55 protein-coding genes and 1 riboswitch (2 of these 56 cut by a window edge) are annotated in these 57,671 nt (G+C 33.6%); of the genes, 38 read left to right on the top strand and 17 right to left on the bottom strand.

Going from position 1 to position 57,671, the window contains the following annotated elements; all coding sequences use genetic code 11:
- The 6 genes from Q0770_RS13000 to Q0770_RS12975 all read left to right on the top strand — a co-directional run.
- A protein-coding gene (locus Q0770_RS13000; RefSeq protein WP_299117680.1) for a geranylgeranylglycerol-phosphate geranylgeranyltransferase crosses the window boundary here: on the top strand, positions 1-453 show its 3' portion. The gene continues 450 nt to the left of window position 1, outside the view; 453 of the gene's 903 nt are visible here — the last part of the coding sequence; its start codon lies off the left edge, out of view; it ends in the stop codon at positions 451-453.
- A gap of 1 nt (position 454) precedes the next feature.
- Positions 455-1,402: a carbon-nitrogen hydrolase family protein gene (locus Q0770_RS12995; protein WP_299117679.1), complete on the top strand. Its 948-nt coding sequence runs from the start codon at positions 455-457 to the stop codon at positions 1,400-1,402.
- A gap of 41 nt (positions 1,403-1,443) precedes the next feature.
- A complete protein-coding gene (locus tag Q0770_RS12990) occupies positions 1,444-2,283 on the top strand; it encodes a pseudouridine synthase (RefSeq protein ID WP_299117678.1) in 840 nt (279 codons plus the stop codon).
- A 71-nt stretch (positions 2,284-2,354) separates the two neighbouring features.
- Positions 2,355-2,882, top strand: a complete 528-nt coding sequence (locus Q0770_RS12985) for an inorganic diphosphatase (RefSeq protein ID WP_188372755.1) — start codon at positions 2,355-2,357, stop codon at positions 2,880-2,882.
- 123 nt (positions 2,883-3,005) lie between these two features.
- The gene (locus tag Q0770_RS12980; RefSeq protein WP_299117677.1) at positions 3,006-5,414 is read left to right on the top strand and encodes a sodium-translocating pyrophosphatase; all 2,409 of its coding nucleotides are present in this window, start codon (positions 3,006-3,008) and stop codon (positions 5,412-5,414) included.
- A 74-nt stretch (positions 5,415-5,488) separates the two neighbouring features.
- Entirely contained in the window at positions 5,489-6,466 is a 978-nt protein-coding gene (locus Q0770_RS12975; protein ID WP_299117676.1) for an App1 family protein, read from the top strand.
- Here Q0770_RS12975 and Q0770_RS12970 read toward each other — a convergent pair.
- The 6 genes from Q0770_RS12970 to Q0770_RS12945 form a co-directional block, all read right to left on the bottom strand.
- A complete protein-coding gene (locus tag Q0770_RS12970; protein WP_299117674.1) occupies positions 6,456-7,196 on the bottom strand; it encodes a hypothetical protein in 741 nt (246 codons plus the stop codon). The genes Q0770_RS12975 and Q0770_RS12970 overlap by 11 nt on opposite strands.
- Positions 7,197-7,199: 3 nt before the next feature.
- Positions 7,200-8,816: a glutamate synthase-related protein gene (locus tag Q0770_RS12965; protein ID WP_299117672.1), complete on the bottom strand. Its 1,617-nt coding sequence runs from the start codon at positions 8,814-8,816 to the stop codon at positions 7,200-7,202.
- 143 nt (positions 8,817-8,959) lie between these two features.
- On the bottom strand, positions 8,960-9,574 hold the full coding sequence (locus Q0770_RS12960; RefSeq protein ID WP_299117670.1) for a deoxynucleoside kinase: 615 nt from the start codon (positions 9,572-9,574) through the stop codon (positions 8,960-8,962).
- A 3-nt stretch (positions 9,575-9,577) separates the two neighbouring features.
- Positions 9,578-10,360 (bottom strand): hypothetical protein, encoded by a 783-nt coding sequence (locus Q0770_RS12955; RefSeq protein ID WP_299117669.1) that lies wholly within the window; start codon positions 10,358-10,360, stop codon positions 9,578-9,580.
- 56 nt (positions 10,361-10,416) lie between these two features.
- Positions 10,417-11,100 (bottom strand): response regulator transcription factor, encoded by a 684-nt coding sequence (locus Q0770_RS12950; protein ID WP_299117668.1) that lies wholly within the window; start codon positions 11,098-11,100, stop codon positions 10,417-10,419.
- Entirely contained in the window at positions 11,093-12,619 is a 1,527-nt protein-coding gene (locus Q0770_RS12945; protein ID WP_299117666.1) for a sensor histidine kinase KdpD, read from the bottom strand. The genes Q0770_RS12950 and Q0770_RS12945 overlap by 8 nt, the downstream gene beginning before the upstream one ends.
- 126 nt (positions 12,620-12,745) lie before the next feature.
- On the opposite strand from Q0770_RS12945, the gene Q0770_RS12940 reads away from it, so the two are divergent.
- From Q0770_RS12940 to Q0770_RS12915, 6 genes are all read left to right on the top strand, one after another.
- Positions 12,746-13,117 (top strand): hypothetical protein, encoded by a 372-nt coding sequence (locus Q0770_RS12940; RefSeq protein ID WP_299117665.1) that lies wholly within the window; start codon positions 12,746-12,748, stop codon positions 13,115-13,117.
- 3 nt (positions 13,118-13,120) lie between these two features.
- Complete coding sequence (locus Q0770_RS12935; RefSeq protein ID WP_299117664.1) at positions 13,121-13,972, top strand: GLPGLI family protein; 852 nt, start codon at positions 13,121-13,123, stop codon at positions 13,970-13,972.
- A gap of 92 nt (positions 13,973-14,064) precedes the next feature.
- Positions 14,065-14,895: a GLPGLI family protein gene (locus Q0770_RS12930; RefSeq protein ID WP_299117663.1), complete on the top strand. Its 831-nt coding sequence runs from the start codon at positions 14,065-14,067 to the stop codon at positions 14,893-14,895.
- Positions 14,896-14,986: 91 nt separating this feature from the next.
- A complete protein-coding gene (locus Q0770_RS12925) occupies positions 14,987-15,859 on the top strand; it encodes a GLPGLI family protein (protein ID WP_299117662.1) in 873 nt (290 codons plus the stop codon).
- 45 nt (positions 15,860-15,904) lie between these two features.
- Positions 15,905-18,685 (top strand): carboxypeptidase regulatory-like domain-containing protein, encoded by a 2,781-nt coding sequence (locus Q0770_RS12920; protein WP_299117661.1) that lies wholly within the window; start codon positions 15,905-15,907, stop codon positions 18,683-18,685.
- Between the two features lie 128 nt (positions 18,686-18,813).
- Positions 18,814-20,370, top strand: a complete 1,557-nt coding sequence (locus tag Q0770_RS12915; RefSeq protein WP_299117660.1) for a M20/M25/M40 family metallo-hydrolase — start codon at positions 18,814-18,816, stop codon at positions 20,368-20,370.
- A 94-nt stretch (positions 20,371-20,464) separates the two neighbouring features.
- Here the strand turns inward: Q0770_RS12915 and metK are convergent, their stop codons facing one another.
- Positions 20,465-21,721, bottom strand: coding sequence for a methionine adenosyltransferase (gene metK, locus Q0770_RS12910; protein ID WP_299117659.1), 1,257 nt, complete (start codon positions 21,719-21,721; stop codon positions 20,465-20,467).
- A 272-nt stretch (positions 21,722-21,993) separates the two neighbouring features.
- Positions 21,994-22,119: riboswitch (SAM riboswitch) on the top strand.
- A gap of 120 nt (positions 22,120-22,239) precedes the next feature.
- On the opposite strand from metK, the gene Q0770_RS12905 reads away from it, so the two are divergent.
- From Q0770_RS12905 to Q0770_RS12875, 7 genes are all read left to right on the top strand, one after another.
- Positions 22,240-23,415 carry a PLP-dependent aspartate aminotransferase family protein gene (locus tag Q0770_RS12905; RefSeq protein WP_299117657.1) on the top strand — a complete coding sequence of 392 codons (1,176 nt, stop codon included), beginning with the start codon at positions 22,240-22,242 and terminating at the stop codon, positions 23,413-23,415.
- Entirely contained in the window at positions 23,402-24,481 is a 1,080-nt protein-coding gene (locus tag Q0770_RS12900; protein WP_299117655.1) for an aspartate kinase, read from the top strand. The genes Q0770_RS12905 and Q0770_RS12900 overlap by 14 nt, the downstream gene beginning before the upstream one ends.
- The gene (locus Q0770_RS12895; protein ID WP_299117654.1) at positions 24,478-25,479 is read left to right on the top strand and encodes a homocysteine S-methyltransferase family protein; all 1,002 of its coding nucleotides are present in this window, start codon (positions 24,478-24,480) and stop codon (positions 25,477-25,479) included. The genes Q0770_RS12900 and Q0770_RS12895 overlap by 4 nt, the downstream gene beginning before the upstream one ends.
- Entirely contained in the window at positions 25,479-28,160 is a 2,682-nt protein-coding gene (gene metH, locus Q0770_RS12890; protein ID WP_299117653.1) for a methionine synthase, read from the top strand. Before Q0770_RS12895 ends, metH begins: the two co-directional genes overlap by 1 nt.
- A 2-nt stretch (positions 28,161-28,162) precedes the next feature.
- On the top strand, positions 28,163-29,119 hold the full coding sequence (metF, locus tag Q0770_RS12885) for a methylenetetrahydrofolate reductase [NAD(P)H] (RefSeq protein WP_299117651.1): 957 nt from the start codon (positions 28,163-28,165) through the stop codon (positions 29,117-29,119).
- Positions 29,120-29,355: 236 nt separating this feature from the next.
- The gene (locus Q0770_RS12880) at positions 29,356-30,447 is read left to right on the top strand and encodes an acyloxyacyl hydrolase (protein WP_299117649.1); all 1,092 of its coding nucleotides are present in this window, start codon (positions 29,356-29,358) and stop codon (positions 30,445-30,447) included.
- Positions 30,444-31,193, top strand: a complete 750-nt coding sequence (locus Q0770_RS12875; RefSeq protein WP_299117647.1) for a head GIN domain-containing protein — start codon at positions 30,444-30,446, stop codon at positions 31,191-31,193. The genes Q0770_RS12880 and Q0770_RS12875 overlap by 4 nt, the downstream gene beginning before the upstream one ends.
- Here the strand turns inward: Q0770_RS12875 and gldA are convergent.
- Positions 31,186-32,079 (bottom strand): gliding motility-associated ABC transporter ATP-binding subunit GldA, encoded by an 894-nt coding sequence (gene gldA, locus Q0770_RS12870; RefSeq protein ID WP_299117645.1) that lies wholly within the window; start codon positions 32,077-32,079, stop codon positions 31,186-31,188. The genes Q0770_RS12875 and gldA overlap by 8 nt on opposite strands.
- Before the next feature lie 267 nt (positions 32,080-32,346).
- Between gldA and Q0770_RS12865 the strand changes: the two genes are divergently transcribed.
- Genes Q0770_RS12865 through Q0770_RS12850 form a run of 4 tightly spaced genes read left to right on the top strand, consistent with a single transcriptional unit; the run spans position 32,347 to position 36,277 of the window.
- Entirely contained in the window at positions 32,347-33,180 is an 834-nt protein-coding gene (locus Q0770_RS12865; RefSeq protein ID WP_299117643.1) for a prephenate dehydratase, read from the top strand.
- Positions 33,177-34,322 carry a pyridoxal phosphate-dependent aminotransferase gene (locus Q0770_RS12860; RefSeq protein ID WP_299117642.1) on the top strand — a complete coding sequence of 382 codons (1,146 nt, stop codon included), beginning with the start codon at positions 33,177-33,179 and terminating at the stop codon, positions 34,320-34,322. The genes Q0770_RS12865 and Q0770_RS12860 overlap by 4 nt, the downstream gene beginning before the upstream one ends.
- A gap of 1 nt (position 34,323) precedes the next feature.
- Positions 34,324-35,175, top strand: coding sequence for a prephenate dehydrogenase (locus Q0770_RS12855; RefSeq protein WP_299117640.1), 852 nt, complete (start codon positions 34,324-34,326; stop codon positions 35,173-35,175).
- A gap of 19 nt (positions 35,176-35,194) precedes the next feature.
- Positions 35,195-36,277: a bifunctional 3-deoxy-7-phosphoheptulonate synthase/chorismate mutase type II gene (locus Q0770_RS12850; protein WP_299117639.1), complete on the top strand. Its 1,083-nt coding sequence runs from the start codon at positions 35,195-35,197 to the stop codon at positions 36,275-36,277.
- Positions 36,278-36,325: 48 nt separating this feature from the next.
- Here Q0770_RS12850 and Q0770_RS12845 read toward each other — a convergent pair whose 3' ends face one another.
- Positions 36,326-36,820 carry a hypothetical protein gene (locus Q0770_RS12845; protein WP_299117637.1) on the bottom strand — a complete coding sequence of 165 codons (495 nt, stop codon included), beginning with the start codon at positions 36,818-36,820 and terminating at the stop codon, positions 36,326-36,328.
- A gap of 81 nt (positions 36,821-36,901) precedes the next feature.
- Here Q0770_RS12845 and rsgA point away from each other — a divergent pair, with 81 nt between their 5' ends.
- The 12 genes from rsgA (at position 36,902) to Q0770_RS12785 (ending at position 49,867) form a co-directional block, all read left to right on the top strand.
- The gene (gene rsgA / locus Q0770_RS12840; RefSeq protein ID WP_299117635.1) at positions 36,902-37,852 is read left to right on the top strand and encodes a ribosome small subunit-dependent GTPase A; all 951 of its coding nucleotides are present in this window, start codon (positions 36,902-36,904) and stop codon (positions 37,850-37,852) included.
- A 3-nt stretch (positions 37,853-37,855) separates the two neighbouring features.
- Positions 37,856-38,308, top strand: a complete 453-nt coding sequence (dtd, locus tag Q0770_RS12835) for a D-aminoacyl-tRNA deacylase (RefSeq protein ID WP_299117634.1) — start codon at positions 37,856-37,858, stop codon at positions 38,306-38,308.
- A gap of 70 nt (positions 38,309-38,378) precedes the next feature.
- Positions 38,379-40,283, top strand: coding sequence for a DUF3857 domain-containing transglutaminase family protein (locus Q0770_RS12830; RefSeq protein ID WP_299117632.1), 1,905 nt, complete (start codon positions 38,379-38,381; stop codon positions 40,281-40,283).
- 27 nt (positions 40,284-40,310) lie between these two features.
- The gene (locus tag Q0770_RS12825; RefSeq protein ID WP_299117630.1) at positions 40,311-42,323 is read left to right on the top strand and encodes a transglutaminase domain-containing protein; all 2,013 of its coding nucleotides are present in this window, start codon (positions 40,311-40,313) and stop codon (positions 42,321-42,323) included.
- 3 nt (positions 42,324-42,326) lie between these two features.
- A complete protein-coding gene (locus Q0770_RS12820; protein ID WP_299117629.1) occupies positions 42,327-42,653 on the top strand; it encodes a nucleotide pyrophosphohydrolase in 327 nt (108 codons plus the stop codon).
- A 33-nt stretch (positions 42,654-42,686) separates the two neighbouring features.
- Positions 42,687-43,913, top strand: coding sequence for a 3-phosphoshikimate 1-carboxyvinyltransferase (locus tag Q0770_RS12815; RefSeq protein WP_299117628.1), 1,227 nt, complete (start codon positions 42,687-42,689; stop codon positions 43,911-43,913).
- A 70-nt stretch (positions 43,914-43,983) separates the two neighbouring features.
- Complete coding sequence (queA, locus tag Q0770_RS12810) at positions 43,984-45,033, top strand: tRNA preQ1(34) S-adenosylmethionine ribosyltransferase-isomerase QueA (protein WP_299117627.1); 1,050 nt, start codon at positions 43,984-43,986, stop codon at positions 45,031-45,033.
- A gap of 102 nt (positions 45,034-45,135) precedes the next feature.
- Entirely contained in the window at positions 45,136-46,176 is a 1,041-nt protein-coding gene (gene rlmN, locus Q0770_RS12805; RefSeq protein ID WP_299117626.1) for a 23S rRNA (adenine(2503)-C(2))-methyltransferase RlmN, read from the top strand.
- 42 nt (positions 46,177-46,218) lie between these two features.
- The gene (locus Q0770_RS12800) at positions 46,219-47,196 is read left to right on the top strand and encodes a polyprenyl synthetase family protein (protein ID WP_299117624.1); all 978 of its coding nucleotides are present in this window, start codon (positions 46,219-46,221) and stop codon (positions 47,194-47,196) included.
- Between the two features lie 134 nt (positions 47,197-47,330).
- Positions 47,331-47,894 carry an RNA polymerase sigma factor gene (locus Q0770_RS12795; protein ID WP_299117622.1) on the top strand — a complete coding sequence of 188 codons (564 nt, stop codon included), beginning with the start codon at positions 47,331-47,333 and terminating at the stop codon, positions 47,892-47,894.
- Entirely contained in the window at positions 47,881-48,693 is an 813-nt protein-coding gene (locus Q0770_RS12790) for a hypothetical protein (RefSeq protein ID WP_299117621.1), read from the top strand. The genes Q0770_RS12795 and Q0770_RS12790 overlap by 14 nt, the downstream gene beginning before the upstream one ends.
- 58 nt (positions 48,694-48,751) lie before the next feature.
- Positions 48,752-49,867, top strand: coding sequence for a hypothetical protein (locus Q0770_RS12785; protein WP_299117619.1), 1,116 nt, complete (start codon positions 48,752-48,754; stop codon positions 49,865-49,867).
- Between the two features lie 55 nt (positions 49,868-49,922).
- Here the strand turns inward: Q0770_RS12785 and Q0770_RS12780 are convergent, their stop codons facing one another.
- From Q0770_RS12780 to Q0770_RS12760, 5 genes are all read right to left on the bottom strand, one after another.
- Positions 49,923-50,279, bottom strand: a complete 357-nt coding sequence (locus Q0770_RS12780; protein WP_299117617.1) for a VOC family protein — start codon at positions 50,277-50,279, stop codon at positions 49,923-49,925.
- 10 nt (positions 50,280-50,289) lie between these two features.
- Positions 50,290-50,838, bottom strand: a complete 549-nt coding sequence (locus Q0770_RS12775; protein ID WP_299117615.1) for a VOC family protein — start codon at positions 50,836-50,838, stop codon at positions 50,290-50,292.
- Between the two features lie 17 nt (positions 50,839-50,855).
- Positions 50,856-51,251, bottom strand: a complete 396-nt coding sequence (locus tag Q0770_RS12770) for a VOC family protein (RefSeq protein ID WP_299117613.1) — start codon at positions 51,249-51,251, stop codon at positions 50,856-50,858.
- A gap of 45 nt (positions 51,252-51,296) precedes the next feature.
- Positions 51,297-51,689, bottom strand: a complete 393-nt coding sequence (locus tag Q0770_RS12765) for an AraC family transcriptional regulator (protein WP_299117611.1) — start codon at positions 51,687-51,689, stop codon at positions 51,297-51,299.
- A 169-nt stretch (positions 51,690-51,858) separates the two neighbouring features.
- Entirely contained in the window at positions 51,859-52,383 is a 525-nt protein-coding gene (locus Q0770_RS12760; RefSeq protein ID WP_299117609.1) for a GNAT family N-acetyltransferase, read from the bottom strand.
- Positions 52,384-52,642: 259 nt separating this feature from the next.
- Here Q0770_RS12760 and dnaG point away from each other — a divergent pair, with 259 nt between their 5' ends.
- Positions 52,643-54,610 (top strand): DNA primase, encoded by a 1,968-nt coding sequence (gene dnaG / locus Q0770_RS12755; protein WP_299117607.1) that lies wholly within the window; start codon positions 52,643-52,645, stop codon positions 54,608-54,610.
- On the opposite strand, the gene Q0770_RS12750 is transcribed toward dnaG, so the two are convergent.
- Complete coding sequence (locus Q0770_RS12750; RefSeq protein WP_299117606.1) at positions 54,607-55,236, bottom strand: response regulator transcription factor; 630 nt, start codon at positions 55,234-55,236, stop codon at positions 54,607-54,609. The two genes, dnaG and Q0770_RS12750, sit on opposite strands and share 4 nt — an antisense overlap.
- Before the next feature lie 143 nt (positions 55,237-55,379).
- Complete coding sequence (nadE, locus tag Q0770_RS12745) at positions 55,380-56,168, bottom strand: NAD(+) synthase (RefSeq protein ID WP_299117605.1); 789 nt, start codon at positions 56,166-56,168, stop codon at positions 55,380-55,382.
- An 82-nt stretch (positions 56,169-56,250) separates the two neighbouring features.
- Between nadE and gldB the strand changes: the two genes are divergently transcribed.
- Both gldB and gldC read left to right on the top strand, forming a co-directional pair.
- Complete coding sequence (gene gldB / locus Q0770_RS12740) at positions 56,251-57,219, top strand: gliding motility lipoprotein GldB (protein ID WP_299117603.1); 969 nt, start codon at positions 56,251-56,253, stop codon at positions 57,217-57,219.
- A gap of 11 nt (positions 57,220-57,230) precedes the next feature.
- Positions 57,231-57,557, top strand: a complete 327-nt coding sequence (gene gldC / locus Q0770_RS12735; protein WP_299117601.1) for a gliding motility protein GldC — start codon at positions 57,231-57,233, stop codon at positions 57,555-57,557.
- Here gldC and Q0770_RS12730 read toward each other — a convergent pair.
- Positions 57,554-57,671 carry the end of a hypothetical protein gene (locus Q0770_RS12730; protein ID WP_299117600.1) on the bottom strand. It continues 731 nt past the right edge of the window, so 118 of the gene's 849 nt are visible here — the last part of the coding sequence; the start codon falls outside the window, past its right edge — the gene reads right to left on this strand; its stop codon occupies positions 57,554-57,556. The genes gldC and Q0770_RS12730 overlap by 4 nt on opposite strands.

The following is a 57,671-nucleotide window of genomic DNA, read 5'->3' as shown; positions in this document are numbered from 1 at the left end:
TCGGCTATATTAACAGTGACACCATTTTTTGCCATATTCATTTATTACAGAAATTTTGAATTGGTAGTTTTTGTTCATGCGCTATTTCTATTTATGTTGATTTCGATGCGAGAATTGACAAAGGATTTAGAAAACATTAAAGGCGACTTGGCATTAAACTACAGAACGATTCCTGTGGTGTATGGCGAAAAAATTTCAAAATACTTATTGACAGGTGCTTTAGTAATCACTTGTATTACGGCAATGATACTTGTCTTTTATTTTGAAATTGGACATATGTATTATTTCTTCTATACGAGTGTAATTTTATTGCTTATTTTTCTACTACTGCTATGGAAATCTAATCGGAAAGCCCACTATCTATGGCTTCATAATATTCTAAAGTTTATTATTGTAGCTGGTGTGTTTTCAATAGTACTTATAAATATTAATCTTGTTTTAAACCGACTCTAAAATGAATACCACCCTTAAAATCGCAATGGCGCAGATTGCGCCAGTTTGGTTAGATAAATCTGCAACACTTCAAAAAATTGAAAAATCTATTAGTGATGCTGCAAAAGAAAATGCAGAACTTATTGTGTTTGGAGAAGCTTTACTACCTGGTTATCCATTTTGGTTGGCCTTAACAGGAGGTGCCGAATGGAATACAGACGTTAATAAAAAGCTTCACGCGCATTATGTCAATAATTCTATCTGTATTGAAAAAGGTGAATTAGACTCTGTTTGTCAACTAGCTAAAGAACACAACATTGCAATTTATTTAGGCATTATGGAACGTCCTGAAGACCGCGGTGGACATAGTATTTATGCGTCTTTGGTTTATATAAATCAAGAAGGTAGCGTGGAGTCAGTACATAGAAAACTACAACCAACTTATGACGAGCGCTTAACATGGGCACCAGGAGATGGCAATGGACTAAAAGTACATCCTCTAAAAGCATTTACAGTTGGTGGATTAAACTGTTGGGAAAATTGGATGCCATTACCAAGAACTGCGTTGTACGGTCAAGGCGAAAATTTGCATATCGCAGTTTGGCCGGGAAGCGACCATAATACAAAAGATATTACACGCTTTATAGCGAGAGAGTCACGTTCTTTTGTGGTTTCTGTATCAAGCCTAATGGCAAAGTCAGACTTTCCTAAAGACACACCTTATTACAATGAAATCATAAAAAATGCACCAGATACCTTAGCCAATGGCGGCAGTTGTATCGCCGGACCAGATGGCGAATGGATTGTAGAACCCGTTTTGCATAAAGATGGATTAATTTATCAAATTATAGATTTTAATCGTGTGTTAGAAGAACGTCAAAACTTTGATGCTGTTGGGCATTATTCGCGACCAGATGTCACAAAATTAACCGTAAATACTGAGCGTCAAACAACTGTGGAAATAAAGTAGTACATGTTAACTATTGTATTACCTTTGCAAAAAATTTAGTCATGACGAGACAGCAAGGTAATAAAGGGCAAGGAAAGAGAGACGGGAAGCAAAGATCCGAAGGAGGAAAGAAGCCATTTTCTAGACAGCATTCTGCACCTAGAAAAAAGACTGCGCCTAAAAAAGCATCTAATCCAGACGAAATCCGTCTGAACAAATACATTGCAAACTCTGGGATGTGTTCTCGTCGAGAAGCTGATGAAAATATCTCTATAGGTTTAGTTACTGTAAATGGTAGTGTTATAACTGAGATGGGTTATAAAGTAAAACTAGGAGACGAAGTAAAGTTCGATGGGAGACGGATTAATCCAGAGCCAAAAGTATACGTGCTACTTAATAAACCAAAAGGTTTTGCAACGACAACTGCTGAAGGTAAAGGTAGAACAGTAATGGATTTGGTGTCGAATGCTACTAGCGCTAGAATAAAACCAATTGGTCGCTTAGGGCGTAATTCTTTAGGTCTACTACTATTTACTAATGATGATGAAGTTGTGCAAAAATTCACCAATTCTAAAAATGGTGTTGCTAGATTATTTCAAGTAGAGTTAGATAAGAATTTAAAGTTTGAAGACTTTAAAAAAATAAAAGAAGGTTTTAAGGTAAAAGGGAAACTCATTTCTGTTGAAGAGGTAAGTTATATTGATGGTGAGCCAAAAAATAAAATTGGCATAAAGATTAAGAATACAGGTAATACTATTTTACGTACTATTTTTGATGAGCTTAAATACGATTTGGTTAAAGTTGATTGTGTTTCAATAGGACATCTGACTAAAAAAGATATTCCAAGAGGTCATTGGAAACATTTGACCATACAAGAGATTAATACTTTAAAAATGCTCTAATAAATATTCAAAAACTGTTTTTGTAATCAAACATTAAACTATCTTTGCACCCCTTTTAAAAATTAGATATTATGACAGTTAGCGGAAAATTAACTTTCGATGTATTAATAGAAATTCCTAAAGGAAGTCGTAATAAGTACGAGTACGACTTTGAGCTTAATAAAATACGTTTTGATCGTATGTTGTTCTCGTCTATGATGTATCCTGGTGATTATGGATTTATTCCTGAGACTTTAGCATTAGATGGAGACCCATTAGATGTATTAGTAATGGGTACAGAGCCAACATTTCCTATGTGTGTTATGGAAGTTAAGCCAATTGGAGTTTTCCATATGGCTGATGAAAAAGGCCCTGATGAAAAACTAATTTGCGTGCCAGTCACTGACCCAATCTGGAATAGTTATGAGGATATATCAGATTTAAATCCTCATCGTAAAAAAGAAATTACACATTTCTTTCAGGTTTATAAAGATCTTGAGAAGAAAAAAGTAGATGTTGGTGGTTGGGGCGACGCTAAAGAAGCATACGATATTCTTAATAAATGTGTTGAGCGTTATGAAAATAGCGAGCACAAAACCAATGGTGATTTTACGATATAGATAGACCTACATAATAGCATTAAAAAAAGTCCTTTTGTAAGCAATACAAAAGGACTTTCTTATTAGGTATCATTTTACTACATTTGCCCAGCTAAAAAACTAATCAAATTAAATAAAAACAATATGGAATCATACATGATTTGGATGCCAATAGTTCTGGCGATTTTAGGTTTAATTTATATGCTTATAAAGCGCTCTTGGGTTATGAAACAAGATGCTGGCGATGGTAAGATGAAAGAGATATCTGATCATATATATGTTGGAGCTCTAGCGTTCTTAAAAGCAGAATATAAGCTTTTAACTTTTTTCGTAATTGGAGCAAGTATAGCATTGGCTGGTGTTGCAACAGTTGTAGAGTCTACGAGTTACTTAATTATTGTCGCTTTTATTATCGGAGCTGTGTTTTCTGCAGTAGCAGGTAATATTGGTATGCGTATAGCAACAAAAACTAATGTAAGAACTACCCAAGCAGCAAAGACGAGCTTACCAAAAGCATTGAACATCTCGTTTGGTGGTGGTACAGTAATGGGACTTGGTGTAGCAGGTTTAGCAGTATTAGGTTTAACAGCATTTTTTATCCTTTTCTATCAAATGTTTATGGGTGGTCAATGGACTAACACTACGGACATGACATTAGTTTTAGAAACACTTGCAGGTTTCTCTCTTGGAGCTGAGTCTATTGCATTATTTGCGCGTGTAGGTGGAGGTATCTATACAAAAGCAGCAGATGTCGGAGCTGATTTAGTTGGTAAAGTAGAAGCTGGTATTCCTGAAGATGATCCTCGTAACCCTGCAACAATTGCAGATAATGTAGGTGATAATGTAGGTGATGTAGCAGGAATGGGAGCCGATTTATTTGGATCATACGTAGCAACTGTTTTGGCTGCAATGGTGTTAGGTAATTACATCATTAAAGATATGGGAGGTGCTATTGCTGATGCATTTGGAGGTATTGGGCCAATTTTATTACCAATGGCTATTGCAGGAGCAGGAATTATTATTTCTATCATCGGAACGTTCTTAGTAAAGATTTCTTCTAACGATGCTAAAGAAGCTCAAGTGCAAAAAGCACTTAATATTGGTAACTGGACATCTATTGCTTTAGTAGCAGTGGCTTGTTTAGGTTTAGTAACATGGATGCTTCCTGAGACAATGAAAATGGAATTCTTTGGAGAAGGTTTACAAGAAATCTCTTCAATGCGAGTATTTTATGCAACTTTAGTAGGTTTAGTTGTAGGAGCAGCAATTTCTTCATTCACTGAATATTATACAGGTTTGGGTAAAAAACCAATCTTAAATATTGTACAGCAATCAAGTACTGGAGCAGCGACTAACATTATTGCTGGTTTAGCAACAGGAATGATTTCTACATTTAGTTCTGTGTTATTATTTGCAGCAGCAATATGGGCATCTTATGCTTTTGCAGGCTTTTATGGTGTAGCAATGGCAGCATCTGCAATGATGGCGACCACAGCTATGCAATTAGCAATTGATGCATTTGGGCCTATTGCAGATAATGCAGGTGGTATCGCTGAAATGAGTGAGCAAGAGCCTATAGTTAGAGAGCGTACAGATATCTTAGATTCTGTTGGTAATACAACTGCGGCAACAGGGAAAGGGTTTGCTATTGCTTCAGCCGCTTTAACAGCATTAGCGTTATTTGCAGCATATGTAACATTTACAGATATAGATGGTATTAATATCTTCAAAGCACCAGTATTGGCAATGCTATTTGTTGGTGGTATGGTACCAGTAGTATTCTCCGCTTTAGCAATGAGTTCTGTAGGTAAAGCTGCTATGGAAATGGTTGAAGAAGTAAGACGTCAGTTTAAAGAAATTCCAGGTATCATGGAAGGTACAGGAAAACCAGAATACGATAAGTGTGTAGATATTTCTACAAAAGCGTCATTGAGACAAATGTTATTACCGGGAATTTTAACTATTGGTTTTCCTATTGTTATAGTTTTAATAGGTATTTTAATATATCCAGAAAACAATAAACTTGTTGCAGAAATGCTTGGTGGTTATATGGCTGGAGTATCTGTTAGTGGTGTTCTTTGGGCTATTTTCCAAAACAATGCAGGTGGTGCTTGGGATAATGCTAAAAAATCTTTTGAAGCTGGAGTTGAAATTAATGGTGAAATGACATATAAAGGATCTGAAGCACACAAGGCGGCAGTAACTGGAGATACAGTTGGTGATCCTTTTAAGGATACTTCTGGACCATCTATGAACATCTTAATTAAGCTAACATGTTTAATTGGTTTAGTGATAGCGCCTATTTTAGGAGGTCATTCAGTTGAAGAAGGCTTAGCACAACTAGAAGATGAAATTACGATTGAAATGTCTATGGAATCTCAAGATTTAGCAACAGCAACTATTACATACACGACTAACCAAAACGGAAAAGAAGTTGTAAAGGAGGAAGTCATTAAAGGTACTAAAGAAGAAGTTGAAGCTAAAATTAAAGCTTTTGAAAATTCTAAGGCTTATTTAAAGAGTAGAGTAAAAAAGGTGGAAATTACGAAATAGTAATTTTCAAATCTAAATAAATAAACCACGCTTTCTTAAGTTAAAAGAAAGCGTGGTTTTTTTATATTTGGGTAATGCTAAAAAAAGACCCCCTACAAATTATCCCGTTTTTAACATATGGTACCAAGGACCATTTGTATTTACGAGGTCGGGCATTGGAAGATGAGGATATAGATTTGTCAAAGAAAGGTTGGTTTAATCTCCTGGTTAATTCTTGGAAGCGTTTTGAAACAGACGAAATCCGAAATACAGTCATCCAAATTAATATTCATAACACTAATTTTGAATTAAAAACAGATGCTGAAGGCTATTATCTAAAAGATACTTCCTCAGAAATTGATATTAACACTGATAGTGAAGGTTGGTTAGATTATACAGTAAGTTATAATGATGAAACTATAACACGTCAAATACAATTAAATAATCTGTTTACTGGTAAAATGTTAGTGCCGTCAGATAGTGCTCAATTTGGTGTTATTAGTGATATTGATGATACAATTTTGCATACAGGTGTGACCTCAAGATTAAAGTGGAAAGTTATTGTAAATACACTTTTTAAAACGCCTTTAAAACGAAAAGCCTTAGAAGGTACTGCAGAGTTTTACAAATTGCTTCATAATACTGTAAATCCTATTTTTTATGTGAGTAATAGTCCTTGGAATTTGTACCGTTATTTAGCATTCTTTCTAAAATCTAACGCATTCCCCAAAGGACCAATTTTATTGCGTGATTTTCGTACGCCATTTGATAAGACACCAAAGCCAGAATTGGCACATAAATATCATGAGGTGTATAATATTTTAAATACCTATCCGAATTTAAAATTTATACTCATCGGGGATTGTGGAGAAAAAGACGCCTATATTTATTTAGATGTTGTCAAAAAATTTCCAAATAGAATAGCTGCAATATATCTACGTAGCGTAGATCATAAAAAAAGAATGAAACGTATTCAGAATCTATTTAAAGATTATAAAGAGCTACCGGTTTTAATCGTTGATGATAGTAAACAAGCGATTGAGCATGCTAAAAAGCATAATTTTATTTCATAGATTTTTTATATACGTTAATTGCGGTTTTACAAAAATCAATAGCAGCTTCTTTATTAAGATTTTTAATAGATAAGGCAAATCCCTTCCAGCTATCACTATAGTAATTTTTATGCGAAGCTGGGTTGATAATATCTACTGAATCATGACCACGATATCCACTTATATAAAAATAAAAGTCATTAATTAACGTATCTGGTGTTGCCATTCCAATTCCAATAGACAGATTCTCATTTATATTGAAAAAAGCACCAGTATCAAAATGATGAGGCCAGATTCTAATAGGGGATTTGTAGCTGCTAGATTGTAAAACATTAGATATTACATCTAGCGCTAAATCTCTATTTTTAATTAATTGACTAAGTTCATTCTGTTGAGCTAATTGAAATTGATAAGAATCTTCAATTGTATAATTTGGGATTTCATAATGTAGATTATAACTATATGGTTTTGTAATTCCATTATTTATACTCGTAAGAGATATCCAGTTAATAATATCCTTATGTGTTTTCCCATCTAAAAGGAAATGCTCTTTATTTCCATTTTGTGCTATCCATTCTAATGAAAAATTTTCGTAACTAAGTCCTAATTTATCTCTATTAGGAAATGGATGTGTTACTAGATTATGATTTGTCCAACCAAGATTAGTATGACTATCATCAGCTTTTTTTTCAGTAAAACTGATGGCTGCAGTTGCTAAATACTGTGCAGCCAAATGCATTGTGTTTCTCATTACTTAAAGTTTTACACCAGCATAATTAATGCCTGTGAGTTTATGCATGTCATAGTCAAAAGTTGAAAGATCATTAAGATTGAATTTTGAAATATTATCATAACCACAAGCTCTAGCTACAACTTTTATCAAATCATTTGTTGCATCAAAATAATTATATAATTGTTTTGCCGAAGATTGAATAATTAATCTGCTTCTTAATGTCTCTTTTTGAGTAGCTATACCAACAGGGCAATTGTTGGTTCCGCAAGCTCGCATACCTAAACAGCCGATGGCCTGCAATGCTGAATTAGAAACTGCAATAGCATTAGCACCAAGCATCATTGCTTTAGCAAAATCTTCAGCAACTCGTAAGCCACCTGTTATAATTAGACTGATGTCATTAGCGCCTACTTTGTCTAAATATTTCTTTGCTCTTGCTAATGCAGGAATAGTCGGGACATTGATGTGATCTCTTAATATGGTAGGTGCTGAGCCTGTTCCACCACCACGACCATCTAGAATAATATAATCTACACCAGCGTCTAACGCAAACTGAATGTCTTTTTCAATATGGCTAGCTGCAATTTTAAAACCAATAGGTATGCCACCAGTACGTTCTCTTACCTTATCTCCAAAATCTTTAAAATCTTGAACTGTATAAAAATTGGGATTTGCTGCGGGAGATATTGCTGTTTCACCTACGTTTAATCCTCTGACTTCTGCGATTTCAGCACTTACTTTGTTTCCTGGCAAATGACCTCCAGTTCCTGTTTTTGCGCCTTGACCACCTTTAAAATGAAATGCTTGAACATTATCTAATTTATCCCAAGAAAAGCCAAATTGAGCTGAAGCTAATTCATAAAAGTATTTTGAGTTACTTTCTTGCTCTTCAGGAAGCATACCGCCTTCGCCAGAACAAATACCAGTTCCAGCCATTTCTGCACCTTTACTTAATGCTATTTTTGCTTCTCGAGACAATGCTCCAAAACTCATATCAGAAACAAATAAAGGGATATCTAATTCTAAAGGTTTCTTTGCATTTGGTCCTATAATTACTTTTGTAGCGACTGCTTCTTCATCTAATAAAGGACGAGTAGCCAATTGTGCTGGTAAAAATTGAATATCATTCCATTTAGGGAGTGTGTTTCTGTCAACTCCCATTGATGCAGAAAATCCATGATGTCCGATGTTTTTTAAACCATTTTTGGCTAACTCCTTGATGTAGCCTGTGTAAGGTTCAGTATCTTCAGGATGAGTATCTGCATATGTGCCTAAGTATTCTTCACGATTAAATGGCTGGGGGTGATTAGTTTCAAAATTTATGATTTCATCTTCGTCAATCAACAACGAGTCATCTTCAATATATTCTTGAAATTTATGTAGTTGTTCTTCATTATTATATTCACTTATACCTGTATCATATCTGTAATCCCAATGGTGAACACCGCATATGAGATTATGACCTTCAATATATCCATCTGCTAACAAAGCGCCACGATGATGGCAACGTCCATATAGGACTGAGATGCCCTTCTCATGTTTTATAATTACTAAATCAGTGTTTCTAACTAATGCATAAGCGGGCTGCTTATCTTTAAGTTCTGAAATCTTTGCGATTTCAATCTTTCGATTTGCCATTTGGTTGATTGTTTAGATTCTGTAAGTTACAATCTTTGGACGTAAAACAATATGGCAAATTACAACTAAGTCATAGTTGTATAGTTATTGTATAGGTTTTGAACCTATGATATAGATTAACTTAAAGGAAGTAAGAACTAATTTTAGAACAAGCCATTAATTTCTGCATCAATCTTATTAATAATGCCTCCTAAATCTTCAGGATTTGATACAAAATCTAGATTGTCTACATCAATAATTAGAAGGTTGCCTTTGGTATATTTACTAATCCAAGCTTCGTAACGTTCATTAAGACGACTTAAATAATCAATGCTAATTGTGTTTTCGTAATCACGTCCTCTCTTGTGGATTTGAGCAACCAAATTTGGGATAGAGCTACGCAGGTAAATCAATAAATCTGGACCTTTTACAAAAGACTCCATGAGCTCAAAAAGTGATGAGTAATTTTCAAAATCACGATTGGTCATTAGGCCCATTGCATGTAAATTGGGTGCAAAAATAAAAGCATCTTCATAGATGGTTCTATCTTGTATAATGTCTTTTTTTCCTTGCTGAATTTGATTGACTTGTCGAAACCTACTATTTAAGAAATAGACTTGTAAATTAAAACTCCAACGCTCCATTTGATTATAAAAATCATCTAGATATGGATTGTCTACAACATCTTCAAGTTGTGCTTCCCATTTATAGTGTTTGGCTAGTAATTTTGTAAGCGTAGTTTTTCCTGCGCCTATATTCCCCGCAATAGCAACATGCATAATTTATTGTGATTTTAATTGGTAGCGACGTAGCTTTTCGTCGTTGTAAATATACAAGGTTTCATTGGTTACCAAAAACTGATTTATTAACAAATCTGAAGTTTTTAATGGTTTTAAATTTATACTGTTTTTTGGTAGCAAAAACAACCCGTTCTTTTTCTTTAAAACCAAATTAGCTTTGCTAAAAGCCATATCGGTATATCCTTTATTCTCAATTTTATTGATTAAACTTCCAAAATAACTATAGATGTAAAGGTATTGCGTTGTAAGTAAATAACAGTAGTTATAGTCACTTTTCAAATCTAATGCTTGAGATTGAATAGGGACAGTTTTTACACGAGTCTTATTATTGAGATAATCATATAATTCAAGCTGTTGTAAATCTTGATTAAAAAGCCAAAGCGTATTGTCATAGCCAGTAGAAACTAACGATACGTTTTTATAGTCCTGTATTGTATTGAAATCTACTTTTGTGATTTCGGCTAATCGGTTATCTAAAATAATTACCGTATTAAAATCCTGATAAAACAGATTTATTTTTAATGGATTAAAGGTGTTGGCTGAAGTAATTTTACCTAATTGAAAATTAGCATAGCTAATAGTAGTATCTACTGATTTTTTAAAAAAACTTTGATTTTCATCAGAATAATAGAGCGTCCCAAAAGTATCCACGCCAAAAATATCTGCGGCTTTTAAGTCTGTAGATGCTTCAAGCTGAAGTTGAATTTCATCTTGAGCAAAAGCAAAAAATGAAAAACAAAAAATAAGATAAAACAAAGGTTTCATAGTGATTTGAAAAGTACAAAAATCAAACCACAATCACTAAGTCATGGCAATAATCGTTAAACAGTTAGCTTATACCCAAATCCTCGTACATTCAATATTTGAATGCGGTCGTCTTGTTTCAGTTTTTTTCTGAGCTTTGAGATAAAGACATCCATGCTTCTGGCTGAGAAAAAGTCGTCTGTTCCCCAAAGTTTATTCAGGATTAAGGAGCGATCTAAGACACTGTTTTTATTTTTAATTAAATGAAATAATAAATGTGCTTCGCGATGTGTTAATTGAATAGTCTCTTCGGATTTATAAGTCAATAATTGTTTCGGGAAATCAAACGTATAATCACCAATAGTTAAAACATCTGCTGTTTTTTGAAGCTTGGTTCTATTAATGAGATTATGAATCCTCACAATAAGCTCTTCCATACTAAAAGGCTTTTTTAGATAGTCATTACCACCAATGGTAAATCCCTCAACTACATCTTGGGTTTGAGATTTTGCAGTTAAGAAAATGATAGGAATTGTGTTATCAATTTTGCGAACATCTTTAGCTAAAGTAAAGCCATCTTTTTTAGGCATCATTACGTCTAAAACTAGAATTTCGGGGCTTTCGGTTTTATAGGTTTTAAAAGCTTTATCACCATCTTCACAGAGTAAAACTTCAAAATCTCGAGTCTCTAAACTCTCTTTTATAATTTGCCCTAAAGCGGCTTCATCTTCCGCTAATAATATTTTTATAGGATCAGCCATTTGGTAATTCTATTTTAAAAGTGGTGAGTTTATTATTAAGGTCTAAGCTAATACTTCCGTTGTGTTTTTCAATGATACTTTTGGTATAATATAAGCCAATACCAAAACCTTTAATATCATGTTTATTGCCTTTTGGGACGCGATAAAATTTCTCAAAAATACGCTCTTTACTTGCTTTTGTTAAGCTAGTGCCATTATCTGAAATATTAATATTGAAGCTGTTTTTGTTCGGAATCAAATCTACAGTAATCATATCACCACCATATTTTATGGCATTATCTAAAATGTTATTCAATGCATTTTCAAAATGAAAAATATCAACCTTTGCATTTAGATTTTTAACCTTAAAACTTGTCTGTATAGTCTTAGTTGTGTTATGCGATTGGTATCTTGAACTTAGTGAGGTTAATAAAGTTACAATATCTATATCTTCTTTGTTGAGGTCTAAGCTCTCACTATCTAAAGTTGCGGTTTCTAATAGTTTTTCAACCATGAGATTCAACTTTGATAATTGCCCAGAAGACATATCAATATACTTTTTGGTTTTCTCCTTATCGTCTATAACATTAAAGCTATTAATACCTTCTAAAGCTACGCCAATTGTGGCTATTGGTGTTTTAAATTCGTGCGTAATATTACTGATTAAATCATTTTTCACTTCGGCCAATTGCTTTTGTTGGTTAATGATTTTTAGCAAATAAAATAAACAGGCAATGACGCTTAAAACCAACAAGATTGAGATACTTATTCCGCCTAACATTCGGCCTAAAATGACCTTAGTTTCGTTAGTGAAATCCACTTTTAAATCGGCTTCTTCTGGCAAGAAAGTAGATTCGGAAAAAACGCTAAGACGAAAGTCATCTTTAAAGTGTGTGCTATCCGTTTCAACAATAATTATATCATCAGGGAATGCACCTTTCTTTTCTGGAGCTTCATATTTTAGTTTGTAATCTACGTTAATGTTTTTGCGCTGGAGTTCTTTTTTTAGTAGCGTGTCAACGACTTTTAGATTTAAAGTATCGTTGGTTATAGATACCATGACTTTGGAGGTGAGCATTTTAAAATTACTAAATGTAGCATCAGGATATTTTTGTTTCAACTCTTTTACTTTAAGACCAAAATCATCAATATTGTGCTTCTTTTGTGCTGCCATCATAGAATCTGCACTAAATCCTGTAAATACCGCTAGGCTTTTTATTTCACTTGTGTCAATTGAGTCAATGGACTTAATTGTACCATTCTTTTCATCTATATTTTCTAATATTTTAGTAAAAGGACTATCATCTTCAAATAACTTATCCGTAGAGGTTTCTTCAAAAGAAAAACCGACGCGAGTTTCTTTGGCTAAATTTGCATAATAGTCGTCTACAGCTTTATCCAAACTTACCTGTACATCATTAATAAGTTGTTGCTTATTGGTGAGATAGTTTTTGTAATTCCAATAAATCTGAATACCTATTGTAGCAACGATTACAAGCGTAATTGTATACAATATATATTTATAGCGTTTATCATTCATACTTCAAAAGTAGATGTTATTCTCAATCTAGACTAATCGGTTAACAGACGTTAACGTTGATTAACTTTAAAACTAAGAACAAGTTGTCATATTTGTGGTGTACTAATCAAAAAACAAAAAAATAAAATGAAGAACTTAATTACAGTATTAGCATTATGTCTTTCTGCATCGATTTTTGCTCAATCTCAAAACATTAAAGGCGAAGTAAACGTGTCTGATGTAAAAGTTGAAAACGTAAAAATTGAAGTAGAAGTAGATTCGGTTGAAGAAATAGAGTCTACATTTACAATTGAAGATTTTAAACAACTATTAGACGAAACTGAAGAAGGAGAAGACCTTACTTTTAAAATTAAATGTAATGGCAAAAAAATGCCTAATGGTCTTAAGTCTAGCATGAGTTATGAAGTTAAAGGCAATACTAGTGACAAAGAAAGTTTTCTTAAAAATGTGACTAAACTTAGAAAAGCAGCAATTAAATATTATCAATCAAAAAAATAAAATATGAAAACAATTATTAGAGCAGTCTTAGTTATGGCGTTGGTTTTTACCAGTGCCAATGCGCAAGATTTTCAGGGAATGGCAGTTTATAAAACTAGTCGTAAAATGGATATTAAATTAGACAGTACACAAGTGAATGACGAAATGCAAAAGCAAATGCAGGCAATGCTTCGTAAGCAATTTCAGAAAACATTTACCCTGTCTTTTGATAAAGAAGCATCAGTATATAAGGAAGATGAAGCTTTAGCACCACCACAAGTAGGAGGCGGAAATATCCAAGTTATGGTTATCGGTGACGGTGGTGGTGGAGATATTTTGTACAAAAACACAAAAGATAATCGCTTCACGGATCAGAAAGATGTTTACGGAAAAATCTTTTTGGTAAAAGACAAATTAAAGCCAATTGAGTGGAAACTAGAATCTGAAACAAAGTTTATCGGTGAGTATCAATGCTATAAAGCTACATTTACTAGAGAGATTGAAGTAGTTAAAAGTTCTAGTGTGAGCTCATCTATGGGTGATGATGAAAGAGATATAAAAACCGAAAAGGAAACCCAAACTGTTACAGCGTGGTATACACCTAACATTCCAGTAAATAACGGTCCAGGTAATTACTATGGTTTGCCAGGATTAATTTTGGAGGTTAGTACAGAAAATATGCAAATTATCTGTAGTAAAATTGTTTTAAATCCAGAAAAGAAAGTAAGTATTGATGAACCCACAAAAGGAAAGAAAATTAATCAAGAAAATTACGACGAGATTATGAGGAAGAAGCAGAAAGAGATGATGGAGCGTTATACACCAAGAAGAGGTAGCCGCGATGGTGAAAATGTTCAAATCAGAATTGGTGGGTAATTTTAGACTTTGTTAATGTTTTGGTAAACAGAATAATGCTTGTTCAATGATTATGTAAATTTGTTAAACAAAAATATCAACTTTATATTATCATGAAATCAATTCTTTTCAAATTAGGCGTTTTAATAATCTTAGTAGCTTTTTCCTTTAAAGGCGAAGCTCAAGAGTTTCAAGGCAAAGCATATTACTTTTCAAAATCTAAAATGGATTTAGGGCGTTGGGGTGCTCGATTAAGCGAAGCTCAAAAAAAGCAAGTTGCAGCACGTATGAAGAATAGGTTGGAAAAAACTTATGTCTTAACATTTAATAAAACAGAATCGTTTTTTAAAGAAGATGAAAAATTAGACGCCATGTCTGGAGCAACTGATTCTTGGGGAAAAAACTTTGCTCAAGGCGATCAGTATAAAAATGTAAAGGATAATCAGTTAGTGCAAAGCCAAGAGTTTTATGGTAAGAAGTTTTTAGTAAAAGATAAGCTTCAAAAAATAGAATGGAAAATGGGCTCAGAAACTAAACAAATAGGTAATTATACCTGTTTTAAGGCTATGGCTTTAATACCAACAGACGAATTATCATGGTATAATTTTTCTTGGGACATGATGAGAAGAAATACTCCACAAACAGATTCTACTGGAGCAGTTAAAGTGCCAGAAATAAAAATGACTCAGGTTGAAGCTTGGTATTCACCACAAATTCCTGTTGGTCATGGGCCTTCAGAATTTTGGGGCTTACCAGGGTTAATTTTAGAAGTTAGTATGGATGACACCACTATGTTATGTTCTAAAATTGTAATCAATCCTAAAGAGACTATTGAGATTGAAGCACCAAAGCGAGGTGAGGAAATCAACAAAAAAGATTACCAAGCTACTGTTATAGAAAAGATGCAAGATTTTAGAAACAATAGAGGTCGCCGTAGAGGCTAATTTCTTTAACTCAAGTTTAACATAGTCCGATTTAACTTTTCGTTATTTCACGAGTCTTAATGTAAGTAACATTAAGTTAAAACATAATAAGATGAAATTATCTCTACTAAAAACACTTGCACTTTCATTCATAGTATGTGTAAGTTCAATCTCTTTTGGTCAACAGTCTTTTCAAGGAAAAGCCTATTATCAAACAAAAACTACCATGGATGTGAGTCAATTTGGTGGTGGACGCCAGTTAAGTCCAGATCAAATTAAACGTATCGAAGATAGAATGAAGAGTTTCCTTGAAAAACAGTATACACTTGTTTTTAATAAAGAAGAATCTATATACAAAGAAGAAGAGCGTCTAGAAGCACAGGGCTCTGGTGGTTTTGGAGGATTTGCAAGTAGTTTTACAGGCGGTCCAAAATATAAAAATGTGAAGTCTAAAGAATTATTACAAGATCAAGAGTTTTTTGGTAAGAAATTCTTAATCAAGGATGAGTTAATAGATTTAGAATGGAAAATGGGAACAGAAACTAAGCAGATTGGTAACTACACTGCTTTCAAAGCTACAGCAACTAAACCTGTTACTGGTTTCGATTGGCGAAGCATGAGAAGAAGAGGTAATAACAATGAGAAGAAAAAAGACTCTACAAGTAAAGCATCTAATGACCCAATAGATGAGATAGAAATACCAAAAACAGTTGAAGTTACGGCATGGTATACACCTCAAGTTCCTATAAACCAAGGCCCAGATGATTTTTGGGGGTTGCCAGGTTTAATATTAGAAGTCAACTTTGATCGTACTACAATTTTGTGCACAAAAATTGTAATGAACCCTAAAGAAAAAGATATAATAGATAAACCTAGTAAAGGAGAAGTTGTAACTCAAGAAGAATACACAAAAATTACTACGGAAAAGATGCAAGAGTTTAGAGACAGTCGAGGACGTGGACGTGGAAGAGGCAGGCGAAACTAATTCTTAATTATTTCATCATCAATTAAAACTAACAACCAGAGAAAAATGAAAAAAATTATAACGCTACTAGCACTAATAGTAGCAATAAGCTCCTATTCGCAAGTTAAACTTTCGGGAGTAGTAAAAGATAGTATTGGCCAACCTCTAGAACTTGCTAATGTTATTGCAATAAATCAAGAGACAAAAGCACTAGAATCCTATGGAATTACTGATAGTAAGGGTTCATATAAGCTTTCACTTGGAAAAAACGGAAAGTATAATTTGCAAGTCACTTACATTGGTATGAAAACCATTAATATGGTTGTTGAAACTAAAGAGGCAGATATCAAGAAAGACTTTACTATGATGTTGGACAATGCTCTAGATGCTGTTGAGTTAACTTACGAGATGCCTGTTACAATAAAAGGAGATACCATTGTGTACAATGCAGATTCTTTTAAAAATGGCTCCGAACGGAAACTTGGTGACGTACTCGAGAAACTACCCGGTGTAGAAATTAATGATAATGGTCAGATTGAAGTAGAAGGCAATGTTGTACAGAAAGTCACTGTAAATGGGAAAGATTTTTTTGATGGCGACTCTAAATTAGCGACTGAAAACATCCCGTCAAATGCCGTAGATAAGATAGAGGTTTTACGTAACTTCTCTGAAGTTGGACAATTAAGAAGTGTACAAAACAATCAGAATAATGTTGCTATAAATATTAAGCTTAAAGAAGGAAAAGAAAACTTCTGGTTTGGAGATATTACTGCTGGCGTAGGCTCAGCACCTTCACCAAACGACGAATTGTATTTGGTACAGCCCAAACTATTTTACTACAGTCCGAAATACAGTGTTAATGTTATTGGCGATATGAATAATATTGGTGAGCCAGCTTTGTCTAATAGAGATGTAAGAAACTTTGGCGGTGGTTTTAGAGCACCGAGTAGAGACAGTGGCACAAACTTAAATCTTGGAAATAATGGGCTAAATGGTTTAGCTAATTCCAGAAATGCGCAGCAAGTAGAATCAAAATTATTAGCAACTAACTTTAGCTATTCACCAAATAAGGCTTTAGATTTAAGTGGGTTCTTAATTTATAATACAACGCGATTAAGAACACGTCAAGAAAGTTTTATACGTTACACAGATCCAGATTTAGGAATACCTGATGAGGAGACCATCAATACTGGTAGAGAAGCATCTGATCAAGGCCTGGTAAAACTAAGTGCATCCTACAAGCCAAACGTAAATAATCAATTAGATTATGATGTATTGGCGCAGTTGTCAAAAGATTCTGAACGTCAGACCGAGATTTCTTCTGTAATAGGTACAACGACTCAGTTAGATGAGGTGTCACCTTTTAGTATCAACCAGAATTTAAACTATTATTATACGCTTAATGAGAATAATATTTTCGCCTTTGAAGCGCAACATTTAATTAAAGACGAAGACCCATTTTACGATGCGTTTTTAAATAATGACCCAACAAATAATGATAACGGTTTTGGAAATATTCCACCAGCTGTAGACGAGGATGCTTATGACGAAACTGCAGAGCAATTAGGCTTAGACAGAAGTTTAAATTTTTATAATCTTGGACAAAACCAACGCGTAAAGTCTAATCAATTAGATGCCAAATTAGATTACTATAATATTTTAAATCCTAAAAGTAACATCAGTTTCACTTTAGGAACTATTGTAAGTCGACAGGATTATAACTCTAATATTTTTCAGTTTTTAGATCAAAATGACCCTAGTAATACTCAAGATGCAAACCCTACAATTGATGATTTAGATGGCAACCCACTTGGAGCAGTTAATGATACACAGTACAATTTTAGTGATGTGTATGTAGCAACGCGTTATAATGTGAGAACAGGCAAATTTACATTTAGACCTGGAGTTTCTTTACATGCATATGGTAACCAAAACACACAATTTGGAAACGAATTTAAAGACAATTTCTTTAGGGTATTACCAGAGTTTGAAGCTCGTGTGCAGTTCAAAAAATCAGAAAGCCTTCAGTTTAATTATAGAATGAGCAATCAATTTACAGATGTAACTAACCTTGCCGAAGGATTGGTGCTTAATAATTTTGATGCTTTAGCTTATGGTAATTCTGAATTGCAAAATGGATTGTCTCATAACCTTCGTTTATTTTACAGAAGTTTCAACTTGTTTAATAATACCAATGTCTTTGCATTTGTAAATTATAACAAAAACATTGACCAAATTAGAACTATTGCGGATTTTGAGAATGTTATTACCACGAGTACATTTTTTAATTCGCAGTTCGCAGATGAGACTTTAACAGCATCTGGTCGATGGGATAAAAGATTTGGTAAAATAAGAACAGCCTTACGAGCTACTTTTAATTACAGTTTACGTAATCAGTTTATACAAGGTAGACAATCTACAAACGAAACGTTTTCGCAATCGTATAGGCCGGAGTTTAGAACCAATTTTAGAGAGGCACCAAATGTGAGACTACGTTATGAATATACAGTAAGTAATACAGATCAAGGTACGCGTAGTACAAAGATTATTACCAATGCGCCCTCTATACGTTTTGATGCCTACATCTGGGATTCAGTAACATTTGTAACAGATTACACATACAGGAATCAAGATGTAGAAGGTGTATCAGAATCTTTCCAAACCTGGAGTGCTAGATTGGGTTATCGTAAAGATCGTGATGCTAAGTGGGAATATGAGATTAGAGCCAACAATATCCTTAATATTGATGCTAATATTAATAATAACGTTGGTAATTTCTCAGTGTCTAATTCTGCAACATTCTTACAACCACGTTTTATAACGTTTAGAGCTATTTATACATTATAGTATAAGCTAATAGATATATGTTAAAGCTCATTGTACTTTGTGTATAATGAGCTTTTAACTTTTATAGATTTTAGATGTGAAGCAATTATTGTAATTTGTTGCTTTAACCAATTTAAGCACTAAAGTTTATGAAACGCATTTTAGTTTTGTTTATTCTTGTTTTTGCATTTAGCTTCTCTAATGTAATAGCACAAGACAAAGACCCAATTATTGAAAGTATAGTAAAAGAAGCTAATGAAAATTCTCAATTAGAAAGTATCGGACATGAGCTAATGGATGTTGTAGGTCCAAGATTAGTAGGTACACCACAGATGCTCAATGCACATAACTGGGCGATAGAAAAATATAAGTCTTGGGGTATCGATGCCAAAAAAGAAAAATGGGGCGAATGGCGTGGTTGGGAACGTGGTATTACGCATATCGATATGCTAGAGCCACGTGTGCAATCTTTAAAAGGCACACAATTGGCTTGGAATCCAAGTACAGGTTCAGAAGGTGTTACTGCTGAGGTTATAACATTACCAAAGAACATTAAAGATTCTATTTCATTTAAGAAATGGTTGCCTAAAGTAAAAGGAAAGCTGGTTTTAATATCTATGAAACAGCCAACAGGTCGACCAGATTATAATTGGGAAGAGTTTGCTACAGAAGAATCTTTTCAAAAAATGAAAGATGAAAGAGACGTACAAACTAAAGAGTGGCGAGCTAATATTGGACGTTCGGGATATAACACAAGATCAATTATTGCTGTATTAGAAGATGCTGGTGCTGCAGGTATTGTAGCTAGTAGATGGTCTAGAGGTTTTGGAGTTAATAAAATATTTAGTGCTCGTACAAAGAAAATTCCAACAGTAGATTTAGAATTAGAGGATTATACAATGTTGTATCGTCTCGCCGAATCTGGAAATACGCCAAAACTCAAAATTGTTGCTGAATCTAAAGAATTAGGGCGTGTACCTACATTTAATACCATTGCTGAGATTAAAGGTTCTGAAAAACCAGATGAATACATAATATTATCGGCCCATTTCGATTCTTGGGATGGAGGTACAGGAGCCACAGATAATGGTACGGGTACTTTAGTAATGATGGAGGCGATGCGTTTATTAAAAAAGCATTATCCAAATCCAAAGCGTACAATTATAGCAGGGCATTGGGGAAGTGAAGAACAAGGGCTAAACGGCTCTAGAGCTTTTGTAGAAGATCACCCTGATGTTGTTGATGGATTACAAGCCTTATTTAATCAAGATAATGGTACTGGTCGTGTTGTACGTATTTCTGGCGGTGGATTTCTAAACTCATACGATTATTTATCACGTTGGTTATATGCAGTGCCAAAAGATATCACCAAGCATATAGAAACAACCTTTCCTGGTATTCCGGGTGGAGGTGGCTCTGACTATGCCTCATTTTTAGCTAAAGGTGCACCTGCGTTTAATTTAAGTGCACTAAACTGGTCTTACTGGAATTATACATGGCATACTAACAGAGATACTTACGATAAGATTATTTTTGATGATGTAAAAAATAATGCCATATTAACAGCAATTTTAGCTTATATGGCATCTGAAGATGCTGAGAAAACGTCTAGAGATCAGATTGTATTACCAATAAACCCAAGAACAGGAAAACAACGGACTTGGCCAACACCACGCTCCCCAAACCGTGATGGTGGTAGAAACTAAAAATTAGTTATACTAAATTAGAAGGCCTTCTCCGGTCACTGAGCAAAGTCGAAGTGGAGAAGGCTTTTATATATCTATAATCAGCAGCTTTCAATTATAAATCAAAAGCAGCTTTCACCTTATCGACATAATCTAACTTTTCCCATGTAAATGTTTCGACAGTTTCAGTAACTTCTTGCCCCATTGGGTTTTTAAACGTTAGTGTCTTAACTTCTGGTGTACGTCCCATATGTCCGTAAGCTGCAGTTTCAGAATAAATTGGTGTTCTTAATTTTAAGCGCTGCTCAATAAAATATGGACGCATATCAAAAATTGACTCTACTATTTTACTAATCTCACCATCTGTTTTATCTACCGTTGCTGTACCGTAAGTTTCAACATTAATACTCGTAGGTTTTGCAACACCAATAGCATAACTCACCTGTACTAATACTTCTTTACATAAACCAGCAGCCACTAAGTTTTTAGCAATATGTCTTGTAGCATATGCACCTGACCTATCAACTTTACTTGGGTCTTTTCCTGAAAAAGCACCACCACCATGTGCACCTTTTCCTCCATAAGTATCTACAATAATTTTACGACCTGTTAAGCCTGTGTCACCATGTGGTCCACCAATTACAAACACTCCTGTAGGATTAATATGGTAAGTAATATTATCTGTAAATAATTTTTGAATATGAGCTGGTAATTTAGCAACTACTCGTGGTATTAAAATTTCCACGATGTCCTTTTTAATTTGCACTAACATTGCGTCGTCACTAGTATCAAAATCATCATGTTGTGTCGATAACACAATAGCATCAATACGCTGAGGTACATTATCGTCACTATACTCAATAGTCACCTGAGATTTAGCATCAGGGCGCAAATAGGTGATGTCTTTATTTTCGCGACGTAATTCTGCCAATTCAGTTAACAATCTATGAGACAGCTCTAAAGCTAAGGGCATATAATTTTCGGTTTCGTCAGTGGCATAACCAAACATCATACCTTGGTCACCAGCACCTTGGTCTTCAGGATTTGCTCTTTCAACACCTTGATTAATGTCAGGAGATTGTTCATGAATTGCAGATAAAACACCACAAGAACTACCATCAAACATATACTCGCTTTTAGTGTAACCAATTTTATTAATCACATCTCTTGCAATTTGCTGTACATCTAAATATGTATCAGATTTTACTTCTCCAGCTAAAACAACTTGTCCAGTTGTTACTAGGGTCTCACAAGCGACTTTAGAGTTCTTGTCAAAAGCTAAAAAGTTATCGATTAAAGCATCACTAATCTGATCTGCTACTTTGTCTGGGTGTCCTTCAGAAACACTTTCTGAAGTAAATAAATACGCCATATTTTATTTTCTTATTTTGAAGATTTGACGTAATAGTATGGAAAGCATAACACTGTCTTTAGCAATTTTTTCCAGAGGTTGCAATCAGTCAAATCATTCCTCTTAATTATTTCGGTGCAAAAGTACAAATTTATATCAAATTAAAAAGAGTAATCTTCTTAACTAATTATTAAAGCTTATGATGTTAAAAAATAATAAAGTCAAAAAAAGATTTGGATTTTAAACTTTAATAATTGAATATTTGTACTCACAAAGTTCAAAACTTTATTGAAATGTTATCAAGAAAGGTGGAGGGATTAGACCCGTTGAAGCCTTAGCAACCCTTAAGCTTATTAAGAAGGTGCTAAATTCTACTTGAAGACGCGAATCATTTCTCGCCAACTCAGGATAGATAACCCAAATGCAAATACGCGCGATATTTGTATCAATTTCTTATAACATTTTTCTATTAAGTATGTCTCTCTGAGACTTATTTGACTTTTGGTTTAATTATTTATTAACTCAAAAAAATTAGAAAAATGAGTGCTACAAAAATTATTCATTCAATTCCAAGCGACCCATTAACGGGCGCTATTTCGGTACCTGTGTACCAAACATCAACCTTTGTTCAAGAAGCGCCAGGCGTTAATAAAGGTTTCGATTACGCAAGAAGTAATAACCCAACACGTCAAGTTTTACAAGATGTTGTTGCTAAACTTGAAGGCGGCGATGCAGCTTTTGCCTTTGCAACAGGCTTGGCAGCTATTGATGCTGTTTTAAAATTATTATCTGCGGGAGATGAAATCATCGCTGTAGATGATATTTATGGAGGTGCTTATCGGTTATTTACCCATGTATACGAAAAACTCGGTGTAAAAGTAAATTATGTAGATACTACAGATGCCGAAAACGTTGCTAAGGTAATTAGCAGTAAAACCAAATTAGTATGGATAGAATCACCAACAAATCCTACACTCAAAGTTTCGGATATTAAAACTATAAGTGAGATTGCTAAGAGTGTAAATGCACTTTTGGTAGTTGATAATACATTTGCAAGTCCAATTGCGCAGCAGCCAATTTCTTTAGGAGCGGATATCATTATTCATAGTGGCACTAAATATATTGGTGGTCACTCAGATTTAGTCGCTGGTTTAGTGATTACTAAAGCTCAGGAGCTTTCTGAGAAACTGAAGTTTATTCAGAATGCTTCAGGAGGAATTTTAGGACCTTGGGATTGCTTTTTAACCATTAAAGGAATAGAAACTCTAGAAATTCGTTATAAAGAACAGTGCAAAAATGCTTTTGCTGTAGCGGCATTTTTAACAAATCACGAAGCTGTAGAAGAAGTCTATTATCCAGGTTTAGTAAGTCATAAAAATCATGAGATAGCCAAACACCAACAAAACGGATTATTTGGTGGAATAGTATCTTTTACTCTAAAAAATGACACTCAGGATGCTGCAAATGAATTTGTGACTAATACTGAGTATTTTAAATTGGCAGAAAGCCTAGGAGGAGTTAAGAGTCTATTGTGTCATCCGCCGCAAATGACCCATGCATCAATACCAAGAGAAAAACGCTTACAATCGGGTATAAAAGATTCATTAATAAGATTGTCTTGTGGTATAGAGGAAGTTCAAGATTTAATTTCGGATTTAGAACAAGCTTTTACTAAAGTATCTCATTTAAAACCTAAAGAATATGTCAAGTCATAAAACTATAAATTTGGTTGTATTTGGGATTGGGAATGTTGGTAGTACATTTATCAATCAAGTAAAGGCAGCAAAAAAGAGGCTAAAAGAGCATTCAAACCTGGACATCCAGATTCCTATTATAGCTAATTCTAAACTAGTTTTTTTTAATCCTGAAGGAATAGAATGTACTTGGGAATCTAACTTTGAAATTTCTTCAACTAAATATAAGATTTCTGAAATTATTCTGAGTATAAAGAGAAAACAACTAGAAAATGTAATTGTAATTGATGCCACAGCAAGTAAAGATTTAGTTAACCATTACAATGCTTTTGTAGAGCATGGGTTTCATATTGTGTCGGCAAATAAGTTAGGTAATACTTTAGATTTTAACTTTTATAAAGCATTAAGAGATAATTTAAAACTGCATAACAAATCATTTCTTTACGAAACTAATGTTGGTGCAGGTTTGCCAGTTATTGAAACTGTTAAAAACTTGTATGATTCAGGTGAAAATATTAATAGAATAAGAGGGGTGTTTTCAGGGTCGTTGAGTTATGTATTTAATACATTCTCTTCTGAAGATGAATCATTTTCTAAGGTGCTTAAAAAAGCATCACATTTGGGTTTGACAGAACCAGATGCACGTGAAGATTTATCAGGAAAAGATGTGGCTAGAAAGTTGTTGATTTTAGCGCGTGAGTTAGATTTAGATGTGGAACTTAACAATGTAAAAATTGAATCTTTAGTACCAAAAGTGTTAAATGGAAAAACAACCAAAGCACAATTTTATGAACGCATTTCTGAGCTTGATAACCCCTTTCAGAATAGAAAAAAAGAATTGCAAAATCATCAGGTTCTCCGCTATGTCGGAGAGCTTGATGTAGCAAAAAAGCAATTAGAAGTAAAATTAATAGCTGAAGATAGACAAACACCTCTGGGACAGTTAAAAGGTTCGGATTCAATTTTTGAAATATATACCGACTCTTATAATGATAGACCATTAGTGATTCAAGGCGCTGGAGCAGGAAAAGAAGTAACAGCAAGGGGGTTGTTTTCAGATATTATTAAGATAGCTAATACCATATGAATAGGATAAAAGAAGAAATACAAAAACGAATTCTGGTTCTAGATGGCGCTATGGGTACTATGTTACAGCGACATAGTTTTACCGAAGAAGATTTTAGAGGTAAGCGATTTAAAGATTACCCATCTCCTTTACAAGGTAATAATGATTTATTATCATTAACACAGCCCGAAGCTATTGCAGATGTGCATAGACAATATTTTGAAGCGGGTGCAGACATTGTGGAAACCAATACATTTTCTGGTACAACTATCGCAATGGCTGATTATAATATGGAAGACTTGGTTTATGAGCTAAATTTTGAATCTGCAAAAATTGCAAAAGCTGTAGCCGAAGAATTTACAAGCAAAAACCCTAAAAAACCTCGATTTGTAGCTGGAAGTATTGGGCCAACAAATCGTACAGCTAGTTTATCACCAGATGTTAACAAACCTGAATATCGAGCGGTTACTTTTGAAGAATTGAGAAAAGCCTACAAGCAACAAGTAGAAGCATTAATTGATGGTGGTGTAGATGTGCTTTTAGTCGAAACCATCTTTGATACGCTTAATGCAAAAGCAGCGTTATTTGCTATTGAAGAAGTCAAGGAAGAAAAAAATATTGATATTCCAATTATGGTATCAGGTACTATTACTGACGCTTCAGGTAGAACACTTTCTGGACAAACGGTTGAAGCATTTTTAACTTCAATATCGCATATTCCGTTATTAAGTGTTGGTTTTAATTGTGCTTTAGGAGCAGAACAATTACAGCCTTATTTGCAACGATTGTCTAACGAAACAGAATTTTACACATCAGCCCATCCAAATGCAGGACTACCAAATGCTTTTGGTGAGTATGATGAGACTCCAGAAGAAATGCAATCATATATAGAGAACTACCTTAAGGACGATTTGATAAATATTATTGGTGGTTGTTGTGGCACAAATCCTGAGCACATAAAAGCAATTGCTAATGTGGCATCAAAATACAAACCAAGACAAATACAAGTTGTAGCATAATGGTAGATAGTGATTGTAAAAAATATTTAACTCTATCAGGTCTAGAACCTCTTGTGGTTACTCCTGAATCTAACTTCATTAATGTTGGAGAGCGAACTAATGTTACAGGCTCACGTAAATTTCTTAGGTTGATTAAAGAAGAGAAATTTGAAGAAGCCTTAAGTGTTGCTAGAGATCAAGTGGAAGGCGGCGCACAAATTATTGATGTTAATATGGATGAAGGGATGCTCGATGGTGTGCAGGCGATGACAACCTTTCTAAATCTTATTGCATCTGAGCCAGATATTGCTCGTGTTCCTATTATGATTGATAGTTCTAAATGGGAAATTATAGAAGCAGGTTTACAAGTTGTACAAGGTAAAAGTGTTGTGAATTCTATTAGCTTAAAAGAAGGCGAAGCACAATTTAAACATCAAGCCAAGTTAGTAAAACGTTATGGTGCTGCTGTAATAGTTATGGCTTTTGACGAAAAAGGACAAGCAGATACTTACGAAAGACGTATTGAAATCTGTAAACGCTCTTACGATATTTTGGTAAATGAGGTAGACTTTCCAGCTCAGGATATCATCTTTGACCCAAATATTTTCCCAGTAGCCACAGGAATGGACGAGCATCGAAAAAATGCATTAGATTTCTTTAATGCTACTAAATGGATTCGTGAAAATTTGCCATATGCTAATGTTTCTGGAGGCGTGAGTAATGTGTCGTTTAGTTTTCGCGGAAATAATACCGTGCGTGAGGCCATGCATTCTTCATTTTTGTATCATGCTATAAAAAATGGAATGAACTTAGGTATTGTAAACCCAACAATGCTAGAGATTTACGATCAGATTGATGGTGAACTTTTAGAACGAGTTGAAGATGTGCTATTCGATAGAAGAGATGATGCTACTGAACGTTTATTAGACTTTGCAGAAACTGTAAAAGGCAGTAAGAAAGAAGATTTAGAAACTATTCAAGAATGGCGAAATGGCAAATTGCAAGACAGAATAACTCACGCTTTAGTCAAAGGTATAGATACATATATAGTTGAAGACGTAGAAGAAGCTAGACTATCTGTTTCTAGACCAATCGAAGTGATTGAAGGACATTTAATGACAGGGATGAATGTAGTTGGAGATTTATTTGGTAGTGGAAAAATGTTCTTGCCCCAAGTTGTAAAATCGGCTCGTGTAATGAAAAAAGCTGTAGCTTATTTACAACCATTTATTGAGGCAGAAAAAGATGGAAAACAAGAATTCGCTGGTAAGATTTTAATGGCAACAGTAAAAGGTGATGTTCATGATATAGGTAAAAATATAGTAAGTGTGGTGTTGGGTTGTAATAATTATGAAATTATCGACTTAGGAGTTATGGTGCCTCCAGAAAAAATTATTGAAACCGCTGTAAAAGAACAGGTCGATGTTATTGGTCTAAGTGGATTAATTACGCCGTCTTTAGACGAAATGGTTTATGTCTCTAAAGAATTAGAAAAACAGAATATTAAAATCCCATTAATAATTGGTGGCGCAACAACAAGCAAAGCTCATACGGCAGTAAAAATAGCACCACATTATCAAAACACAGTAATTCATATCAACGATGCATCTCGTGCTGTAACAGTTGTTGGAGATTTATTGCAAGAGAATAATACATTGTACAAAAATCAAATAAGAGAAGAGTATAATAAGTTTCGTGAGCAATTTTTAACCCGTGGAAAGAGAAAAGAATATTTGTCAATTGAAGACGCTCGTAAAAATAAATATAAAATTGATTGGGAAGCTAATGAAATAGTAAAGCCAAAACAGTTAGGAATTCAAGTTATCGAAGAATTCAATATTCAAAAACTTGAAGCCTATATCGATTGGTCCCCTTTTTTTAGGAGCTGGGATTTGCATGGTAGATACCCTGACATTTTAGAAGACGAAATTGTAGGTAAACAAGCCACGGAATTATTTGTAGATGCTCGAGAATTATTAAAACGAGTCTTTGATGAAAAACTCCTAAAAGCTAAAGCTATATTTGGAATATTTCCAGCAAATACAGTAAATGATGATGATATAGAAGTTTATAATGAACAAGGAAAAGTTCAGAATACATTTTTAACGCTTAGGCAACAACTTAAAAAAAGAGAAAGCGTTCCAAATTATGCATTAGCTGATTTTATTGCACCCAAAAAAACTGGAATACAAGATTATATGGGTGCATTTTGTGTGACAACAGGATTTGGCACTAAAGCACTAGCAGAGCAATTTGAGGCTGATAACGATGATTATAATTCCATTATGATTAAGGCATTAGCAGATCGTTTAGCTGAAGCCTTTGCCGAATATTTGCATAAAGAAGTAAGAACAAAATATTGGGGGTATGCATCAAGTGAAAACTTAACAAATCAAGAATTAATAGCTGAAGAATATAAAGGCATTAGACCAGCACCAGGTTATCCAGCTTGCCCTGACCATTTAGAAAAAAATACAATTTGGAAACTATTGGATGTCGAAAAAAACATTGGCGTAAAGCTTACAGAGAGTTTAGCAATGTGGCCAGCAGCTAGTGTTAGTGGCTATTATTTTGGAAACAAAGAAGCTAAGTATTTTGGCTTGGGTAAAATCACCCAAGATCAATTAAAAGATTACGCTAATAGAAGAGAAATAAGTATAGAACAGGCTCAAAAGTGGTTAAACCCAAATCTAGTAGATTAATTATGAAAGTAACTCAACATATAAAAAATGCAAACGGAAATACACAGTTTTCTTTTGAGATATTACCACCATTAAAAGGTCAAGATATTCAGTCTATTTTTAACAATATAGATCCGTTAATGGAATTTAATCCTCCATTTATAGATGTCACCTATCATCGAGAAGAGTATACCTTTAAAGATGTAGGAAACGGTTTGCTCAAAAAGCAAATTGTAAAAAAGCGCCCTGGCACAGTTGGTATTTGTGCAGCTATACAAAATAAGTATAGTGTAGATGCAATACCACATATACTATGTGGCGGTTTTACGAAAGAAGACACTGAGAATTTTTTAATAGACCTTGATTTTTTAGGGATAGATAATGTTGTGGCACTTAGAGGAGATGCGGTAAAAAATGAAACTTACTTTAAACCCGAAAAAGATGGCCATTCATATGCAAGCGAGTTGGTGAATCAAATTTCAGATTTAAATAATGGCATTTATTTAGATGATGAATTGGAAAATTGTAGTAAAACTAATTTTTGTATTGGTGTTGGTGCCTATCCAGAAAAACATGCTGAAGCGCCTAGTTTAGATAGTGATATTCATTTTTTAAAAAAGAAGATTAAAAAAGGTGCTGAGTATATTGTAACGCAAATGTTTTTTGACAATCAGAAGTATTTCGATTTTGTAGAAAAATGCAGAAATGCGGGTATCGAAGTGCCAATAATTCCTGGTTTAAAGCCCATAGCCACCAAGAAGCAATTAAATTTAATCCCACATAGATTTCATGTAGACTTACCTCAAGATTTAATTCTTGAAATTATAAAATGTAAAGATAATAGTCAGGTGAGGCAAGTAGGAGTCGAATGGTGTATTGCACAATCAAAGGAATTGCAAAAGGCTGGCATACCTGTTTTACATTATTATTCTATGGGAAAAAGTAGTAATGTAAAAAAAGTAGCAGAAGCTGTTTTTTAATCTTAACGTATGTTTCTGATTAACTTAACATTTAAGAAAACTTATATCTACACTTTTGTAAAAAAAGATAAGCAATGAAAACGATTAAGAAATATAAATCTGAGTTTAGATTTGGCATTCAAATTTTACTGTTAACGATTATCTCTTTGATGGCAGCCTACTTTTTGTTTTAATGTTCAAGGTTATTTAATATAGCGAATCATTTTTGCTTACATTTGCGACTTTAAAATGTGAAAATGCAAAAAAGATTAGTAAGCTTATTTTGTTTGTTGTCGGTGCTTTTATCCGCTCAAAATAAAACTTCAGATTCTTTTTTTGATGTTAACTATTTCAAAGGTTACATTACACTCCATAACAACGATATATTAGGGTTAATTTCTGGGCATCCTGAAGGCGTAATTTTAAGTTGGAATAAGAAAACATTTGGTAAAGAGGCTTGGGAGCAGCGTTATAACTATCCAGATTATGGGGCTTCTTTTATTTATCAAAATTTAAAGAGTAAAGATTTAGGTAATAATTTTGGCTTATACGCTCATTATAATTTCTATTTTTTTAATAGAAATCTTATGCTGCGAATAGGTCAAGGTATTGCCCATACATCAAACCCTTATGACCGCACCGATAATCCAAAAAATATTGCTTTTGGGTCCACATTGCTTAGCAGTACGTACTTAATGCTCAATTATAAGAAAGAGCGAATTTTTAACCGTTTTGGACTTCAAACAGGACTATCATTTGTACATTATTCTAACGCTAATGTTAAGGCACCAAATACAAGTATTAATACTGTAGCTCTTAATGTCGGTGTGACCTATAATCTAGATGAAGATGACACAGAGTATATCAGTGATTTATCTGATGAGAAATTTACAGAGCCTATAAAATATAATTTCGCATTTAGAACAGGTATTAATCAAAGCGATATTGTTGGCAGTGCGCAATACCCGTTTTATATATTATCTGCTTATGCAGATAAGCGACTAACGCACACAAATGCAGTTCAATTTGGTGTGGATGTATTCTTCTCTAATTTTTTAAAAGAATTGATTAGGTTTGAAAGTACTGCCCAATTAAATAATGGTGTTACTGGTGATGAAGATTATAAGCGTGTTGGTGTATTCGTTGGACACGAATTATTTGTAAATAATTTTTCGATTGAGTCTCAAGTAGGATATTATGTTTATTATCCATTTGATTTTGAAAGTCGTGTGTATTTTAGAGCTGGATTAAAACGCTATTTTGGAGAAAAATGGTTTGGTGCCTTGACACTAAAATCACATGGTGCAAGAGCAGAAGCAGTAGAACTAGGAATTGGTATTAGATTATGAAAAAAAGACTGATATACTTAATATGTGCATTTCTGATTTTAAGCTGTGATAGCGACAGTGCCTTAGATTGTTTTCAAACTGCAGGGAGTATTGTGCAACAAGAGTTTTTGGTTACGGGGTTTGATAAAATCCTTGTAAATCGTGATATAGAATTAATCATAAATCAAGGCGCTTCGCAAAGTGTGGTAGTTGAGACAGGCGAAAATTTACTCAATGATGTTACGGTAGAAGTCATAGCAAATCAATTAGTGTTGACGGATAGTAATAATTGTAATTATGTCCGTGATTTTGGAATAACTAAAATTTACGTAACTACTCCAAATCTAATAGAAATAAGATGTTCTACTCAATTTGAAATAAGATCTGATGGTGTTTTAAATTTTGATAATCTTGATTTAATATCAGAAAATTTTAATTTCCCAGATAGTTTTCCTATCGGTGATTTTAGATTGCAATTAGATATAGAGAATCTAAAAATTGTATCTAATAATCTTTCATTTTTCTACCTTTCAGGTGAGGCAGAGAATATGTCTATAAGTTTTCCTGCAGGTAATGGACGAGTTGAGGCAGAAAATCTTGTAGCGCAAAATATTTCAGTTTTTCATCGCGGCTCTAATGATATGGTGGTAAATCCACAACAGTCTATTACGGGTTCAATTCTGTCAACAGGTAATGTAATTTCGGTTAATCAACCACCAATAATTGATGTAGAAGAAGTCTTTAATGGGAGATTAATTTTCAACTAGTCAACTCTCTAAATAGACTCTCCAAGCTTGCGTTTTTTTGATTAAGCTGTAGTATTTTTAGCTCATTGTCATGAGCAAAATCAAAAACATAAGAACGCATATCGTCAGTTGAAGAAAACGTTATTTCATAAATAAACCCATGTGTGTTTTTCACTGATTTTACTTTAGGCAATTTCAATAAAAAAGCTTCTTCAACTCTATAATCAAACTCTACAATAACATTTTGTTCTTGTCCTTGTCTTAAATCATTAAGGTATTTGTCTGCAACAATTTCACCTTTATTGATTATAATTACTCGGTCACACATAGCTTCAACTTCTTGCATAATATGTGTGGATAAAAACACTGTTTTTTCTTTGCCAATAGTTGTAATCAGATTTCTGATGTCTACTAATTGGTTAGGGTCCAATCCCGTTGTAGGCTCATCTAAAATTAAGACTTTAGGATTGTGCAATAATGCATTAGCCAAGCCCACCCGCTGACGATAACCTTTTGAGAGTTGCCCAATTTTTTTATGAGCTTCAGGTGTTAATCCAGTAAGTTCTATAACCTCTTCAATTCGTTGTTTATTTACATTATAAACATCTGCATTAAATTTTAAATACTCTCTAACAAAGAGTTCTGTATAAAGCGGATTGTGTTCAGGCAAATAACCTACAGAACTTTGCACCTCTTTTTTATCTTTATCAATATTATGTCCATTGACTTTAGCTTCACCTTCAGTAGGATTGATGTAAGTTGTCAATATCTTCATCATGGTAGACTTTCCAGCACCATTAGGTCCTAAAAAACCAACAATTTCAGCAGGTTTAACAGAAAAAGAAATGTTGTTAAGTGCTTTTTGAGTTCCGTAAGTTTTAGTAATAGCTTTTACTTCTATTGACATGTAAAAAAGGTTTTTTCAAAAATAAGTATTAAAACAGAAAACGTATGTTGTAAAAAAGTATTTCAACAATTTTTATTTTTCAATTTATTGGTTACATTAGCCAACGATATAATTAACAATGCAAATAAATACAACATATTATAACTGGTTTTACTTCTTTTTTAGCAAAAGATACGAGGCTTAGTATGTAGTATTTAAAACATATAAAATAAAAGTCTCGATGAAAATCGAGATTTTTTTTTTGCATACAAATTATCTCTTTGGGAAATGAATAAAATAAACAACATAGCTATTCAAGGTATAAAAGGGTCTTTTCACCACAGTGTGGCAGAACAATATTTTGATGATGTGGATTCTTTTAAAGAGTGTATGACTTTTGATGCACTTGTAGATAGTTTATTAGAAGACAAAACTGATGTTGCTGTCATGGCAATCGAAAATTCAATAGCAGGTTCAATCATTCCAAATTATGCACTAATTGATACAAACGATTTGCAAATTATAGGAGAGTATTATTTAGATATTCAACATAACTTAATGGCATTTGCGGGTCAAAGTATTGAAGAGATTACTGAAGTACATTCGCATCCTATGGCGTTATTACAATGTAAGGAGTTTTTTAAGTCGTACCCAAATATCAAGTTAGTAGAAACAAGAGATACTGCAGATGTTGCCAAAACGATTTCAGAAGATAAAATATCTGGAATTGCTGCAATTGCTAGTGAAACGGCTTCTAGATTATATAATTTAGAAATTTTAGAAAGAAGTATTCAGACCATAAAACATAACGAAACTCGTTTTGTGATTGTTAGAAAAAATAAAAGCGAAATAGTTAAAGCAGAAATCAATAAAGCATCTTTAAAGTTTGAGTTAAACCATAAGCGAGGAAGCCTAGCCGCAATACTTAATGTACTAAGCGATTGTAAACTCAACCTTACTAAAATTCAGTCTTTACCAAAAATTAATACCCCATGGAAATACGCTTTTTTTATAGATGTTACTTTTGATGTATATTCAGATTATAATAAAGCAAAATCTATAGTAAATATTATGGCAGAAAATTTCAAGATTTTAGGCGAATATAAAAACGGAAAATCATGATAGAAGTAGCAAACCGACTTAAACAGGTAGAAGAGTACTACTTCTCAGTAAAACTTAAAGAAGTAGCTTTTTTAAAGTCACAAGGTAAGCCCATAATTAATTTAGGAATTGGTAGTCCAGATTTAGATCCACCTTTAAAAGCTGTTATGGCTTTAGAAGAAAGCTTAAATCATGCGGGCGCTCATAAATATCAGAGTTATCAGGGTATTCCAGAGTTTAGAGATGCAGTTGCAGATTTCTATAAAACACATTACAACGTACATTTAAGTGCTATGACAGAAATACTGCCACTAATGGGAAGTAAAGAAGGTATTATGCACATTTCTATGGCCTTTTTAAATAAAGGTGATGCGGTTTTAATTCCAAATCCAGGTTATCCAACCTACGCTAGTGTTACCAAATTATTAGAAGCAGAACCTATTTTTTACGATTTAAAAGAGGATAGTAATTGGTTGCCAGATTTTATAGCTCTTGAACGCATGGACCTGAGCAAGGTAAAAATCATGTGGATTAACTATCCAAATATGCCAACAGGAACTAATGCACCACATAAGTTTTATGATGATATAATTGCTTTTGGTAAACGCCATAATATCCTTATTGTTAATGACAATCCTTACAGTTTTATACTCAATAATAAACCCAAAAGCATACTGCAATATAGGCAAGCTAAAGATGTCTGTTTAGAGCTTAATTCTATTAGCAAAACCTTTAATATGGCTGGCTGGCGTGCAGGAATGGTCGTTGGTAATTATGATTATGTCAATGCGGTTTTAAAAGTAAAAAGCAACATGGATTCTGGGATGTTTTATGGCATCCAAAAAGGCGCTGTAGAAGCATTGACTAGTTCACAGATGTGGTTCGAAAGTTTAAATAGTATATACCGAAAGCGTCGTCAGCTGGTATGGGAATTAGCGGAGGCATTAAACTGCACATATAATGAGGATACAGCAGGATTATTTGTTTGGGCAAAGTTACCACCACACCTTAAGAGTGAAGAGTTTACGGATTTAGTACTCAAAGAACATAGTATTTTCATTGCACCGGGAACTGTTTTTGGTAGCAACGGTGAGGGTTATGTACGATTCTCTATATGTGAAGAAGAAGGAGTAATTAAAGAAGCTATAGCAAGAGTAAAGTAAAATGAAGAATGTTACTATAATTGGTGTTGGATTAATTGGAGGAAGTTTTGCTTTAGATATAAAGGCTAAATACCCAGATACCACAATTTATGGTATAGATAATAATGAAGCCCATCTAGAGGAAGCTATTGCTCTTGAGGTGATTGATAAATCTATGTCTTTAAACGAGATATCTAATTCCGATTTGGTTATTGTGGCTATTCCTGTTGATGTAACTTTAGACCTTTTGCCAAAAATCTTAGATAACATTTCAGAAAATACAATTGTTTTTGATGTGGGTTCAACAAAAGAAGATATTTGTCTTAAGGTTAAAAATCATCCTAACCGACGAAATTATCTTGCTGCGCATCCTATTGCAGGAACGGAATTTTCGGGACCAAGTGCAGCTATCAAAGGGCTTTTTCAAAATAAGACAAATATCATTTGTGAGGTTGAAGAAACAGCTTTTAAGCTTCAAGAGAAAGCTTTAGCAATTTTTTCAGACTTAGGCATGCGTATTAGATATATGAATCCTAAGGCACATGACAAACATATTGCTTATGTATCGCACTTATCACATATTAGCTCATTTATGTTAGGCAAAACTGTGATTGAAAAAGAAAAAAACGAACGTGATATTTTTGATATGGCTGGTAGTGGTTTTGAGAGCACAGTCCGGTTGGCAAAAAGTTCGCCAGCAATGTGGACACCAATATTTAAACAAAATAAAACTAATGTTATTGAAACATTAGATGAATACATAAATAACTTAAAGCATTTCAAAGGCCTTATGGAAAAGGATGATTTTCAATCGGTCTATCGAGAAATGGAATCAACAAATTATATAAAACAAATTCTTAACGGAATTAAATAGAGAATAAGAAAAAGAAAATATGGAAAATAAAAAGGAACTAAGAAATTGGTTGGATGCCTTTGGGTTAGAACATCCATTAGTTATTGCTGGGCCGTGTAGTGCTGAAACTGAGGAGCAAGTGTTAAAAATAGCACACCAATTAAAAGATAGTGATGCGACTGTTTTTAGGGCAGGTATATGGAAACCTCGAACACGACCAGGAAATTTTGAAGGTGTTGGAGCACTTGGACTTAAATGGATGCAACGCGCAAAAGAAGAAACAGGCTTGTTGACAACAACTGAAGTTGCAAATGCTAACCATGTAGATTTGGCTTTAAAACATGATATAGATATCCTTTGGATTGGTGCTCGTACGACTGTAAGCCCATTTATTGTTCAAGATATTGCAGATGCTTTAAAAGGGACAGATAAAACGGTACTGATTAAAAATCCAGTAAACCCAGATTTGGCGTTATGGTTAGGTGCAGTAGAACGTTTTTACACGGCTGATGTAAAGAATTTGGGTGTCATTCATAGAGGATTTTCTACGTATGAAAAAACGAGATATCGTAATAACCCAGAATGGCAGATTGCAGTCGATTTGCAGAACCGTTTTCCAGATTTACCACTAATCTTAGACCCATCACATATTGCTGGGCGACGTGATATCATTTTCGAATTAAGTCAGACAGCATTAGATTTAAATTACGATGGCTTAATGATAGAAACGCATCACAATCCAGATAAAGCTTGGAGTGATGCTGCACAACAGATTACGCCAGAAACTTTAGTAAAGTATACTGAAGATTTACGCATTCGTAAAGAGATTGGCGAGGCAGCGGAGTTTAGAAATAATATTAACACGTTAAGAACACAAATCGATGTGGTAGATCATCAGTTAATTGAAATGCTTGGTAAGCGTATGAATATTGCTGACGCTATTGGCCAACTTAAAAAAGACCATAACGTAGCTGTATTACAATCTAAACGTTGGAATGAGATTTTAGGAAAAATGATTCTTCAAGGTGAGGAGAAAAATCTAAGTGAAGAATTTATACTTCGCGTATTTAAAGCCATTCATCAAGAATCTATCAACCATCAAGAAAAGATTATCAATAATTAAAAAAGGCTCGCAATTTGCGAGCCTTTTTTGTAGATATATAAAGTAAAATTAAAGACTTCTCTTAAATGTATAGCGAGTAATAAAAATACCCTTATTATCTCCTTTTCCACCGACACTCTCAACACCAGTGTTTATAAAAGCTATTTCCCAACCTTCAGATATCATACTGTTAATTTTAGAAGTCATAATTGCATCATTTGCAGCAATATTTTGAAAGCGAATTCCACCTAAGTTATAAAAGTTTAATAGCTTGGTTTCTTCATAATCCTTTATACGTATGTCACCTCTTTTAGATTTGTTTTTTTCGTCTTTATCCTTGTCTCCAGATCTAGTAGTGGTATATTCTTTATAATCTTTGGTTTCGTTAGCTGAAATCATTCTAGATCGCCCCAAACCATTTGGAACAATAGATTCTACAACTGTAACGACTTTGTACTCTACTTGAGCTACTGCTTTTTCTTCATTAGAATTCTCGTTACTAATAAAAGAAAATGAAACGAGCCCTACTGCGATAGCTGCAATAAATAAATAATTTTTTTTCATGTTTGTTGGTTTTTGTTTTATGGGATTAAAGTAAACTCTTTTTTAGTTAAAAGTTGTTACTTTGTTATTATTAATTACTCAATGACAGGAACAGTATACAAATCAACAGGAAGCTGGTACACCGTAAAAACACCTAACGGGAAGTTTTATGAGTGCCGTATTAAGGGTAAATTCCGAATACAAGGTATAAAAAGCACCAACCCAATTGCTGTTGGAGATATTGTTGAGTTTGATGTAGAAACTAAGAATAATACAGAAACGGGTGTTATTAAGCGCATCGAAGAGCGAAAAAATTATATTGTTAGAAAATCTGTAAACCTTTCAAAACAAACGCACATAATAGCTTCTAATGTAGATCAAGTGTTTTTGTTGGTTACCATAAATAATCCACCAACATTTACCAGTTTTATAGATCGCTTTTTAGTCACTGCGGAAGCTTATAGCATAAAAACTGTCTTACTATTTAATAAGATTGATGCTTATGATGAAGAGACTATTTTAGAAGTGAAATATTTAGCAAGCATATATAGAAAGATTGGATACGAGTGTATAGGAATATCTGCTGCTACAGGAAAGAATGTAGATAAAGTAAAGACACTGATGGAAGGTAAAGTGAGTATGTTTGCCGGACATTCAGGAGTTGGTAAGTCTACTTTGGTTAATGCTATTGAACCCTCTTTAGATTTAAGGACAAAAGAGATATCGAACCAGCATATGCAAGGACAACATACAACTACTTTTGCAGAGATGTTTGATTTAAGTTTCGATGCCAAAATTATTGACACACCAGGTATCAAAGGCTTTGGCGTTGTGGATATGGAAAAAGAAGAAATAGGAGATTATTTTCCGGAGTTTTTTGCACTTAAGCAAGATTGTAAATTTAATAATTGTCTACACCTTAAAGAGCCAAAATGTGCAGTTAAAGCTGCTTTAGAAAATGATGAAATTTCATATTCACGTTATAGGAGTTATCTTCAAATTTTAGAAGGAGAGGACGAACATTATAGAACAGATAATTGGGAAGAGAATTAAATTATGAAAGTAGTTGTTCAACGTGTTTCAGAAGCTTCAGTAACAATAAATAAAAAAATAGTGGCATCCATTAGTAATGGTATGTTGGTGCTTCTGGGTATTGTTGAAGAAGATACGCAAGAAGATATTGATTGGTTATGTCGCAAACTTATTGGGCTTCGTGTTTTTCCTGATGAAAATAAGGTGATGAATAAATCTATTCAAGACACTAAAGGAGATGTAATAGTAGTGAGTCAATTTACACTCCACGCAAGTACAAGAAAAGGCAATCGCCCTAGTTATATTAAGGCTGCAAAACCTGATGTGGCAATTCCGTTATATGAAAATTTCATAGCAACATTACAAAACAGTCTTGGTCAATCTGTCCAATCTGGAGAGTTTGGTGCGGATATGAAGGTTAAACTGCTTAATGACGGACCAGTTACCATTATAATAGATAGTAAAGATAAAGTGTAAGAATAAATTTACATTGACCTATTGATTTATTACTTTTCAATTGGTATATTGTTCTCCAATTATGTTTTAAATGAAGTATATAAAAGCACTCTTAGTCTGTGTCTTTTCTCTTTTGTTTGCAGTTTCCTCCTCCCAGTCAGACATAGATTATAAAGCTAGTACAATACCAATAAGTCTAAAAATTAAAGCCAATGCAGTTGTGAGGTTTGATAAGCAAATTGTTGAAATCAATGATTTTGACGATATGTATATTACTACAAAACGTATTGTAACTGTGTTCAATGAATATGGTAATCGCCATCAAAATGCCTTTGAAGGCTATGATGGTAACACTAAGATTAAGAAAATGGAAGCTCGGATTTATAACGAATCTGGCGAAGAGATTAAAAAATTTAAGCTTAGAGATTTTTCGGACCAAAGCGCAGTTAGTGGTGGTACTTTATATTCAGACAGTCGTGTAAAATATTTGAGCTATACGCCTGTCAAGTACCCTTATACCATTGAATATGTCTCAGAAGTGCAAATGAAGAGTACAGCTTTTGTTCCGCAATGGCGTCCTATTGATGATTATTATGTATCTGTTGAAAATTCGGAATACAAAATCATCAATAATTCCGATGTAAAAATCAGAACAAAATCAGAGAATTTTGACACTTACAATATAGAAGCCTTATCTGATATTCATGTAAAAGCTGAAAATCTAAGCGGTATTAAGTACGAAGCATACAATCCTGGGATTTCTAATATTGTGCCTAGCTTAAAATCTGCATTAAGCACTTTTAATATGGAAGGCGTTAAAGGTGAAAACAATAATTGGGAAGACTTTGGAAAATGGATGTATAACAAATTAATTACTGGAACAGATGCAATACCACAATCTGCTATTGATGAGGTGAAAGCTTTGACAGCAAATACAACCGATAATCTAGAAAAAGCAAAGCAAGTATACCAATACATGCAAGACAAAACTAGATATATAAGTGTGCAAGTAGGTATTGGCGGGTGGAAACCTATGGATGCAATGGATGTAGATAAATTAGGATATTCTGACTGTAAAGGTTTAACTAATTATACAAAAGCACTTTTAGAAGCGGTTGGAGTACCTTCATATTACACTGTGGTTTGGGGAGATAACGATATAAAGAGTATAGATAGTGAGTTTTCGGTAACTGAAGGGAATCACGTTATTTTATGTGTGCCACATAATGAAGAAAATATCTTCTTGGAATGTACAAGTCAAACCAATCCTTTTGGTTTTACTGCAGGTTTTACTGATGATAGAGATGTACTTTTAGTAACACCTGAAGGCGGAAAAATAACGCATACCAAAGTTTATAACGCTGAGGATAGTCAGCAAATAACAACTGCAAATATTAACATAACCGCAACTGGCGATATATCTGCTCAAGTAGAAGTAAAAACTACTGGATATCAATATAGTTTGCACGAACATGTTGTTAATCAATCTTTGAGAGACCAAAAATTAAACTATAAAGAGTATTGGGACAATATTAATAACTTAGAAGTATTGTCAATTGACATTAATAATGATAAGAATGGAGTGGTTCTTAAAGAAACGATAGCTTTAAAAGCGTCTAATTATGCGTCAAAAAGTGGTAATCGATTAATCTTAATGCCCAATATGTTTAATAGAATGACAAATATTCCGCCGAGATACGAAAAGCGAAACTTAGATTTTAAACTCCAACGTGCTTACAAAGATGTAGATGAATTTATCATTGATTTACCAGAAGGAATAGTTGTTGAAGCTATGGGAGAAGGTGAAAAAGTAGAATCTAAATTTGGTTTTTACGAATACAAAATAGAGCAGATTGATAGCAGTAAATTAAAATATTCAAGAACTCACATAATGAATAAAGGCAATTATAGTAAAGAAGATTACAGTGCTTTTAGAGATTTTAAAAAGCAGATTGTAAAACTCGATAAAACTAAAATTGTACTTAAAGTTAATTAAATTCCAATCCATATAATCTTTCAAAAAATGAAAAAACTTTTAACACTTATCGCTTTAGTTGCATTTGTATTTAATGCAAAAGCTCAAGACTTTAAATTTGGCAAAGTTTCAAAAGAGGAATTACAAGAAAAAGTACATACTATAGATTCTTCTGCTAATGCTGCTGTTTTATTCAAAAGCGAAATTATTTCGTTCACATTCTCACAGTCTAATGGTTTTACTCAAAAGCGAGAAGTACATGAACGTATAAAAATATATAATAAAGAAGGTTACGATTGGGCGACAAAAAAAATCTATTTATATAAGGGAAGTTCTGGAGCTTCAAAAGAAAATGTCACAAATATAAAAGGATATACTTATAATCTTGAAGGAGGTAAGGTTAATAAAGATAAGCTTAGAAAAGATGGTATTTTTGAAGAAGAATATAATGACTTTACAGAAATTAATACGTTAACTATGCCTAATGTACAAGATGGATGTGTTATAGAATATATTTACACTATCGCATCTCCATTTTATCAAATAGATGATGTTCAATTACAAAAAAGTATTCCTATTAATACACTTAAGATAAGAGTTGCGACACCACAGTTTTTTAAATACAACAGATTAAGCAACCCAAATGCATTTTATTTTCCTAAATCAAAATTGAGTAGAGAAAAAAAGTCATATACAACGACAAGTTCTAATGGCTCAGATGTGAGATGGACTCGAGCAGCAATAACTAAAACAAAAGATGATTATTTTGAAGATATAATCACTCTGTCTGATGTAAATGTACCGGCAATAAAAGAAGAAGCATTTGCTGGAAATATGGATAATTATACCTCAAAGATGAGCTTTGAATTAGTAGCTTTTCTTAATGAATTTGGAGCTCCAGAAAAATCATTCTCTTCTTCATGGGAAAAAGTATCCAAGACTATTTATAAGCGCCCTAGTTTTGGTGACCAAATAAAGAGAACTAATTTTTTTGAAGATGACATTGCATCTATTAACGCAGGTATAGATGATCCATTCCATAAAGCAGCATTATTATCTAATTATGTCAAGACTAAAGTTAAATGGAATGGCTATTATGGTGTTTCGGCATACAAAGGCACTAAAGATGCCTATAAAGAAGGAGAAGGCAACGTAGCGGATATAAATTTGTTGCTTATTGCAATGCTTAAGTCGCAAGGTGTTGATGCAAACCCTGTATTGGTGAGTACCAAGAATAATGGTATTCCACTTTATCCTACAAGAAAAGGGTTTAATTATGTCATCTGTATGGTAGAGAACCAAGGACAATATGTTTTAATTGACGCTACTGAGAGATACGGTTTATTAAATGTGCTTCCGGAGCGGGCTCTTAATTGGCAAGGACGATTAATTAAAGATGATGGCTCTTCTAGTTGGGTGTCTTTAATGCCAAGTAAACAATCTCAAGAATCTACCTCTCTAAATGTCAAATTAGAAGAAGATTTAAGTATTACAGGCAAAGTAAGACAAATGATTACCTCTAACTTAGCACTTCGATACAAAAAAGAATATATTGGTTTAAGTAAAGATGACCAATTAAAGTTATTGGAAAAAAATAAAGGCGCTATAGAGATTTCTGAAACGCAAATGGATGTAAAGGATAATGGAGCTTTCTCAATTTCATACAATTACAATCTTAATGATGCTGTTGATGATATTGGTGGTAAACTATATTTTAGCCCATTATTGTTTATGGCAGAAAAAGAGAATCCTTTTAAGTTAGATGAACGAAAATATCCTATAGATTTTAAAATGCCACTTAAGGACAAGTATAAAGTTAATATTATGTTACCTCAGGGCTACAAAGTAGAAGCTTTGCCTAAAAGTGAAGTTATGGAATTTAAAGAAGGTGCCGTAAAGTATACGTTTGTAGCTAAGCAAAATGGTAACTTTATACAATTAAGTACGGAGTTTGATTTAAAATCCCCAATTATAGATTCTTCAGATTACTCTGTATTTAAAGAGTTTTATGGTAAGGTTGTTGAGAAGCAAGCAGAGCAAATAGTGCTTTCAAAACTATAGATTATGAATATTAAAGACGCTCAAAAAGCAGTAGATAGTTGGATAAAAGAACATGGTGTTAGGTACTTTAACGAGCTAACAAACATGGCGCAACTTACAGAGGAAGTTGGAGAGGTAGCACGTATCATAGCAAGACGCTATGGAGAGCAGAGCGAAAAAGAGAGTGATAAAGACAAAGATCTTGGCGAAGAGTTAGCTGATGTGGTTTTTGTTGTTTTATGCTTGGCAAACCAAACTGGTATCGATTTGCAATCAGCTTTTGATAAAAAGATGGATAAAAAGGCCAAACGCGATCACGATAGGCATCACAATAACGAGAAATTAAAGTAAATTTGTTCCCGCTTCGGCGGGAGTTTATTTTATATGACATTACATTTACAAAAAACGTATACAAAAGCATTATCAAAGATTGCAATAACGGGCTCAAAGAGTGAGGCCAATAGATTGCTGATTCTTCAAGCACTTTACCCTAATATTAAGATTGAGAATTTGTCCAATTCTGATGATTCTAGTTTAATGAAAAAAGCCTTAGCGTCAGATGAACAGTTAGTAGACATACATCATGCAGGTACTGCCATGCGTTTTTTAACAGCTTATTTTTCAATTAAAGAAGGACGAGAGACAACTTTAACTGGCTCGGCAAGAATGAAAGAGCGCCCGATAGGCATTTTGGTTGATGCACTAATTGCTTTAGGAGCTGATATTTCTTATTTAGAAAACGATGGTTTTCCACCATTAAAAATTAGAGGAATGAAGTTGACTAAACATAAAGTGAGACTTAAAGCTAATGTAAGTAGTCAATATATTTCGGCATTGTTATTAATTGCCTCAAGTCTAGAAAATGGGCTAGAGCTAATTTTAGAGGGAAAGATTACATCCGTCCCATATATAAAAATGACACTGAGTTTATTAGACCAAATTGGTGTAAAAAATTCATTTGAAGGAAATGTTATCACTATAAAACCAAAGCAAGGTAAACTCAAGTCAGAAACCCTTGTTGTTGAATCAGATTGGTCTTCAGCATCATATTTTTATAGTATTGTTGCGTTAAGCGAAGTAGGTGCCAAAATAGAATTATCGTCTTATAAAAAAGACTCGCTTCAAGGTGATTCTATTTTAGGAGAAATATACAGGCAGTTTGGGGTAGAGACTTCTTATTCAGAAAATAATATCACGCTAAGTAAAACATCAATTGTCGATAAAAACTCCAAAATCAATCTTGATTTAAGTAATGCACCAGATATTGCGCAAACCATTTCTGTAACGGCCTTTGGTTTAGGGTTAAGTTGTCATTTGACAGGGCTTCATACACTTAAAATTAAAGAAACAGATAGATTAGTTGCGCTTCAAAATGAATTGTCCAAATTAGGGGCAAATATTTCGGTGACTAATGATTCTTTGGTTTTAGATGTTTCCGATACCATTAATTCTGAAATTGAAATAGAAACCTATAAGGACCACCGTATGGCTATGGCATTTGCGCCATTGGCTTTAAAGACTTCAATCTTAATCAAAGAGGCAAATGTAGTATCTAAATCTTATCCTGATTTTTGGAGAGATTTGACACATATTGGTTTTCAGATTAAATAATTGCCAGTTTACTTGACAACCCCTATCTCGAGATTGTATATTTGCGAATTCAAAAAAATAACAGTTATACATGAAATTATCACACTTTAGTTTTGACCTTCCAGAAGAATTACTAGCCGAGCATCCTGCTGAGCATAGAGATGAGTCGCGTTTAATGGTTTTAGACAGAGCAAACCAAACAATCGAGCATAAAATGTTTAAAGATGTTATCGATTATTTTGATGAAGGTGATGTGATGATTTTAAACAATACTAAAGTGTTTCCTGCAAGACTTTATGGTAATAAAGAAAAAACTGGCGCTCGTATTGAAGTATTCTTATTAAGAGAATTAAATCAAGATCAACGTCTTTGGGATGTATTGGTAGACCCAGCACGTAAGATTAGAATTGGAAACAAATTATATTTTGGTGACGATGAAACTTTAGTAGCCGAAGTCATTGATAACACAACATCTAGAGGCCGTACATTACGTTTTTTATATGACGGATCTTATAGTGATTTTAGAACAAAATTAACTGAGCTAGGAGAGACACCATTACCAAAGTACATCAAAAGAGAAGTGGAGCCAGAGGACGAAGAGCGTTATCAAACGATTTTTGCGAGTAGAGAAGGTGCAGTTGCTGCACCAACAGCTGGTTTACATTTTTCAAAGCATTTATTAAAGCGCTTAGAAATTAAAGGTGTAGAGCGTGCAGAAGTAACATTGCATGTTGGTTTAGGTACTTTTAACCCAGTTGAGGTTGAAGATTTGTCTAAGCATAAAATGGATAGCGAAGAGATTGAAATCAAACAAGCTGCAGCAGATATTATTAATAATGGTCAAGCAAAGAAGAAACGTATTTGTGCTGTGGGTACAACGTCAATGCGAACTATTGAGAGTTCTGTGTCTTCAAGCGGAACATTGAATCCTTATATGGGTTGGACCAATAAGTTTATTTTCCCGCCATACGATTTTAGTATTGCTAACTGTATGATTACAAACTTCCATACACCAAAATCAACTTTATTGATGATGGTTTCTGCATTTGCAGGTCATGATTTTATGAAAGAAGCTTATGCAGAAGCAGTAAAAGAAAAATATAAATTCTATTCTTATGGTGATGCAATGTTAATCATCTAGTAATAATTATATAAAATGTAAAGCCTCTTAAGCGTTTAGGGTAATGTTTAAGAGGCTTTTTTAATGAAAACGCTTATTTGCTTTTCACTACTTTTGCATCTAATGGAAATTAAGAAAAAAGACATACGCGCATTAACCAAAGATCAACTTCGTGAGTTTTTTGTTAATAACGGAGACAAAGCCTTTCGTGGTAATCAGGTGTATGAGTGGTTATGGCAAAAATCTGCGCATAGTTTTGAGGATATGACTAATATCTCTTTGAAAACGAGGCAGATGCTCGAGGATAACTTTGTAATTAATCATATTCGTGTAGACCAAATGCAACGAAGTGAAGACGGCACTATTAAAAATGCTGTAAGACTTCATGATGACTTGGTTGTAGAGTCTGTTCTTATACCTACAGCGACACGTACAACAGCTTGTGTGTCTTCTCAAGTTGGCTGTAGTTTAGACTGTAAATTTTGCGCTACAGCTCGCCTAAAGCGTATGCGTAACCTTAATCCTGATGAGATTTACGACCAAGTTGTAGCCATTGATAATGAAAGCCGTTTATATCACGACAGACCTTTAAGCAATATTGTCTTTATGGGAATGGGCGAACCCTTGATGAACTATAAAAACGTCATCAAGGCTATAGATAAAATTACATCTGATGAAGGTTTAGGCATGTCGCCAAGACGAATAGTGGTTTCTACATCCGGAGTGCCTAAGATGATTAAGAAAATGGCTGATGATGAGGTAAAATTTAAGTTGGCAGTATCCTTACATTCGGCAATTGATGAGGTTCGTACGTCTATTATGCCTTTTAATGCTACGTTTCCTTTAAATGACTTACGAGAAGCTTTACAATATTGGTATTCTAAAACAAAGAATAGAATAACCTATGAGTATGTGGTTTGGGATGGTATAAACGATCAACGAAAAGATGTAGATGCCCTGGTGCAATTCTGCAAATTTGCACCAAGTAAAGTCAACCTTATAGAATACAACCCAATTGACGACGGCATGTTCCAGCAAGCCAATTCAAAAGCTATAGATATGTATGTGTCAGTTTTAGAAGCTAATAATATTACGGTGACTGTTCGTCGAAGTCGCGGTAAAGATATAGATGCTGCTTGTGGGCAATTAGCAAATAAGACATAAATACTAGTCCAAAAATAGATTAGGTCGTATCTTTGTACTATAGTGAAAATTACCGAACAAATAAAACAACCCATTGCTTACGAAATGGAGCTTTTCGAACAAAAGTTTCAACTCGCTATGTCAAGTAAGGTAGCACTTCTCAATAGAATTACCCATTATATTGTAAACCGAAAAGGAAAACAAATGCGACCTATGTTTGTCTTTCTTGTGGCTAAGATGATGAATAATGGGCAAGTTAGTGAGCGTACCTATCGTGGGGCATCTGTAATTGAGTTGATTCATACTGCTACACTTGTTCATGATGACGTTGTAGATGATAGTAATCGACGTCGAGGATTTTTCTCTATAAATGCACTTTGGAAAAATAAAATAGCTGTTCTTATTGGTGATTATTTATTATCAAAAGGATTACTGTTATCAATTGATAATAACGATTTTGACTTACTCAAAATTATCTCTGTAGCTGTGAGAGAAATGAGTGAGGGCGAGTTGCTTCAGATTGAAAAAGCACGTCAACTAGATATTACTGAAGATGTATATTACGAAATCATCCGCCAGAAAACGGCAACGCTAGTTGCTGCTTGTTGTAGCCTTGGTGCAGCTTCAGTAAAACCAAATTCACCAGAGGTTGAAAACATGCGAAAGTTTGGTGAACTCATAGGTATGGCATTTCAGATTAAAGACGATTTATTTGATTATGGCGAAACCAAAATAGGAAAACCAACAGGCATTGATATTAAAGAGCAAAAAATGACTTTACCTTTAATATATGCACTGAATAATGCTTCAAAAAAGGAAAAGTCTTGGCTGATTAATTCTGTAAAGAATCATAATAAAGACAAGAAGCGCGTTAAAGAAGTCATTACTTTTGTAATTGAAAAAGGTGGATTGGATTATGCTGAGAAGAAAATGATAACCTTTCAAAAAGAAGCTTTGGACTTATTGGAGGGCTATCCAGAATCTGAATTTAAGGCTTCATTAATCTTAATGGTCAATTACGTTATAGAACGCAAAAAATAATTTTCGCCTAGAAAGTGTTGATTTCATTAGTGTTCCGCTAATTCAAATAAATAATTTTTATCTTCAGGCAACCAAAATAAAACTATTTGCGTCTTTATAAATAGAAGTGCAAACCATCACAAGCAGAAAGCAGAATGAAAGTCATTCAACTTCATAACAACGAAAAAAAACTCATAGCAAAAGCGGCGAAAAATAATCGCGAAGCGCAGCATGTATTGTATGAGTTACATGCGCCAAAAATGCTAAGTGTATGTCGTTATTATGTTAAAGATGTGCATCAAGCCGAAGAGGTAATGCTTAACGGTTTTTTTAAAGTTTTTAAGCATTTAAAAAGCTTTAAAAGTGAAGGTAGTTTTGAAGGTTGGATACGTCGCATTATGGTTAGAGAATCGATTTCGTTTTTACGAAGCAAAAAGCAGTTAGAGTTTCCTGTAGAAGAGGTCGATTTTAAACAAAATTCAGCAGATAGTATTAATTCTAATATCGAAGTTGCAGAAATTCAACGCTTGATAGATAGTTTGCCAGAGGGTTACAAAATGGTGTTTATTATGTACGCCATTGAGGGATATAAACATTATGAAATTGCTGAGATGCTCCAGATTTCTGAAGGCACATCAAAATCGCAATTATATAAAGCAAGACAATTGCTTCAGCAAAAAATAAAAGACTTAAATAAGACCAGTTATGGCACCAATTAAATTTGAAGAACAAATAAAAGACAAGCTAGAGCAGCGCACGGTTACACCGTCTGCCGAAGCATGGTCTAAGCTATCAGAGCAGTTAGATGCTGATGATAAGCGTAGTAAAAAAGCATCTTTTTGGTGGTTTGGTATTGCAGCAAGTATTGCAGCATTGGTTTTTGTATCCATATCATATTTTGGACAACAAGATGAAACTTCAATAGACAATACTATAGTTGAAGATAAAATTAAGAATGCAATACAGCCAAAAGCTGAAGAAAAAATCATTGATACTGATAAAACTGTAACCGAAGATATCGTTGCTACAGAAAAAGATAACACTATTAAAGGAGTAGAAACCCAAACTGAAGCACCAAAAACTGTTATTAAGGAAAAAGTGAATCAAGTTAAAACGATTAATAAGGTTATCCCTAAATCTGTAACAAACGATATGGCCAAAGTTGAAAAACAAGCGCCACAAAGAACAGATAATTTGGAGCTTATAAAGACACCTCAAGATTTGATGACACCAAAATTAAAAGTAGAATTAAATTCTGTAGCTAGTGTGATACAAGAGGTGAAATCAAAAAATAAAAGCACAGTTACAGATCAACAAATAGACTCACTTTTAAAGGTTGCAAATAGAGAATTACTTATGGACAAAGCAATAAAGAAAAGTTCTAATGTCGTTAATGCAGACGCGCTACTTCAAGACGTTGAAGAGGCAATGGGGCAATCTTTTAGAACTCGTATTTACGAAACCTTAAAAGACAATTACAAAAAGGTAAGAACTGCAGTTGCCGAGCGTAATAATTAGAGTATAATCAATCAAAAAAGGAACAAAAAACCTAAATCATTAATTAAAAAAACGAACAATGACAACAATTACAAAATATGTTGTAGCACTAGTCCTATGCTTATTTGTAAGCAATATTAGTGCTCAAGAAAAGAATAATGAAACCAAAAAGGATTCATTAAAGAATAGTCCAGCTGCTTATAAAAGCATGCAAATTGATAATTTAAAAGCTGAGAAAAAACGTATTGAAACTCAAGAACGTGATTTTCTAAAAGCTGATATTGAAGGTATAAACAGACAGCTTGATGAGGGAAAAATTACTGCAGGAGAAGCTGAAAGATTAAAAAAAGAAGCTGCAAAAAAGAGAGCCGCAAATATTGAAGATCGATTAGCGATTATCGATAAAAAAATAGCATTGGTAGAAAGAAATCCTTATGCGGAGAACCTAGACAGTGAAAACTCATCTTACATAGGTTTTGTCGCAGATAGAGAGGATGGAAGCAGAATAGGGTTTTCTATAAAATCAGGAAAAAGAAAACCACCTAAATACGATCTTCGTACCACAAACAGAATGGTTTTTGCACTTGGCTTTAATAACGCTATCGGTGATGGTCAAGGCTTAGATGATTCGCCTTATAAATTAGGAGGTTCTGGATTCGTAGAATTGGGTTGGGTATGGCAAACACGTCTATTTAAAAACTCAAATTTTGCAAGGTTAAATTACGGATTCTCATTTCAGTGGAATAAGTTAGACATCAAAAACAACAAATACTTTGTTGAAAATGGAGACCAGACCACACTTCAAGATTTTCCGTCAAACCTAAAGAGTGCTAAGTTTAGAGTTACTAATTTGGTATTGCCAGTACATTTTGAGTTTGGTCCATCTACAAAAAGGGAGTACAGTAATCGCGTACGATATTTTACAGATAATAAGTTTAGAATTGGACTAGGTGGATATGGAGGTGTTCGTTTGGGGTCAATGCAAAAATTAGTCTATGAAGATGCTGATGGTGACCGCGTAAAAGATAAGCAAAAGCGAAACTTTAATGCCTCTAATTTTGTTTACGGTCTTAGTGGTTATATTGGATGGGGTGACTTAGCCATCTATGCTAAGTACGATTTAAGTCCATTATTTAAAGACCAAGCGTTTGAACAGAATAATATTTCATTAGGACTTCGTTGGGACTTAGACTAAATCAATCAATATTTTGAGTTTAAAAAGCCTTAGTCTAGATTATGGATTAAGGCTTTTAAACACTTTGGACAAAAGTTAATAGATTGCTATCGGGATCAAGTACTGAAAACTCTTTTTGTCCCCATGGTTTTATTTGTAGCGGACCATTTGGATGAATTTTAGTTGTATTATTTAATAACGATTGGTAAAACTCATCAATGTTATCTAGCCTAATATAAACTTGGCCATAGTTTTCTTTAGGGTCAAGTGATTTAAATTCAAAAAAGTGAATTTCAATCTGGTCTTTCCTAATCATTAAGTAGCCTTCATAATCTTCACTACCTAGTTCTTTAAATCCTAGTTGATTTGTATAAAATGCTTTAGTAGCATTTTTATTACGCATTGGTAATTTTGGGTTTATATCTGTTAACATAACATCTTTGTTATTTTAAATTTAATTGCCATGAAACACCAAATTGATCAATTACCCACCCAAACTTTTGGCTAAAGCCATAATTGTTCAATGGCATAGTCACATTGCCGTTTTCAGATAATTTTGAAAATAAGTGTTCAAGTTCGTTTTCGCTTTTACATTCAATGTAATTGGAAACAGCAGGTGAAAAATCCCAATCGTGAATAGGCGGACTATCACTACACATAAATAAATTTCCATCTAGATTAAAAGTCGCGTGCATTATCTTACCTTCTTCAACAGGAGCATCTTTTCCCCATCTTTGTACGTTAATAATCTCTGAATTATTAAACAATTTCACGTAAAAATTCATTGCGTTTTCTGCATTATTATCTTGAAATGTCAAAAATGTTGCAATTTGTGATTCTGTAATACTTGGTGTATCAGCTTTCATTTTTTTTAAGCTATCAAGTTCAGTTCGTAATTCATTTAATTCTTTGTCAGATGTGTTGTCACGTTTAACCTCATTACAACTTGATATATAGATTGCTATGATTAGTAAGGGTACGATTTTTTTCATTTTGTGTTTTTTTATTTTTATAGCATTTCAACAATTTGAATATTATTACCGCAAGTATCATTAAATACAGCAAACTTTGCAGTTCCCATTTCTGTAGGTTTTACACTAAATTCTACGCCAAGTTTTACTAGTCTATCATATTCTGCGTCAACATCGTCAACATCAAATTGTGTATAAGGAAATCCAGCTTCCATCAATGCATCTTGAAACACTTTGCAAGGTTCAAAATGGTTTGGTGCAGGTTCTAGTAAAAGTTCTGGGCCATCTTGCCATTCTGGAGATACTAAAGTCAACCATCTATTACCTCCACCAAGTGGAGCATCCTTCTTTTTTAAGAAACCTAACTTCTCAGTATAGAATTTTAATGCCTTTTCTTGATCTCGAACAGGAATGCTAATTAAGGTTACTTTCATTTTTTAATATTTTTAATTATAGCTTCGAAGTTCAGAACTTTAAATTTATCTCACTTCTTGAAAGTTGCTCTTTTTTTGAAAATCTATTGGTGATTTTCCAGTTCTAGTTTTAAATAAAGTGCTAAACGAACCTAAGCTTTCAAACCCAACCGCATAACACGTTTCTGTTACAGAGATTCCATTTGTCAGATGCTCTTTAGATTTGTCGATACGTTTATCAATTAAATATTGTCTTGGTGTTAGTCCGTAATATTTTTTGAATAATCGTAACATATGATACTTAGAAATAAACTTTATGTGTGATAAAAAATCTAAGTTTAAATCAAACTCATAATTATTATCAATATAATTCTTTATACCTATTACGGTTTGTATCTGTTTGTCGTTAGAAAAGCAGTTATTTTTTATATGCTTTATTTTTGTTTCGTAGAATGTCACTTATATACTTTGGTATTACCGCTAAATAAACAGGTAGACACAGGTTAAATTAAGCCAAGTATTAATACTATGTAGCTTACAAGATAATAAAATGTAATTAGTAGGTTGTTCGCCAGTAGTATTTTGATTGGCAATTTATTCAATTTCGTGTAAAATTTTATTCTGTCATCTATTTGGTATAATGTTTCTTGTAAATCATCATCATTTTATGATGATAGTATAAGTCATCAATTTTTAAAAAATTCTTTTGTAATCCAAATTCTTCAAAGCCAATCTTCTTATATAATTTCTCGGCATTTTTATTGATTGATATGACACCAATTTCTATTTGTTCAAGACCATTTATTTTGAATGCCTCATCTATTGTAGATGCTATAATATTTGAGCCTATGTTTCTGCCTTGATATTCTGGTTTTACGTAGACTTGAATTATTACGCCGCCGTGATTAATTTTTTTTCTTTCATGTCTTTTAAATCCTGAAATGCCTATTAAACTGTTGTTATGAAATGCTCCAATAACAAAACTATTCTTATCTGATTGTTCAATATATGGTTGGAAAAATAGTTTTTCTTTTGTTTTTTCGTCGTTGTAGTTTGTGGTGAAGTGTTTAGGATAATTTTCCAGACATTGTAAGCGTACCTCTCTATAAGAAGTTGATTCGTTTGGTAGAAGTTTTCGAATTAAAATTTCCATTTTAATAATTGATTACGACGTGGGTATTTATAATTAGTTGCATAGATTGTGAACAACTAGTTATAAGGTTACTGCTTGGCACCATATTCTGTTTCTTTACGGGATGAAGTTATCTTTAGTACGTTCTGTCAGTTAAATATAAAGTTATTATTTAAACTTAAAAAAATGAAGCATATTTGCTGGTAAGGATAACTTTTTAAGCATAAATTTTTTAAACCTAGACTTTGTCTTAAATTTACAATCTGTTTATATTTCAATCTTGATTTCACAAAATTCCATAGCACAAGTTTTTGAGACTGCCCGAGTTGAGGAGGTAATTGGCGATTTTGTACAACTCAAAAAATCAGGAAGTAACTTCAAAGGTTTAAGTCCTTTTAGTGAAGAACGTACACCAAGTTTTATGGTGTCTCCTGTAAAACAAATTTGGAAAGATTTCTCAACAGGCAAAGGTGGTAATGCGGTAACGTTTCTTATGGAACATGAACACTTTACTTACCCAGAAGCTATAAAGTATCTCGCTAAGAAATACAATATAGAGATTGAGGAAACCGAGCGTACAGATGAGGAAAAAGAAAAAGCCAATACACGCGAGAGTTTATATTTAGTGAGCGAGTATGCTAATGCCTATTTCCAGAAAATCATGCATAAAACCGATAAGGGCAAAGCCATTGGTTTAAGCTATTTTAAAGAACGAGGTTTTACAGATGAGACTATTAAGAAGTTTCAACTTGGTTACTCCTTAGATCAGTGGCAAGCCTTTACAGATGACGCATTAAAAAATGGTTATAAGATAGAATTCCTTGAAGGTACTGGACTAACCATTGTAAAATCAGAAAAACATTTTGATAGATTTAAAGGCCGAGTGATGTTTCCGATACACAGTATGAGTGGTCGTGTACTTGGTTTTGGTGGTCGTATTTTGGGTAATGATAAAAAAGCAGCGAAGTACCTCAATTCTCCAGAGAGTGAGATATATCATAAAAGTAAAGTCTTATACGGGCTTTATTTTGCAAAACAAACCATTGCTAAAGAGGATAATTGTTATCTGGTAGAAGGTTACACGGATGTGATTCAGTTTTATCAATGTGGTATTACTAATGTGGTGTCGTCTTCTGGTACGGCTTTAACACCAGAGCAAATTCGTTTAATAAAACGATTGACCAATAATATTACTGTGCTTTTTGATGGAGATGCAGCTGGTATGCGTGCTTCTATTCGTGGTATAGATTTAATTTTGGAACAAGGCATGAATGTCCGAGTTTGTACTTTCCCAGATGGCGAAGACCCAGATAGTTTTTCTAAAAACAATACACTTCAAGAGGTTACAGATTATCTCTCGGATAATTCTAAGGATTTTATACAGTTTAAGGCTTCATTATTGTTTGAAGATACTAAGAACGATCCTATTAAAAAGGCAGAGACCATTAGAGATATTGTAAATAGTATTGCAAAGATTCCGGATCAGATAAAAAAGGAAGTTTATATTCAAGAATGTGCTCGTATTATGGATATAAGCGAGTCAGTATTGTTTAGCACACTAGCTCAAATTAATAAAAAAGAATCTCAGGAAGCCAATAAAAAACACAAACAAGACCGCAAAGCTTTTGATGTTGTTAAAGCTGAGCCTAAACCCACTCGTAAGGTTGATATTCAGTATGAGTTAGAACGAAAAATTATAGAAATCTTATTAATTTACGGTAACAAAATCGAAAAATTTGAAGATTTAGTGCTTAAAGAAGATGATGTTTCTGGCGATTTAATCTTAGAACCCGTAGTTCATGAAGCCCGAGTTTTTGAAAAAATATACTTGGACTTACAAGAAGACGAAATGCAGTTTAGTGATGCTAATTTTAAAATGCTTTACTATTCAATTATAGACAGATTAAACCAAGAAAAAGATTTTTCTACCAAAACTTTTATGCAGGAACTTAAGCCAGAAATTGCACCAATGGTTACAGGCATTTTAATGGATGATGAAAAGTATGCCTTACATGATTGGGAGCGTAATAATATTATCCCAAAAGAAAAGGAACATACAATACCTCAATTGGTTAGTCAGACTATTTTGAGTTTACGTTGTTTCTTGATAGATCAAAAGGTCGCTGCTTTTAAAGATGAAACCCTAAAGGAAAACTCAGATAGTAAAACTATAATGGAAGATGTTAAAGACTATCTAGGCCTTAAAATGTTATTGTCAAGAAAATTAGGTAAAGTAGTTGGCGGTTAAGTCAAATCGTGATGCTTAGCTTGGTGAACCAAGTCTATAATATTATCTACATTAAGTTTTTTGAATAATCGCGCCTTATATGTGCTAACTGTTTTTTCGTTAATATCTAGCTCTGTAGCTATATGTTTATTCTTTTTACCAATAGATAATAGTTTAAGAACTTCTGTTTCACGAGTAGATAATCGCTTAAATAAACGCGCTCTACTTTTTGCGGTATCTGTATACCTATAATGCTTGTCCATTTTCTCACTTAGATAAACCTTTCCTTGGTTTATAGTGTCAACAGCTTCAACTATTTTTGCTGTATTTGCATTTTTAGATAGGTAACCGGATGCACCAGCTTTAAGTGTGCTAATGGCGTAGATTTCTTCTGGTTGATGACTAAACATTAGTATTTTAATGGTTTTGTGCTCTTTTTTAATAGCGCGTAAAGCCGTAATACCATTGAGTTCAGGTAAATCAATTTCAGAAATAATGATGTCTACATCGTTTTCTCTAATGAATTCAAAAATTTCAACGCCACTACCCAAGTCTCCAACAACTTGGTATTCAGGGTTTTTGTTTAGTGTTTGTTTTAGTCCTTCTCGAACAACAGGATGACTATCTACCAATAGTATCTTTGCCATAATCGGTGATTTTTAGTAATTACTAATTAAAAGTGTGCTCTTAAGGGGATTGTGTGTATTAACTAAACAAAAGTACAAAAACAGAAAGTCAAAACAATTGAAAATGTAAGTATTTTTTGAAAAAATTATGAATTTAACATTTTTTATATCAAATTTTTGGGAATTTCACAAATTGGTATTGGAATCATCTTGTGTTTGTTTGATCTATTGTAGCGCATAAAAATATCAAAAACTTCTTTTTGGCGTCCTTCAAAATCTTCAGAAGTTTTTCCTTCGTCTTTCATTTTCATAGCCCATTCCAATTCTGGGTAAGAAGCTCCTATTTGATCCTCGTCACTACGGGCATCTCCAAAAAGACCATCACTTGGTGCTGCTTTCATTATAGAATCAGGCACTTTGAGCACCTCGCCAATGGCATAAACTTCAGATTTTAATAAGTCTGCTATTGGGCTTAAGTCAACACCGCCATCACCATACTTAGTGTAAAACCCTACTCCAAAGTCTTCAACTTTATTTCCTGTACCAGCTACTAATAACCCTAATAGCCCTGCATGATAATATAATGTAGTCATGCGTAATCGGGCTCTTGTATTGGCAAGTGCCATATCTACTGTGGCTTGTTTTCCATCAAGGCTAACCTCGGTCTTAAATTCTTCAAAAACTGGAGTCAAGTCTACTCGAGTTTCGCTTACATTAGAAAATCGTTCTTTAAGTTGAGCAATATGCTCTTCTGCTCTAGATACATGACTAGCCGCTTGGTGAATAGGCATTTCTATACACAGAACATCTAGACCAGTTTTGGCGCAAAGTGTTGATGTTACAGCAGAATCTATTCCGCCAGAAATCCCAACAACAAAACCATTAACTTTAGCGTTTGTAGCATAATCTTTAAGCCAATTAACGATGTAATCTACAACTTTTTCTGTTTGCATAATTTTCGAATTTTTATAGTAAGAAGTGTACCTTTGCAAACAAAAATAACTTAAAGGATTTATCTTTAAAAATATTTCTGAAATGAAAGTAAAACATAATCATGTACTATTTAATCTACTGTTTCTTCTTTTTTGGACTTGCCAAAATGAGAATACTCTAGAGAGAGAAATAGCTAAAATAGATATAGATTTTACTGTAGAGAGATTTGATGAAGTGCTTTTAAATACTGATGCAGAAAAGTTGCCAAAGGTTAAAAAGACTTTTCCTTTTTTGTTTCCTGAAGATATAGCAGATTCTTCTTGGATTGAAAGAATTAATGGCGATTTACAACAGCAAATGTTTTCTGAAGGAAAGAATGTATTTGAGGATTTTAAAGTTCAGACTGAGGATATCAAACGTTTTTTTCAGCATATAAAATATTATGATAAAACTTTTAAATTACCTCGGGTAATTACTGTAGCTGATTATGTAGATTATAGAAATAAATTAGTGCTACAAGGTGATTTGCTGATTATAAATATGATGAATTACCTAGGCCAAGACCATGAGTTTTATCAAAATACACCTGTGTATTTTGCTGAGAGAATGAGGCCTGACCAAATCTTACCAGAAATAGCAGAAAAATATGCAAACCGTTATCAGTACCAATCCCAAAGAAAGACATTTCTTGACGAAATTATTTACCACGGAAAGTTGCTTTACTTTAAGGATATTATGATTCCTGAGTTTAATGATACAGATAAGATTGGGTATACTATTGGGGATATGAAATGGGCAAATGAAAACGAATCTCAGATATGGAGTTACTTTGTGGAAAAAGAATTGCTTTTTAGTACAAACCCTAAATTATTTACAAGATTTACGGTGCCTGCGCCTTTCTCAAAATTTTATTTAGAATTAGATAATGAATCTCCAGGGAGATTGGGGCAATATATTGGTTGGCAAATAGTTCGTGCTTATGCTAAGCAGACTGATGTTGATATTATCACGCTTATGCGAACAGACAGTGAAGAAATTTTTAAAAAATCAAAGTACAAACCTAAACGATAATTAATATAAAGATGAATTCTAAAATTGAATTAAATGTAGAGCTTGACGAAAACCGAGTGCCAGAGAAATTAAGTTGGTCCGCACAAGATGGAGGTATACAAAATGAAGAAGCTAAAGCGATGATGTTATCTGTTTGGGATGGTAATACTCAAGAAACATTGCGTATCGATTTATGGACAAAAGATATGCCAGTAGATGAAATGAAACAATTCTTTCATCAAACATTAGTTACGATGAGTGATACTTTTATGCGCGCTACTCAAGACGAGAAAATGACAGCAACTATGAAGGATTTTTGCGATTATTTTGCAGAAAAATTAGAGTTGAAAAAGAATTAATTTGCTTGAGGCTTTGCATCAAAGCCATAACTCTCAGTAGTGTAAAAAGGTATTGCATTAAAATATGGCGATTTTGTATTAATAAAATCTTTATCTAATTCTTTATGTTTTAAA

Source organism: uncultured Winogradskyella sp., from assembly GCF_947501905.1.
Classification (GTDB): domain Bacteria; phylum Bacteroidota; class Bacteroidia; order Flavobacteriales; family Flavobacteriaceae; genus Winogradskyella.
This window is presented reverse-complemented; position numbering and strand designations above follow the sequence as displayed.

Excerpts from the sequence above, each read along its gene's own strand:
- Q0770_RS12995 (WP_299117679.1), top strand. The coding sequence starts at position 455 with ATGAATACCACCCTTAAAATCGCAATGGCGCAGATTGCGCCAGTTTGG.
- Q0770_RS12990 (WP_299117678.1), top strand. The coding sequence starts at position 1,444 with ATGACGAGACAGCAAGGTAATAAAGGGCAAGGAAAGAGAGACGGGAAG.
- Q0770_RS12985 (WP_188372755.1), top strand. The coding sequence starts at position 2,355 with ATGACAGTTAGCGGAAAATTAACTTTCGATGTATTAATAGAAATTCCT.
- Q0770_RS12980 (WP_299117677.1), top strand. The coding sequence starts at position 3,006 with ATGGAATCATACATGATTTGGATGCCAATAGTTCTGGCGATTTTAGGT.
- Q0770_RS12975 (WP_299117676.1), top strand. The coding sequence starts at position 5,489 with ATGCTAAAAAAAGACCCCCTACAAATTATCCCGTTTTTAACATATGGT.
- Q0770_RS12970 (WP_299117674.1), bottom strand. The coding sequence starts at position 7,196 with ATGAGAAACACAATGCATTTGGCTGCACAGTATTTAGCAACTGCAGCC.
- Q0770_RS12965 (WP_299117672.1), bottom strand. The coding sequence starts at position 8,816 with ATGGCAAATCGAAAGATTGAAATCGCAAAGATTTCAGAACTTAAAGAT.
- Q0770_RS12960 (WP_299117670.1), bottom strand. The coding sequence starts at position 9,574 with ATGCATGTTGCTATTGCGGGGAATATAGGCGCAGGAAAAACTACGCTT.
- Q0770_RS12955 (WP_299117669.1), bottom strand. The coding sequence starts at position 10,360 with ATGAAACCTTTGTTTTATCTTATTTTTTGTTTTTCATTTTTTGCTTTT.
- Q0770_RS12950 (WP_299117668.1), bottom strand. The coding sequence starts at position 11,100 with ATGGCTGATCCTATAAAAATATTATTAGCGGAAGATGAAGCCGCTTTA.
- Q0770_RS12945 (WP_299117666.1), bottom strand. The coding sequence starts at position 12,619 with ATGAATGATAAACGCTATAAATATATATTGTATACAATTACGCTTGTA.
- Q0770_RS12940 (WP_299117665.1), top strand. The coding sequence starts at position 12,746 with ATGAAGAACTTAATTACAGTATTAGCATTATGTCTTTCTGCATCGATT.
- Q0770_RS12935 (WP_299117664.1), top strand. The coding sequence starts at position 13,121 with ATGAAAACAATTATTAGAGCAGTCTTAGTTATGGCGTTGGTTTTTACC.
- Q0770_RS12930 (WP_299117663.1), top strand. The coding sequence starts at position 14,065 with ATGAAATCAATTCTTTTCAAATTAGGCGTTTTAATAATCTTAGTAGCT.
- Q0770_RS12925 (WP_299117662.1), top strand. The coding sequence starts at position 14,987 with ATGAAATTATCTCTACTAAAAACACTTGCACTTTCATTCATAGTATGT.
- Q0770_RS12920 (WP_299117661.1), top strand. The coding sequence starts at position 15,905 with ATGAAAAAAATTATAACGCTACTAGCACTAATAGTAGCAATAAGCTCC.
- Q0770_RS12915 (WP_299117660.1), top strand. The coding sequence starts at position 18,814 with ATGAAACGCATTTTAGTTTTGTTTATTCTTGTTTTTGCATTTAGCTTC.
- metK (WP_299117659.1), bottom strand. The coding sequence starts at position 21,721 with ATGGCGTATTTATTTACTTCAGAAAGTGTTTCTGAAGGACACCCAGAC.
- Q0770_RS12905 (WP_299117657.1), top strand. The coding sequence starts at position 22,240 with ATGAGTGCTACAAAAATTATTCATTCAATTCCAAGCGACCCATTAACG.
- Q0770_RS12900 (WP_299117655.1), top strand. The coding sequence starts at position 23,402 with ATGTCAAGTCATAAAACTATAAATTTGGTTGTATTTGGGATTGGGAAT.
- Q0770_RS12895 (WP_299117654.1), top strand. The coding sequence starts at position 24,478 with ATGAATAGGATAAAAGAAGAAATACAAAAACGAATTCTGGTTCTAGAT.
- metH (WP_299117653.1), top strand. The coding sequence starts at position 25,479 with ATGGTAGATAGTGATTGTAAAAAATATTTAACTCTATCAGGTCTAGAA.
- metF (WP_299117651.1), top strand. The coding sequence starts at position 28,163 with ATGAAAGTAACTCAACATATAAAAAATGCAAACGGAAATACACAGTTT.
- Q0770_RS12880 (WP_299117649.1), top strand. The coding sequence starts at position 29,356 with ATGCAAAAAAGATTAGTAAGCTTATTTTGTTTGTTGTCGGTGCTTTTA.
- Q0770_RS12875 (WP_299117647.1), top strand. The coding sequence starts at position 30,444 with ATGAAAAAAAGACTGATATACTTAATATGTGCATTTCTGATTTTAAGC.
- gldA (WP_299117645.1), bottom strand. The coding sequence starts at position 32,079 with ATGTCAATAGAAGTAAAAGCTATTACTAAAACTTACGGAACTCAAAAA.
- Q0770_RS12865 (WP_299117643.1), top strand. The coding sequence starts at position 32,347 with ATGAATAAAATAAACAACATAGCTATTCAAGGTATAAAAGGGTCTTTT.
- Q0770_RS12860 (WP_299117642.1), top strand. The coding sequence starts at position 33,177 with ATGATAGAAGTAGCAAACCGACTTAAACAGGTAGAAGAGTACTACTTC.
- Q0770_RS12855 (WP_299117640.1), top strand. The coding sequence starts at position 34,324 with ATGAAGAATGTTACTATAATTGGTGTTGGATTAATTGGAGGAAGTTTT.
- Q0770_RS12850 (WP_299117639.1), top strand. The coding sequence starts at position 35,195 with ATGGAAAATAAAAAGGAACTAAGAAATTGGTTGGATGCCTTTGGGTTA.
- Q0770_RS12845 (WP_299117637.1), bottom strand. The coding sequence starts at position 36,820 with ATGAAAAAAAATTATTTATTTATTGCAGCTATCGCAGTAGGGCTCGTT.
- rsgA (WP_299117635.1), top strand. The coding sequence starts at position 36,902 with ATGACAGGAACAGTATACAAATCAACAGGAAGCTGGTACACCGTAAAA.
- dtd (WP_299117634.1), top strand. The coding sequence starts at position 37,856 with ATGAAAGTAGTTGTTCAACGTGTTTCAGAAGCTTCAGTAACAATAAAT.
- Q0770_RS12830 (WP_299117632.1), top strand. The coding sequence starts at position 38,379 with ATGAAGTATATAAAAGCACTCTTAGTCTGTGTCTTTTCTCTTTTGTTT.
- Q0770_RS12825 (WP_299117630.1), top strand. The coding sequence starts at position 40,311 with ATGAAAAAACTTTTAACACTTATCGCTTTAGTTGCATTTGTATTTAAT.
- Q0770_RS12820 (WP_299117629.1), top strand. The coding sequence starts at position 42,327 with ATGAATATTAAAGACGCTCAAAAAGCAGTAGATAGTTGGATAAAAGAA.
- Q0770_RS12815 (WP_299117628.1), top strand. The coding sequence starts at position 42,687 with ATGACATTACATTTACAAAAAACGTATACAAAAGCATTATCAAAGATT.
- queA (WP_299117627.1), top strand. The coding sequence starts at position 43,984 with ATGAAATTATCACACTTTAGTTTTGACCTTCCAGAAGAATTACTAGCC.
- rlmN (WP_299117626.1), top strand. The coding sequence starts at position 45,136 with ATGGAAATTAAGAAAAAAGACATACGCGCATTAACCAAAGATCAACTT.
- Q0770_RS12795 (WP_299117622.1), top strand. The coding sequence starts at position 47,331 with ATGAAAGTCATTCAACTTCATAACAACGAAAAAAAACTCATAGCAAAA.
- Q0770_RS12790 (WP_299117621.1), top strand. The coding sequence starts at position 47,881 with ATGGCACCAATTAAATTTGAAGAACAAATAAAAGACAAGCTAGAGCAG.
- Q0770_RS12785 (WP_299117619.1), top strand. The coding sequence starts at position 48,752 with ATGACAACAATTACAAAATATGTTGTAGCACTAGTCCTATGCTTATTT.
- Q0770_RS12780 (WP_299117617.1), bottom strand. The coding sequence starts at position 50,279 with ATGTTAACAGATATAAACCCAAAATTACCAATGCGTAATAAAAATGCT.
- Q0770_RS12775 (WP_299117615.1), bottom strand. The coding sequence starts at position 50,838 with ATGAAAAAAATCGTACCCTTACTAATCATAGCAATCTATATATCAAGT.
- Q0770_RS12770 (WP_299117613.1), bottom strand. The coding sequence starts at position 51,251 with ATGAAAGTAACCTTAATTAGCATTCCTGTTCGAGATCAAGAAAAGGCA.
- Q0770_RS12760 (WP_299117609.1), bottom strand. The coding sequence starts at position 52,383 with ATGGAAATTTTAATTCGAAAACTTCTACCAAACGAATCAACTTCTTAT.
- Q0770_RS12750 (WP_299117606.1), bottom strand. The coding sequence starts at position 55,236 with ATGGCAAAGATACTATTGGTAGATAGTCATCCTGTTGTTCGAGAAGGA.
- nadE (WP_299117605.1), bottom strand. The coding sequence starts at position 56,168 with ATGCAAACAGAAAAAGTTGTAGATTACATCGTTAATTGGCTTAAAGAT.
- gldB (WP_299117603.1), top strand. The coding sequence starts at position 56,251 with ATGAAAGTAAAACATAATCATGTACTATTTAATCTACTGTTTCTTCTT.
- gldC (WP_299117601.1), top strand. The coding sequence starts at position 57,231 with ATGAATTCTAAAATTGAATTAAATGTAGAGCTTGACGAAAACCGAGTG.